Source organism: Kineothrix sp. IPX-CK (genome assembly GCF_039134705.1).
In the GTDB taxonomy this organism is placed as follows: domain Bacteria; phylum Bacillota; class Clostridia; order Lachnospirales; family Lachnospiraceae; genus Kineothrix; species Kineothrix sedimenti.
In genome coordinates this window covers 4,440,705-4,498,375 of sequence record NZ_CP146256.1, presented here as the reverse complement: position 1 = coordinate 4,498,375, position 57,671 = coordinate 4,440,705, and the positions used below count along the sequence as shown (strand labels likewise).

The window sequence follows — 57,671 nt, the reverse complement described above, 5'->3', positions numbered from 1 at the left end:
ATATAAGAAGCTGGCAATGCAGCTTATAAAGTCTATATATGATAATTATGCGGTAAAGGATCCCAAGTCTTCCAACGGGCTGGTGCTGCACAGTACCTATTCTAATCGCTCGCCTTACAATACGTGCAATCATTACGGAGTGGACGAATGTAATTCATGGGGAGATTATTTTTACATGGAAGCCTTGATGAGGCTTGATAGAGACTGGTTATTATATTGGTAAACGGAGGATATAGGCATGGGGAATTTATTTCATTATGACAATCCCATTTGGAGATTTATGGGGAAGGTGACCGATATCTTCTTTCTAACCCTCCTTTGGGTATTTTTAAGCCTGCCGGTGGTGACGATTGGCGCATCATCCTCCGCGCTCTATTATGTAACCTTGAAAATGGCACGAAACGAGGAAAGCTATATCTTCCAGTCATATTGGAAGGCCTTTAAGGAAAACATCAGGCAATCCACCGTCTTGTGGCTGATTATGCTTGCGCTCGGCTTTTTCTTCGCAGGAGGCTTATATATCTGGCATCGCGCACAATTCCAGGGAGCAGCCTTTATCTTCTGGCTGTATTTCGTATTTGCGATACTGTATTTGTTTATGCTCATACTTATGCCTCCGCTTACGGCCCGTCTGGATACGGATATTAAGAACCTGTTCTTCATGACCTTCATGGTGATGCTTAAAAACTTTTCCTGGGTGCTTTTCATGGCAGTCATTGCCGGCTGCATCATCGCTCTGGGCGTATTCGTCTTCTGGCCCATATTGTTTATCAGTGCAGGGGTAATTGCTTTTACCCATTCTAAAATACTGGAATACATTATTTTCCCCAAATACGGCTGGGACAGCGTCTCAAGGGTCGAGGCTAAGAATTGAACTGGGCGTACTTCTTAGGGGATATTCCCACCGCTTTGGTGAAAGCTTTTAAGAAGTTGCTGTAATCGTTGAAGCCGCATTTGCTGCAAGCCTCCATAACGGTGATCCCCTCGTTCAGCAGAGCCTTGGCGATAGTAATTCTTCTTGCGGTAATATATTTGTTGATGGTGGTGCCGGTGGTGGATTTAAAAATACGGCACAGATAAGAGGAACTTAAATAAAAATATTCGGAAAGCCGTTCCAGGGTAATATCTTCGGAAATATGCAGGTTAATATAGTTGAGAATATCGTCTACCTGTGCATGATTGGTAATAACTGTCTCCGTATACGCCTTATGGCAGGATTCATAGAAAGTCCGGTTGAGAAAGACCATGAGGTCGGAAAATGCAGCGCGTTCCATCAAATCGAAGCCGAAGCCGTCGCTATCGGCAATTTTATGTATCAAATAAATAAAACGTTTGCTCATCTCCGGATCCAGATGAAGTCTGTGGGGAAGCCCCTTGAATCTGTGAGTAAAGCAATAGCTTAGATCGGTCTGATCAGAGGAAATCTCCTGCAAATAATCAGGATGTACCGAAATGACTATTCTCTCATGCTCGCCGGTATCCACCTGTGTCAAATAATGACTTTCATATTGATTGATAAAGAAAATATCTCCGGGCCGGATATCATAAAAGCGGTTGTCGATCAAAAACTGCTTTCCGCCTGATATGGAATAATAGATTTCACAGCAGTCATGGATGTGCATGTCCATCGTCTTTTCATCGCTGTAAAGATGTGCAAGAGCAAAATACTTATTGGTAATACAATGCTGGGTTGCCATTTTACATGAGGTAAATTCTTTCATAATATCTCCATACTTTCCCCGAATTTCCAAGTTTTTTTTATTCTAAACTTTATTATAAAGGGTGTGTTCAATATTTGCAATATTTATGAAAACATAAAACAGGAATTGGAATAAATAGTATGATAGGATAAAGGCACAACAGATAAAAGGGTTCATGTGATTTTATAAAATATTTTATAAGTCAAAAAGTAAAATAGGAAGGATGGGAAAGGTATGGAACTTAGAACGGCGGTTTCACCGAAGGATGTGAAGCACTATACGACGCAGAGGCTGAGAGAAGAATTTCTGATTCAGGATTTATTCGTGGGAGATGAAATCAAGCTTGTATATAGCCATATTGACCGTATCATTACAGGAGCGGCAACGCCGGTTTCGAAAATGCTTAAGCTGACGGCAGGGGATGAGCTGCGGGCGGAATATTTTCTTCAAAGAAGGGAAATGGGCGTAATCAATATCGGCGGTGCAGGAACGATTGTCATTGATGGAAAAAGTTATCAGGTGGGCTTCAAAGAAGGAATGTACATGGGTATGGGAGCAAAGGATATCTCTTTTGAAAGCAAAGATGCCTCCTATCCTACCAAATTCTATATCAACAGTGCGCCTGCCCATAAATCCTATCCCACCGTATTGATAAAGCTCGAAGGAGAACCCGAAGAAGGAGTGGTCATCGTGAAGGATGAAAATAAGGTAGAACTAGGCAGCCTGGAGGATGCGAATCATAGAGTCATCTGCAAATACATACTTCCCGGACAGGTAGACAGCTGCCAGCTCGTTATGGGCATGACCGGGCTTAAGCCGGGAAGCGTATGGAACACGATGCCTTGCCACACCCACGACAGGCGCATGGAGGTATACCTCTATTTTGAAATGCAGCGGGATGCCTTTGTTATGCACTACATGGGCGAGCCTGGCGAAACGAGACATATTGTAATGAGAAACGAAGAGGCGGTGATATCCCCGAGCTGGTCCATCCATTCCGGCTGCGGTTCCAGAGCATATACCTTTATATGGGGAATGGTGGGCGAGAATCAGGCGTTTGACGATATGGACGGCGTAGATATGAAAGATTTAATGTAGCGAATAATAAGAAAAAAAGGAGATATGGATATGAGTGGATTAATGAATAAATTTTCACTGGAAGGTAAGGTTGCATTGATAACAGGAGCTTCATACGGAATCGGGTTTGCGATTGCCGCCGCTTATTCGGAAGCGGGAGCGACTATTGTATTTAATGATATTAAGCAGGAATTAGTGGATAAAGGCCTTGCGGCATATGAGGAAAAAGGAATCAAAGCACACGGCTATGTATGCGATGTGACGAACGAAGAGCAGGTGCAGGAAATGGCGGCGCTTATCGAGAAGGAAGTAGGGATAATAGATATTCTTGTTAATAATGCAGGAATCATTAAGCGTATTCCTATGTGCGATATGACGGCAGAACAGTTCCGTCAGGTAATCGATGTTGATCTGAACGCTCCCTTTATTGTCTCCAAGGCGGTAATTCCCGGTATGATCAAAAAAGGTCATGGCAAGATTATAAATATCTGCTCTATGATGAGCGAGCTGGGACGTGAAACGGTATCCGCTTATGCGGCAGCCAAGGGAGGACTGAAGATGCTGACTAAGAATATCGCTTCCGAATATGGTGAATTCAACATTCAGTGCAACGGTATCGGCCCCGGCTATATTGCTACGCCTCAGACGGCACCTCTTCGCGAGATCCAGCCTGATGGTTCCAGGCATCCTTTCGACCAGTTCATTATAGCAAAGACTCCGGCTGCGCGCTGGGGAGAAACGGAGGACCTGCAGGGACCTGCGGTATTCCTCGCATCGGATGCTTCTGATTTTGTGAACGGACATGTGCTTTATGTGGATGGAGGTATTCTTGCTTATATTGGAAAGCAGCCTCAGTAATGGAAAGGAGTAAAATGAAAATAGCTTTAATAAATGAAAACAGCCAGGCGGCTAAGAATGAATTGATTTGTGATACTTTGAAAAAGACGGTGGAGCCTCTTGGTCACGAGGTATATAATTACGGCATGTACGGTGCGGAGGATGTGAACTCCCTTACATATGTGCAAAACGGCATTCTTGCATCGGTGCTTCTGAATTCGGGAGCAGCAGACTACGTAGTGACGGGCTGCGGTACGGGAGAAGGAGCTATGCTCGCCTGCAATTCTTTTCCGGGAGTGCTGTGCGGACATATCGTGGATCCTTCGGATGCATATATGTTTGCCCAGATCAATGACGGCAATGCGATTGCACTTCCCTTTGCCAAGGGCTTCGGCTGGGGTGCGGAACTGAATCTGGCATATATCTTCGAGAAGTTGTTTTCCTGTGAAAGCGGGCAGGGATATCCGAAGGATAGAGTCATTCCCGAACAGAGAAATAAGAAGATCCTCGATGAGGTAAAAAAGATAACGCATCAGGATATCATAACGATCTTGAAGAATCTGGACAGAGACCTGGTGAAAGGGGCCTTGTCGGGAGAACGGTTTAGGGAATATTTCTTCACAAATTGCAGGGAAAATGCGATAGCTGCCTGCGTAAAAGAGATTTTGGAAGGTTAAATCAGGTGAAGCTATGGCAGTTCTGGCACTTAAGGTTCTGGATAAAAAAGGAAAGACCATATGCGTAAGCAGCGGGGAGGACTACGTCAGCCTCGTATGCACCGCGGAATATACGGAGGGGGATCGAATCGTACTGGAAACCCCGGAGAAGAATATTCATGTGATGCTGCAGGTGGACGATGCTATGGGACCGGCCTTTGTATATATTACGGACAACGTGTCCTATCAGATTCCCTTCGGGGAAAAAAGGATTTGCTATTCCCCTAAGGTATTTTACGGAAGCAGGCATTATTTATATGCGCGAATAGTCAGGGAGGATGAAATAAAGGCCTATAGAAACCTTGCGCTGAACGTATGCGACCAGCATGGGGAGACCAATTGTTACCCTCATGCACAGGCCAACGTGGAGACGAGAGGAGAATCTGTTTTTGCGGCTCGCAACGCTATCGACGGCGTATGTGAGAACCGCTCTCATGGAGAATGGCCCTACGAATCATGGGGCATCAATATGCGGGAGGATGCTCAGATGAGTGTGGATTTCGGCCATGAGGTGGAGACGGACAAAATTGTTCTATATACCCGTTCTGATTTTCCCCATGATAACTGGTGGAAGCAGGTGACGCTGACATTTTCCGATGGAACGAGCATAAAGTGGGATTTGGAAAAAAGCAGCCTGCCCCATATTCTGGAATTCGAGAAGAAGCGGGTCACGTGGGTGCGCCTCGGTAATTTGATAAAGGCGGACGACCCTTCGCCGTTTCCTGCATTGAGTCAGATAGAGGTATATGGTACAATTGTATAAAAGGAGGACGATTCACACATGAATCCGATAATTGAAGAAATTGGTAAAATAGGTATTGTACCTGTGATTGCTTTAGACGATGAGAGGGATGCGAAGCCCCTTGCCGAGGCTTTGTTCAGGGGAGGACTCCCTGTGGCGGAGGTAACATTCCGGACGGATGCGGCGGAGGAATCCATTCGTATCATTGCAAAGGAATTCCCGGACATGCTGGTGGGCGCCGGGACAGTCCTTACGATAGAGCAGGCAGACCGCGCCGTTTCAGCCGGAGCGAAGTTCATCGTAAGCCCGGGATTGAACCCCAAGGTGGTTTCCTACTGTGTAGATAAAAATATTCCTGTGATTCCGGGAACTTCCAATCCAAGCGATGTGGAAGCGGCTATCGAGCTGGGGCTCGATACGGTAAAATTCTTTCCCGCGGAGGCAGCAGGCGGAATTGAAATGATCAAGGCGATGAGTGCGCCCTACGGCAAGATGAAATTCATGCCCACAGGGGGCATTACGGCGGATAATCTAAAAGAATATCTGGACTTCGGTAAAATCGTTGCATGCGGAGGCAGCTGGATGGTAAAAAAAGATTTGGTATCTGCGGGAAGCTTCGATAAGATCGAGGCTTTGACCAGGGAAGCCGTAACGAAGATGTTGGGCTTTGAGCTTAAGCATGTGGGAATCAATGAGACGGACGAGAAGGCTGCAGATCATACGGCAGGAATTTTCGAGACGATTTTTGGAATGACGAAAAAGACAGGGGTCAAATCTATCTTTGCAGGAACAGGAATCGAAGTGATGAAGACTCCGTATCTCGGAGCAAACGGGCATATCGCTATCGGTACGAATTATATAGAAAGAGCTGTTTATCACATGGAGAGACAGGGCGTGATATTCGATGAAGCGACTGCCAATAGAGATGAAAAGGGAAATATGAAAGCTATCTACTTAAAGGATGAAATCGGCGGCTTTGCGGTGCATCTCATTCAGAAATAGGAGGGAGAATACTTAGGTTATGAGTAAAAGAACAGTGACTTTCGGCGAAATCATGCTAAGATTGGCACCGGAGGGTTATTACCGCTTCGTTCAGGCAGGGAGCTACGGTGCTACTTACGGAGGCGGAGAGGCCAATGTAGCGGTATCCCTTGCAAATTATGGTTTGGATTCCTCTTTTGTGACAAAACTTCCGGCACATGAAATCGGTCAGGCAGGAATCAATTCGCTGCGGCAGTTTGGTGTGGATACTACAGACATCGTGAGGGGCGGCAAGAGGGTTGGAATCTATTTCCTGGAAAAAGGAGCCTCCCAAAGGCCTTCCAAGGTCATTTATGACAGAGCAGGTTCTTCTATCGCCGAAGCAGTGGCGGAGGATTTTGACTGGGATGCGATTTTTGAAGGTGCGGACTGGTTTCACTTCACGGGAATTACTCCTGCGCTGGGAGACAATGTGGCGGAAATCTGCCTGGAGGCATGCAGGAAGGCGAAGGAAAAAGGAGTTATCGTAAGCTGTGATTTGAATTATAGAAACAAGCTGTGGAGCAAGGAGAAAGCGGGCAAGGTAATGGGCGAACTTTGTAAATATGTGGATGTATGTATCGCCAACGAAGAGGATGCCGGTGACGTATTCGGCATAAAAGCGGCTGATACCGATGTTACCACGGGTAAAGTAAACCATGAAGGCTACAAGGACGTAGCAAAGCGCCTTGCTGACCGCTTCGGATTTCAAAAGGTAGCGATTACCCTGAGGGAATCTCTTTCCGCCAACGACAATAACTGGGCAGGAATGATCTATAGCGGCGGCGAGTACTACTTCAGCAAGAAATATACGATGCACATCGTAGACCGCGTGGGAGGAGGAGATTCCTTTGGAGCCGGATTAATTTATGCCAGCCTGGCGGATATGAGCGCACAGGAGAGCATAGAGTTCGCCGTAGCGGCAAGCTGTTTAAAGCACAGCATAGAAGGAGACTTCAACCAGGTGAGTGTGGAAGAGGTTAAGAAGCTGGCTGGCGGAGACGCTTCCGGCCGCGTGCAGCGTTAATATGTTACTATTCAGCCTTACGGTTTCATGGTGGCGATAATATTGCCTGTGCTTGAGTTTTCGTAGTTTTATCCACAAACCCCTTGTTTCACTAGTAATGCAATGAACAACTTTCAGAAAATGCCCAAAATATAAGGAATCACCAGTCCTTTTGTAGTAGAATTAAGTTGCGAAACAAAATCTACACTAAACAATAAAGAAAGGGATTCCTCATGCTTAATTCTACTACAAAAACCTACACTTTGAAACGTGAAATTTTATCTTTTTCAAACAAAATATCCCGTAAGCTTTCCAAACCGGACAAAAAGTTTACTTCGGACATGACCTATGGCATGTTAGCTTCTGGTAGTTGTCTTCTGACTGATATTGCAGATCAACTTCACGAAGACTCTAAAAAGGTCAACAGTGTTGAGCGCCTTACCAGACATTTAAATAAAGGGACTTCCAAACAAGCCTTACTTTCTTATCTTCAAACTGTTCGTAAATGGGTGCCCGATGATCCGGTAATCCATATCGATGACAGTGACGTCATCAAGCCTGACGGATATAAGTTTGAGGCTCTTGGTATGGTAAGGGATGGTTCCAAAAGTACTAAAACAAAAAATGTCTACGAGAAAGGCTACCATGTAACAGAGGCCTGTGTCATGACAAAAGACAATCATCCTGTCAGCATTTACTCCAAAATCCATTCTTCAAAAGAAAAGACCTTCACCTCTGTCAATAGCGTTACCTTCGATGCCATGGAGCGTGGAAAAGCAATGTTTGGAAAAGCTACTTTTGTTATGGACCGGGGCTATGATGATAATAAGATGTTCCTTAAGCTTGATGAATTAAAACAGGACTATGTGATTCGGCTTACTGCTAAAAGAAAGCTCCTTTTCCATAACAAATGGGTAGCTGCCACAGAACTTCGAAATCGTCGGAAAGGTAAAATCACGACACCTGTATTCTATAAAGGTAAAAAACGGGAGGCTTATCTATCCCATGTGAAGGTTCAGATCACCGCATCCAGAAAAGACATTTTTCTGGTTCTTGTCTATGGCATCACAGAGTATCCGATGATGCTCGCAACGAACAAAGAATTAAAATCCAGAGATGATGTAATCCGGATTGCAAGACTTTATTTCTCCCGCTGGCGCATCGAGGAATATTTCCGCTGCAAGAAACAGGTCTTCCAGTTCGAAAACTTCCGAGTTCGGAAACTGAAAGCAATCAATGCTCTAAATTTTTACATTACCATGTGTATGACATTTCTTGCGCTGGTTTCAATGAAAGCAGAAACAAATGCCCTAAAAGTTTCAATCATACAGACAGCAGCTCCTATAAAGGAAAAAGTTCAATTCTGCTATTACCGATTAGCGAAAGGTATCTCTGGTATACTGTCGTATGCAAAAGAAGGTGTCAGGCTTTGGTTCAGAACAAAACGTCCTGCATACCGTCAACTTTGCTTTAAGCTGATCGCATAAATAGATAACATAATATTTCTCCCAAAGTCCGGTTCCCACGGGGCTTGTTTCGGTGACTCTATTCGAAGTATTGTCCTTTTATTTTTCAAAAAAAAGACAGATTGGTACTTTAGGAGAAGTTATATTTTTTAAAAATTACATTTTACGGAAACTCAAGTGCCTGTGCGCTTGACAAGCTTTGTCTTCATATGGTATGGTGTTAGGGTTGAAAGGGAGTAGTTCTAGTGCGAAATCAACATGCTGACCGCATGGCGGTCTGGTTTTGCAACCTTTTTCAGGTAATGAGACTTTTAACATATTTCTTTTTATTGAGAAATATGTTAGAAGTTTTTTTTGTCCTGTAAATAATGTACGGCTTTCGAAAAAATGCATGCGGCCTGCAATATTTTATAAGGGCAAAGGAGGATGATTTATAGCAATTATAGTAAGGAGAGAATGAAATGAACACACAAATGATGCCCTTTTTGTTTGCCGTCGGAGCAGTAGTGCTGGCCGAGATGGGAGACAAGACACAATTGCTGGCTATGGCTTTCGCGACGAAGTACAAGGCCGGTAAAGTAATGCTCGGTGTATTTATCGCCACGATTTTGAACCACGGCTTAGCGGTTGCCGTTGGTAATTTTATTACCCGCTTCGATTCCATCCAGATTTGGATACAGATCATTGCTTCTTTATCGTTTATCTTCTTCGGGCTTTGGACGATCCGGGGTGACAAACTGGAGGGAGAGGAGAACCGCACTACGAAATACGGAGCGGTGGTAACTGTAGCAATTGCCTTTTTTATCGCGGAAATGGGAGATAAGACGCAGCTCGCTACCATAGCGATCGCGACCAAATTCCCTGCGGCGCCGCTAGAGATACTGACAGGTACTACAACCGGTATGCTCATAGCTGACGGAATCGGTATCATCATCGGTATTATACTTTGCAAGAAGATACCGGAGAGAACCGTTAAGCTCGTTTCCGCAGGTGCCTTCATCTTATTCGGTCTAATCGGCACTTATCAGGTTGCTCACGGCGACTTGAATCTGTCCATTGCAGTCACTGTTTTAATATTAATCGTACTTTTAGTGGTTACAGCAGCGGCAGCATATGTTATTATTAAGAAAGAAAAAAGAAATAATAAATGATTTTTTAGCCTGCGGCTCAAAGCCGCAGGCTTTGAAGAAGGGACTGATTGTTTAGATGAGAATCGTAATTTTAGAGAGGGATACGGTAGGCAGGGATGTATCGGTTGATTGTCTGAATGAACTGGGCGAAGTGACGATATATCCCAATACATTGCCGGGAGAGGTAGCTGCCAGGATAGAAGCTGCGGAAATTATCATTGCGAATAAAGCTCCTCTGAATGAAGGTACACTGAAGGATGCGAAGAGCGTAAAGCTGATCTGCGAGCTTGCCACCGGCTATGATAACGTAGACTTAGATTATTGCAGGAAGAGAGGAATCAATGTTGCCAATGTGGTGAACTACTCTACGGCAGCGGTAGCACAGCATACTTTCGCCCTTTGCTTCTATGTATTGGAGAAGCTCCGGCATTATGACGAATATGTAAAATCCGGAGAATATGCAAGCCAAAGCAGGTTTTCCAATTTTGACCTTCCTTTTACGGAGTTAGAGGGAAAGACATGGGGAATTATCGGTATGGGAAATATCGGGAAAAAGGTGGCGCAGATAGCGGAGGCGTTCGGCTGTAAGGTCATTTTTTATTCCGCGTCGGGAAATAGCTCTTGCAAGGATTATGAGAGGGTAACTTTCGACGATTTGCTTCATGAGTCCGATTTTCTTTCGATTCATTGTCCGTTGAGCGACAAGACGAGGAACCTGATTGATTTGGAAGCGCTTAAGAAGATGAAAAAAACGGCCGTTCTCATCAATGTAGCGAGAGGTCCCGTAGTGAATGATACCGATCTCCATACGGCATTGACGCAGGACATGATTGCGGGGGCCGGGCTGGATGTAACCGGTACTGAACCTATGCGGGATGAGAATCCTCTAAGCGCAGTCATGGACAGCAATAAGCTGATCATCACACCCCATCTCGCATGGGCAAGCACAGAAGCGAGAAATCGCGTTGTAGAAGAGACATACAAGAACATAGAAGCCTTCTTAAATGGAAAGGATAGAAATATCGTAAATCTATGATTACCATCGTTTGACAAGGTCACACACGGTCGGATAAGATCTTGTCAAACAATGGTTATATCTTTTGAATCATATGTGCCACGAGCTTGGCGCAGTCGGCGGCAGCTTTCCGCTCGAAGGCAGGATAATCCATCTCAGCAGCCTCGTCGGCCTTGTCGGAAATAGCACGTATGATAACAAAGGGTATGCTGTTCAAGGTAGCGGCCTGAGCAATCGCTGTTCCCTCCATTTCGGTGCAGAAGCCTCCGAATACATTTACCAGACGTTCTTTTACGGATTTATCGCTGACGAACTGGTCGCCGCTGACAACTCTTCCTGAGAATATATGAATATCGGGATTCACTTTGGCGCAGACGGTCTGGGTCAGTTCGACTAAAGCCTTATCTGCGATAAATTCGCGCTGTCCCATCTGGGGAATTTCCCCGGGCTGATAACCGAATATGGTGGCATCGACATCGTGATACATGGCATCGGTTGAAACAACAACATCTCCGATGTCTATTTTCGCATTGAGGGAGCCCGCTACACCGGTATTAATAATATGGGTGACCTGAAATAAGTCTGCCAGAATCTGAACGCAGATGCCGGCATTGACCTTGCCGACGCCGCTGCGGACGATTACCACACTGACGCCGTTAAGTATTCCCTCATAGAAGTCCATGGAGGCTTTTTTGACGATATTATTTATCGTCATTTTTTCTTTTAAGGTTTCCACTTCCAGTTCCATGGCACCTATAATTCCTATTTTATTCATTATCTAAAAAGTTATCCTTTCGTATTTGAATTCTCAAACAGCTTATTGCGGGTAAATTAAGCGGCTGTCGTCGATATGGTACAGAACGTTGTCGAGGTATTTTCTCGCGAGATACTTCGCCATATTGAGGTTCATATCCAGGTAATTCCCGCAGTCCTTTGCACTGGCGCCCGGTACGTCGCCTTCAAAATCGCGCACGAACTCGTACATTTGAGTTACCAGAGCGACGATATCTTTGGAAGAATAGTCTCCTGCTAAGAGGAGATAGAATCCGGTGCGGCATCCCATGGGACCGAAGTAAATGGTCTTATCCTTATAATCCGCATGATTACGCAGAAAGGTAGCGGCTAAATGCTCTATGGTGTGCATCTCCGCAGTGTTCATAACCGGCTCTTCATTGGGAGCAGTCATTCTTAAATCGAAGGTGGTAATCGTATTCTCTCCCACGACATCCTTACGGGATACATATACGCCGGGCTGTAATTTTAAGTGATTGATGGTAAAGCTGGCTATTTTTTCCATATAGTCTCCTTTGCTTATAGGTTTATAGTTAGAAACAGAATATACATATAATATTTGTTCTTATTTTACACCGATTATAGCATATGGCAAGTTAAAAGTCTGCTTTTATTTTATTCAGGAGAAGCAATAGGGAGACCGATATGCTTATCTAAGCGCCACTGCGGGGCAGAACCGTCGTCACCCCAATATTCGTCGAGAGAAGCTATTTTGCCGTCTTTGATTCTGAAAAAAGACACGACATGAAAGGAAAAGCTTTTATCGGCCGTATAGACATTCACAGCGGTAATTATCAGATTGCCAAGCTCCTCGATTCGCTCGACGATGCCGTCCCATTCTCCGGGATATTCACAGTTTGCCTTAATGTATTCCTCCACATTAAAATGTTCATTAGTGCAATGCCAGTTGATATAGGCATCTTTCATAAAGTATTTTCTGATCTCTCCAGCATTTTGCCTTAATACCTCTTTCCAGAACGATTTTATATCCATTGATTTACCTTACCTCCGTGAATCCGGCCTTGTCTCTGATATATTGGCTTAAGCCTTCCTCTGTGTCTATGTCATAGTGCATCGCCATATCTTTAAAATAAGCTTTCATAATTGCCTTCGGAATGATTCTGTTAGAAGGCTCGGTCTCATTTAGCCCTATTCTGGCATCTCGCCAGGGTTTTTCTTTGTGTGTGACCGATTCCAGAACTTTTCCGCTGTATATTCCAAAGCAGTCAGATACGAGACCGATTACCTTCTTTCCGTCCGGGCTAAGCTCTTTATTCCTTACAGTAAATAGTGAGAAACGGTTGTCTTCAATAGGGTTATATTTGAAGTCTTTAAAAATGTTGTATATCTCTCTATAAGCCGGCCCATGTATCCACGCGCGGCAATCCTCTTTGAAGAGTTCCTCATTGAAAAGTGCCAGATGGATGCCCTGAATGAAATAAAGCATTTTTTGCAGGGCCAGTGGTGTGATCTCCTGAACTTCATTAAAAACATGAGCAATGGCCATACGCATTTCGTCAGAAATATTGAACAAGTCCTTGAGGTTGGAAACAGCTTTCATTGATTTCTTATAAGTAGAATTGCCCAATTTTTCAGCATTCGCGATCAGCAGTTCTTCCATATATCCGGGAGAGGATAATGCTTCCTTCATAATATCGGAATAAGCCTTAGTTGGCATCTGACCTTCCAAATAACGGGTCACGGTGATTTCGCCGAAGCCCAGGGCCAAGGACAGAGGAGCTTTCCCCAGATGATATAGATCCATTAGTTTTTTAATGTCATCTATGGAAATGATGTCCTCCTGCCTGCGGTACTGTTCATCAAAGGCTTTCAAAGCGTAGTCAAGCAGTCCGGGAACGTTCATTTCGTTCCCGCACTTAGAACAATATGCTGCTAATGTCTCGTATTCATATTCTTTGTCTTTCACTGTCCTTTTTTGCATGATTTTTTTCAAGATGTATTCGGTGTCTTTTCTGCATTCGATGCAAAAATCTATTCTTTTTATATCGGCCATATGGAATTCCTCCATTTTTTCCTGAATTAATAATATTTATTAACCTATTTTTTGAAAGCGTAATCCAAGGGATATTCTTGCTTATGAAAGGATACGACAATAAGGAATCGATTTTCCAATTTATTGAGTTTTATGTATAGAGGAACGTTTTCCTCACAAATGCCGAAACGCAGCAGCAGCTTTACATTCTTACCGAAAATGTACAGCCATTCATGTCCAAACCCGGAATGTTCATTTTGAACTGCTTCAGAAAAATCATAAGCATTGAGACTGAGCAGGATTTCCTTGCTTTTGGCTTCGTCGATGACATATTCGGTAAATAAAAGTCTGTTTTTCTGCCGACAGCTATTCAAAGCTATCCGGCAGCATCCTGAACGGATTGATTTTTTAACGTCATTTAAATAGTATTCCACATGATTGATATCCATTGATAATTAACTACCTTCTTTCTTAATGGATTCTCATGTGATAGAATATTATAAATTTCCCATCATCAATATAACATGTGATAGGAAATTGTCAATAATCTATCGCTAATATTTTGCCTAAAACAGAACAGTGAAATAAATATAAATTGAAATATTAAATAATAAAAATTAAATCGAAGGAGGATAAATATAAAAAATAAAACTAGAAAAATGTAATTTGGAACTAAATCAGAAAAATATGGTAAAATACTTTTACAAGAAGTAGTGATAATAGGAAAATAATATGATGAAACGCCGTTACTGTTCACGCAGCAGCTTAACACTTGCTGTTAAGCTGTGTAAGAACATGATTCAGGAGATGATTTCTGCTTCGCGAAGCGAATTTAAATGCAGAAATCATGAGTTACTGTGAACGGAGTGAACAGTAACGAAACGTCCGGGAGGAAATTTTATGAGAGATAAAATGAACACATACAGTGGATTGCAGTTTAATCCTATGGAAATAGAAGAAAAAGACATTCTCATAGAGGATATAGGCCACGCACTAAGCCTGATCTGCAGAGGCGGCGGGCATTTGAAATATTTTTATTCCGTGGGTCAGCATTCTATTAATTGTGCGAAGGAAGCGGAAGCCAGAGGATGGACAAAGCGCGTAATTCTCGCATGTCTGCTTCACGATGCCAGCGAAGCATATATTTCGGATATTATCCGTCCGGTAAAAAGGTATTTGACGAATTATCTGGAAATTGAAGAGAGAATCATGGATACGATCTTCCGGAAATTCGGATTGGGAGATTTAAGTGAAGAGGAGAACGCACAGGTTAAGCAAATCGACGATCAGATGCTGGAAAGTGAGCTTTCAGAGCTGATAGCAGGAGGAAAACGGATAGAAGCGCCTCGCTTACATGCGGCGCCTGATCTGGGGCTTAGAAATTTTATGGATGTGGAAAATGAGTTTATAGCAATGACAAATGAATATATCATAGAACACAATCTGAAATAATAGTTTAGCTTTAAAACCCGGGAGGTACTGAGCTTGCATAAGGATTCGAAATGGGCGAAGCAAATAATCTCATTACAAGAGGAAGATGGGAAGTGGGGGTGGTTCCACTCTCTTTCTCAGTTCTATCATTCAAAGATAACTACGGAGCAGGCATTAAGACGGCTGATGTATTTAGGCTATACGATAGAGGATGAATGTATAAGAAAAGCGGTTTCCTATATGGATGATTGTCTGACAGGTAAAAATGAGATACCTGACAGAAGAGAAAAGCTGCATGACTGGAATATATTTACGAGCCTCATACTATCTGCCTGGATAAGGGTCTTTACAAAAGACAATATTGCAGCCAATGCGGTAGCGGGGCAATGGGGGAAGATTATTTCTGCTGCTTTTGCAGACGGCAAGTACAATCACGATGAATATGTAAGTGCTTATCATGAGGAACTGGGATTAAAGCCCAAAGGAGGAAGACTGATTAATTTTACAAACTTCTATCCAATTGCACTTCTGGTTGATTGTCTGGATAAAAAAACGGAGAAAGCTTTTGTGGAATATATCCTGAATGAGGAAAAAGGAATTTATTATATATATGATAAAAAAATCATTATACCACCACAAGTATTCGAAAGCAAGGCGGCCAGCCATTACCTCGCTGCTGTGGAGCTGATTGCAAGATACAAAACAAGCAATGTGAAGCTTAAATTTGTCTTGAAATGGCTCGAAGCAAATAAGAATCAGAACGGAAAATGGGATATGGGGAGCACTGTTAATGATAAAGTATATTTCCCTCTTTCGGATGATTGGAGGAAAAGGGAAACGAGGGAAGCCGATTGTACGGAACGCATCACAAACTTGACCAGAGCATTGACTCTTTAATAAATTTCTCTGCGATGTCGAGAATATCTTTTCCCCAAAAGGATGCACCGCCGTGGCCTTCATTTTCTATTTCATAATATGAAACCTCTTTATCGAATTGTTTTAAGCAATGAAATAAACTGCGGCTATGCTCGACAGAAACAAGGCCATCCTCTGTGCCATGAAACATGAGGATGGGGGGAATCGCCCTTTCGCGGGAAATATACGTTCTACAAGAGGCACTTTTCGTAAGGTCAGGAACATTGTTCACGTTCTCTGTACCCAGCAAGTCCTCAATCGGTCCGCTTCCTTCCGAAAGAAACAGATCCGTTGGAGCATAATAGCTGATAATGCCTTTCACTGCACAAGAGATTCCATTTTGAAAATCGGAGTCCAGTTCCCCATATGAGGCTGTTAATCCAGTCAAAAGTGCAATATGCGCGCCGGAGGAATCTCCTGCAATAAAAATGTTGTCTATATCGATATGAAACTGTTCTGCTAAAGAAGGAATAAAGCGAATTGCATTCTTAGCATCAATCACTTGTGCGGGGAAAAGGGCTAATTCCGACTCCCTATATTGTACCAGAGCTACCGCAAAGCCTCTTTTGGCAAGCTCTGCATAAGCCGGTATGCTATTATACATTTCCTGCTTATGCCAAGCCGATCCGGGGATAAATACCACTAACGGGTATTTCTTGTTCTCATTCCATTGGCGCATATATGGTATTATCAACTGCAAATGTCTTTTGATTCCTTCGTATTCGCAATATACAACATCGGGAACATATAGCCATTCCAGTTCCTTCTTTTCTATTATCAGTTTTTCAAAATACTGTTCTGCCATTTCGTTTCGAGCTCCATATATTCTATATTTCAAAGCTTTCAGTCTTTAAGTCACAATAGTATCTGCCGCTATGAGCGGTAAATTTTAAGACACAATAATCAGGGTCTGTTACGCCTCTTTTATAAAACATGGTGTCTCCTTTTTTCCAGAGCATATTTTTTGATTGTTGATCTGTTAAAATTTCCATTTTACCGACTAACATTACACCGATGTACTTTATCAGTCCCTTATGATAGAAATAGATACAAGAATTGGGATTGTTTTTATATTGTTGGACACGCATGGATGAAGTATTTGTCGAAAAATAAAATTCTTTAAGGCCATTTCTTTTTCTTGGCATTAGCATTGCTTTTACGTTCGGAAAGCTGCCGCTGTCTATGGAAGATATAAAGCTTATCTTTTGCTTATCAATGAATTTTTCTATCTTTTTAATTTGCATATTTATGCCCCATGTCTGTTTTGGAGGACAGGGAATCTGTAGTTGAAAGCTCTTTTCTTTCAACCTTTCCCCTTCATGTTTCTGATTTGTGGATTTGCTGCAACTTCACTTTAGCATATTCGTGAATAAAGTAAAAGCGGAAGATTAAATTTATGATAGTTTTCGAAATAAAGAAATTAAAGGAAAGAAATCGGAAGATAGATGCTTTTCTCCATAGATATTTCCGATTTCTTTAAATCCGTTATGTATCCAAAAGCTTACACCCTTCAGATTTTTTAGATAGACACCAAGGCCACAAGCTTTCCATTCTTTTTCCGCAGCCTCTTCCAATAATGATTTTATTGCTGCTGTTCCCAATCCATTTCCTTGAAATTGCTTATCCATGATAAATAAGCCGATCCATAGACATTCTTTGTCTGGATATCCATGATAAATATCCAATAAACCTATAACCTGCCGGTCCTGATCTTCTATTACTTTAAATGAGCAATACTTATTATCAGCATCGTCTAAAGGAGGCAGATTAAACTTCCCCTCTAAGCAGTTATGAATATAATCGTCACTGAATGTATGACCCTCGACTTCTTCTTTATCTTCCCAACTATTGCATATTTGTATCAGTTTGTCTTCGTCCCGTATCGTGGCCTCCCTTATTATGATATTCTCATATTGCCATCGAACGGGTAGTATTTTTCTGTTCATGATTAGTTGTCTCCTATATCAAAGGATAAGCATATAATACGACAAAGATATAGTATTGTCTATTAAAAAGCAAACATTTATTTAAAGTGTTTGATTAAATTTCTATTTTATATTAATAATCTCCTCAAAAAAGAGGATGACCTTAAGGACCATCCTCTTTAAAATCTCTATATTATGCAACTTTAAAACAATTTCTTATTATCTAATATGTTTCTTTAACAGATTTTCGAACGCTTCAAAATTCGATTTAGCCAAAGTATCTCTTCAGAAGCCCTTCAAATGCCTTGCCATGTCTGGCCTCGTCACGAGCCATTTCATGAACAGTATCATGTATTGCATCGAGGTTAGCAGCCTTTGCGCGTTTCGCAAGATCGAATTTGCCTGCGGTTGCTCCGTTTTCAGCCTCTACTCTCATCTCCAGGTTTTTCTTCGTGGAATCAGTTACTACTTCGCCTAACAATTCAGCAAATTTTGCAGCATGCTCTGCTTCTTCCCATGCTGCTTTTTCCCAATATAAACCGATTTCAGGATAGCCTTCTCTATGTGCAACTCTTGACATCGCCAAGTACATGCCGACCTCGGAACATTCTCCCTTGAAGTTGTCTCTTAAGTCCATTAAAATATCTTCACTAACGCCCTGGGCAACGCCTACTACGTGTTCGGCAGCCCATGTCATAGTGTCGCTCTGCTGAGTAAATTTGGAAGCTGGTGCATTACAAATAGGGCAATTTTCCGGTGCCGCATCTCCTTCATGAACATAACCACATACTTGACATACAAATTTCATAATTCAGTTCTCCTTTTTTTCTCCATGTTTTGTTTCTGTTTCAATTGCTTACCATAATCGCCATCGGTAATTTAGTCAATCATCCCATAAGATTCATGAAGGATCAGTCTTGCAGCAGTCACCGCATAAGCCATAAAAATAAGTAACATGGCCCTCGATGTATCCATCAAAATTCTGACGCGCAGACTCGGAAATATGTTCGATGCTCTCCATCTCCAAATCGATAACGCTCCCGCATCGCTTGCAAATAAAGTGATTGTGGGGAGAGGTGTCCGCGTCAAAATGATCTACGCCGTCGCCCACGCTAATCTTCCGTATTTCTCCCCGTTCGGTGAGAAGCGTCAGATTGCGGTATACGGTACCTAGACTTATATTAGGATATTGCTGCCGGACATTCATGTATACCATGTCCGCAGTGGGGTGATCTTTTCTTGTGCAAAGGAAATCTTTAATGACCTCCCGCTGCCTGCTGTATTTAACTGCCATTTACTACTCCTTCAAAATTAGTAATGATTACTATTTTTATTATAACAAAGAAATTTATCATGTCAAGACTATTTGATAAATATTATAACTTTAATATTATAACACTTAAAAATACTAAATAGTGAATTATTTTACAAAGATTTAATAAGTTTCTACCGTTCTTTTTATAATATAAGAGACTATCATGTGCTATAATCGTAATAATGATACTAGGGGCAAAATACCTTTTGACCCCGACATCGTAATGATAAATAAAATGCAGGGGAAATAACTATGAAGTTTAAGACGAGATTGTTAGTTACGTTTCTTACAATTGTATTTCTGCCTCTGATGCTGACAGCCTTGGCATTCATAAGTATCGGAGGATATTTGATGAATGCACAGCGGGAAATCGGGATGGTGAACGTCGACTATACGATGATGTCAGACCCTGCACAGACCTTCGAGCAGATTTCGGAGAAGGTTTTTAAAGAAGTGAAGCGGCAGATAGCCATAGATGAGGCGAAATTAGAAGATACTGCTTATCTTAATGATATCAATAAAGGAATAGAAGATAAAGCCTCCTATATTCTTGTCCGTAAGGGCGACCGGCTATATTATGCGGGAAATACGGCAGCGGCGGATAAGATATTCAACATTCTCCCCGCGTACGGATATGCGAATGAAAGTCATGATGCGGGCTATTATTATAACAGCATGGAAAAGCTGGTAAAGCAGTTGGATTTTACCTTTTCCGACGGTACGGAGGGAAGCTTTTTTATCATTACCAAGATACACACTCTAATATCAAAACAGCTTTTGATAGATATGTTCATCGCTATTATACTGATACTGCTGTTTACCAGCGTAATGCTTACCCGTTGGATTCATATGGGTGTGTTCCTTCCGGTAAACGAACTGAATATGGCGATGAAGAGCATTGCCAGCGGCAACCTGGATTATATGCTGAATACGGATAACAAAGGTGAAATAGGGGATTTGTATAAAAATTACGAAGACATGCGGCTGCGTCTGAAGGAGACTACGGATGAAAAATTCGAGCATGAGAAGCAGAACAGGGAGTTGATCAGCAATATTTCCCATGATTTGAAGACCCCCATCACTGCGATAAAGGGCTATGTAGAAGGTATCATGGACGGCGTTGCGGATACTCCTGAGAAAATGGATAAGTACATTAAGACCATTTATAACAAGGCTAATGATATGGATCGTCTGATCAACGAGCTGACAGTTTACTCGGGAATCGATTCTAACCGGGTGCCCTATCATTTCCATCGCATCAATGTGGCGGACTACTTTGGGGATTGCATCGAAGAGGTGGGACTGGATCTTGAATCGAAAAATATCGAACTTAATTATTTTAACTTAGTTTCTCCGGATACGATGATTATTGCGGACCCGGAACAGCTAAAGCGGGTAATCAGTAATATCATTGGCAACAGCGTGAAATATCTGGATAAGGAAAAAGGTGTCATCGACATTCACATTTTGGATGAAGTGGATTCTATCCGGATCGAGATAGAGGACAACGGAAAAGGTATCGCGGCTAAAGACCTGCCGAACATTTTTGAGCGTTTTTACCGTACGGATGCTTCCAGGAACTCTTCCAAAGGCGGGAGCGGGATCGGCTTATCAATTGTAAAGAAAATCGTGGAAGACCACGGTGGATATATATGGGCAACGAGTAAGGAGAACGAAGGCACGTGCCTGCACTTCGTATTCAGAAAGTACCGTGAAGTAAAGGAATAACACAGAACCAAAGAGGGAAAGAATAAAACATATAGAAAGGTGTAGTTGAATATGAGCAAAATTTTGATTGTAGAAGATGAAGAAGCGATTGCTGACTTAGAAAAAGACTATTTAGAGCTGAGCGACTTCGAAGTGGAAATCGAGCATACGGGAGATAAAGGGCTCGAAAAAGCCTTGAGCGGAAATTTCGATTTAATTATTCTCGACCTGATGCTTCCAGGAATCGACGGCTTCGAGGTATGCAAGAAAATCAGGGAAGAAAAAAATATTCCCATCCTTATGGTTTCCGCAAAAAAGGATGATATCGATAAGATAAGAGGACTTGGCCTCGGCGCGGATGACTATATGACAAAGCCTTTCAGCCCCAGCGAGCTGGTAGCGAGAGTAAAAGCGCACATGGCAAGATATGACAGACTTGTAGGTTCTACGCAGAAGACAAACGATATTGTGGAAATTCGAGGGATACGCATTGATAAGACGGCAAGAAGGGTTTACATCGACAATGAGGAGAAGACCTTTACGACAAAGGAATTCGATCTGCTCACCTTCTTAGCGGAGAATCCTAACCATGTATTTACTAAGGAAGAGCTGTTCCGCGAAATATGGGATATGGATTCCATCGGTGACATAGCTACGGTAACTGTCCACATTAAAAAGATTCGCGAGAAAATTGAATACGATACGGCAAAGCCTCAGTATATTGAAACAATTTGGGGAGTAGGATACCGCTTTAAGGTGTGATATTTATATCTGAAATTACAAAACATAAATAATATATAAGCCATATGAAAAGTAATCCCTGCGGGCAAGAAGCATAATTAACTGCTTTTGCTGCGGGGATTGCTTTTTATACTATAGGATTGGGATGTCACGATTGTATATTCTAAAGACTTCGTCTTTGGAACAGCCCTGCTGCCTTGGCTTTTTTTCGCTTGGTAGCTGCCTGTGATGGCTTTATAAGTGTCACAATTATAATTGAAAGCAAAAGCATGGCAGTCAAAGATAATAAGGATAAAGTAAAATTCTCGGGCTCAGAAGTATTCATGAATGTTCCCGTGTCGAACCTCATAACTGCCAGCCCTGAAAGGATAGGGTAAAGACTTCGTAGTGTTACATTTTTTATGAACATGGCGCTATAGCCGAATAGAAATGCTACGATAACACCGCCCATATAAATTCCCGGTTTCCTGCTGGTGAATGCGATAATCGGCAGAATGGCGATATAGGTAAAAAGTGATATTCCGAGCATTTGCAAAAAACCGGTAAATAAAATTCCGGCATTCAGTCCTGAAAGACCGTACAGCAATCCGATGACCAACGTTACTGTATAACTGTAAAATCCAAACAGTAAACTTAAGATTCCTATGGTCAGCAGTTTACCGAACAGCAGGCGCTGAAAGCTTACCGGAACAGGAAAAATAATTTTAAGCGTGTTATCTGTGTATTCCCGATTGATAAGATAGCCGCCTAGCAATGTAAAAATAACAGGCATAAAAATTGTTGCGCTATTCCAAATGGTACTGTTAAAAAGAGCGGAAAAGCCAAAATTCTGTGTTGTGCCCTCCGGCGTGGCGACTGCCTGCGTGAATACAGACAAAATTGCCGGGAGAGTCATTCCAATAAGGCCTATGAGCAAAATATGAAATCTCTTTAATTTTAAAAATTCAGCTTTTATAATACGAAACATGAAAGATACCTTCCTTCCTCAAATTTCTCTGCGCCGATAGATGCGGATCATCAAATAAATACAAACGGCGGCTTCCAATAAAAGCACACCAAAGCATACAGATGACGGTACAAAATATTGACTGAATCGATTGTAAAATTCCGTCTGGATTTGGCCAGTGGGGGTGTAAAACTGGTACAGCCACCGAAAAATCATAGGAACGGGCATAAGGGTTCCGGCATTTATCCCTAAAGGCTGCATCATAATCGCATCGCTAAAATGCATCACATAATTTAGCAGGGTGTAAAAGAACACGATAATCACCGAGAGAATATAGCTTTTATTAAACCATACAACCAGCACAATGCAGGGAAGCGCAGCAGCCCACATGAGTATTCCGGATGAGGCTGTGAGCGTAAGCTGAAAAGCAAAATCAGTCAGCGGGATGTTTTGAGAAACAGCGATTGCTGTGCTTACTGCAAAACCCATTAACTGAAATGCAACTGAAAAAATGAGCAAAACCAATAGCTTTACAAGAACCAATTGATTTTTTGATACCGGTATGCAAAGCAGATTTTTCAACGTATCATTGTCCTGCTCGACAAAAAACAGATTAGCCGCCAAGATAATCAGCAGGGGCATTAAAAGTAGAAAGGCGTTATCCTCTCTGACTCCGGACTGGACACTTGCAAAATTGGAATCTGACAGTAATACAGCATTAAAAAGAGGGAAAATGATGGCCGCCAATAGTCCAAATAGAAATATTTTCTTTCTCTTGAATTTCTTCATTTCACTTAAAAGCAGATTACGCAATGCCCTCACCTCCGGTTATACGCTTGAAGTAATCCTCCAAGGTATCTTCACAGGTGTGAGCTTCCGATACCTCCAATCCGTTTTCAATAAAAGCTCGGTTAAGGGCAGCTACAGAAAAATTGTTATCATATAAGCGCAGGCTGTGGTCATTTTCCACAGTAAAGTTTTTGGCTCCGAAGTTTCTCTCCATGATTCTGGCAGCCTGTGCTGTGTCAGAAACGATAAAATGGATGTACTTCCCATTCTTTTCTTCTAACTCCGCAAGGCTTTCTTCTTCCAGCAGTACACCGTGATCTATAATGCCGACATCATCAACTAAAAGCGCTATTTCCGAAAGAATATGGCTGGAAATCAAAATCGTTTTTCCCTTTTTGTCGCACAAATCCCGGATAAACGAGCGCACTTCTGCAATTCCGATGGGGTCAAGCCCATTGATCGGCTCGTCCAAAATCAGCAGCTCCGGATCGTGCATAATTGCAAGGGCAATCGCTAAACGCTGCTTCATGCCGAGAGAGTATTGGGCAAACAGCTTCTTATCGCCATAGGGGAGCCCAACAACCTCTAATGCGTCTTTGACAGCGGTACGTTTGGAAACACCTCTGAGCTGTGCAAAAATTTTCAGGTTCTCTGTACCTGTCAGATTCGGATAAAATCCCGGCGCTTCGATTAGGCTGCCGATGCGGGGCAGAATTTTCTTTTCGTTTCCATGAATGCTTTTGCCGAAAATTTGAACTTCTCCGGAAGTAGGCCTCGTCAGATTTAAGAGCATTTTCATGGCCGTGGTTTTCCCTGCACCATTTCTGCCGAGCAAACCATAGATGCGTCCCTTTTTCACATGGATATTCAAATTTGCAACACTTTTCTGCTCACCATATTGTTTGGTGAGATTTTTTGTTTCAATGATAAAATCACTCAAATGAAGAACCTCCTTTTCTTACCGGAATCAGTTTATCATATCAATCTTGCATTAACCTTGCCGCAACCTTGTATTAACCTTGCAATTAAAAAACCCTGCCGATAGACAGGGTTTCTTTCAGGCATCTAAAGGAAAGAAAACAGTGAAATTTGTATATTGGTTCGGCTCACTTTGTACCGTAATTCGACCGTCCATCTGTTCCACCATCTGTCGGACAATAGCAAGGCCTAATCCGCTTCCTTTATTCGAACGCCCTTTATCACATTTGTACAGCCTTTGAAAAATATGCTGTAAATCCGCTTTCTCAATTCCGATTCCGTTATCCATAATACAGATTTCAATATTACTTTCTTGTTTTACCATTTCAATTTTGATCTGTGTCGCCTGACTATGGTTTATAACGTTCTGAACTAAATTATTAATGATGCGGGCATAACCATCCAAATCCACTCTTGTGAGCAACGGTTTTTCTGGAAGCTCAATTTCATAGATTAGATTTTTTTCCTCAAAAATAGGAATCCAGTCTTTGAGGATATTGCGGGTTAGTTCCGCAAGCTCTGTCCGCTCTATAGATAAAGAAAATTCACTGGAGTTGAGCTTAAACCAGTCAAATAAAACATCAATATATTCTTTTAGATCATGTGCTTTTCGCCTCGAAATTTCGAGGTAATCCTCACGCGCTTTTCCGCTAACAACCCCTCTATGAACAGCATCCAAGTAACCCAGCAGGGTTGTAAGAGGTGTCCTAACATCATGGGAAAGGCTGGTCATAAGCTGACGATTCGTTTCGTCTGCAGACCGCAGCTGTGAAAGCTGTTCTTCATAGGCATATACAATTTCATTCATTTTAAATGAGAGCTCTGCTGTCAGCTCATTGTCTGCTGCAAGGATTTTTCGATTTCCGTTTCCGGCCTGAATATCACTCAAAGCTTCTGCCATGTCGCTAAGCTTCCGTTTTACACGCATTAGCTTTGTACAGCACACAATGCTAAGCAAGAGGGCAAGGCAAAATAATATGCCCAAAATCACATCCAGAAGCATAGCCTATACCTCCTTGTTAAAACGATAGCCAATTCCCTTTACTGTTTGGATATACAACGGCGCTCCGGGGTCGGGTTCTATCTTCTTACGAAGTCTGCTGATGATAGCCATAATATTACTGTCATCATAGACATAAAGCTCACCCCAAACCTCCTCGTAAATCTGCTGCTTCGTTAGAATCTTCCCCTGATTTTTAGCGCAAAAGAGCAACAGATCAAATTCTTTTGGCGGCAACTCAAATGTACCGTTTTGCGTGGTCACACTTCGGCTATCAACGTCTATGGTCAGCCCTTTGTAAACAAGGGGCTGCGAATAATTGGCTGTTAAACTAAAGCGTGTGTATCTGCGTATCAAAGAAATAATTCGAGCAATCAGTTCTTCCATATCAAATGGTTTCGTTAAATAGTCGTCGGCACCGGAACGCAGTCCCTGTACTTTTGACATACTGTCATTTTTAGAAGTGAGCATCAGAATGGGTATGCTGCTTTTCTCTCTTATTTTCTCCATGGTCTGGAAACCGTCCATTCCCGGCATCATCACATCTAAAAGAATAAGCTGATAATCGTTTTTTTCAAGGAGAGCAAGTCCGTCTGTACCGGAGTAGCAACAATCAGAGTGTATTTGTTCTCTCATTATGCTTTGTTTAATTAAAGCGCATAGTTCTTTGTCATCGTCAATTAGTAAAATAGTGTAGGCCAAGTTCCTCCTCCTTATATTATTTTCGATTATATAATCAAACATTTATATTCTTCCATTTTGAATCTATAATTTTTAGTGTATACGCCAAAGCAAATAAAATCAAGGGAATAAATCTTAGTGTTATGGGTTGTCCAGCCCCCTCACTTTTTCTTTAATATAAGTGAAGGGAATTTTAAAACAACATTTTGCAATCCCAAACCTATAAAAAAATCTATCTTATGAATAACTGTTGATATAGACTTATACGCCGGGATACGAATTTTTCCAGAATTACAAAATCCATTCCTGCATTTTCGGCCGCAAGGCCGTCTTTTGAATAACGGTCTCCAATCATTACAACATTTTCCGGAATCTCATGAAGCTTTTCCAATATGACATACATTGCTTTTGGATCAGGCTTCATACAATTTATTGCTACATCAGAGGAGCAAAAAACATAATCCGGACAGATGCCCAGAGCGTCTAATTTCTCTTTTGCCGGATAATCTGAATAAATGACAATGGTCGTTCCATTTTCCCGTAATGATTTCATATAGTCTATAAGCTTGGAATCCCTGTATTTCGCAATCAGTTTAAGGGGCTGTTTATGGAGCCAGTATAAAATAAGTTCCTGTACATGTCCGGGAGAGGTATTCATCTGTTCTGCCACATATGTATATTGCATTTCCTCTATGGAAAAAGAAGTTCTTATGGATTCAGAGGCAAGGTTCGCCCAATTTTCTCTGACAAATCGGTATTTTTTTATGATAAACAGCTCTTTCATACGAAGCGGATGAGAGAGGTAAAATTTAAGAAGGTCAATTGCCATAAAAAAGCGTAAAGAGGGCTGGCTGTATAGTGTTCCGTCTACATCGAGAATGACGGCATGATATTCAGCTAAATGCTTATTTATAAAAATAGCGTTCTTATTTCTCATATTTGTAATTACCTTCTTCCTTTCATAACCGAATAATGATTACTGTCGTTACATCCTGATATCGAGTCAAAGCTATAACTTCTGGATTCTAAAATATTCAGTCATAACCGGGATATCAACAAAGGTCAAGATAAACAATATAATGATAAAAGCAAGCAGATAAAATAATAAGGATTTTTCCTTGTATAACTTTTCCGGCTTCTGAACAACCGAATCTTCCTTGAACGAAAGGTAAAAATAAAGTACAAATAAACCGATAAGCATAGGAAGCGCCAGCACATATTCTATACGGTATTCAATAATAAAAATAGAGGTGAAGACCGTAGCGCACATGCTGTAAAAAAGAGAGGAGCATAAAAGTGATTTTTCGGTATAATGCCTGAATGATTTTCGGTATAAGCCTGCTGTCTCAGGGTTATTGATCATTTTAAATTCAGCATATCTTTTTACTGACATGAGAAAAGCTCCGCACATCCAGTAACCGATAAGAATGCTTATGGGCGGAAAATAATGATCCGTAATAATAAACCAGCCGAGTAAAAGACGGATAATGTTATTTATCGATTCTGAAAGTACGTCCACATAAGGAATATCCTTTGTCCGAAAAGGTTTTACATTATATAAAAATCCCATGATTAAAAGCCAAATTTCTATAAGAACAAAATACGGATTAATAAAAAGTGAAAGACTTAATCCAAGCAGGATAAGCAATGCGTATTCCAGCATAACATAAGAGAAATTTAAGCTGTTTATTACTACCGGACGGTTCTTTTTTATAGGATGATACTTGTCGAAATCTGCATCCAGCCATTCGTTAATTACATAATTGGCAGAAGAAATAAAACAGGTAGCAAGGAATCCGATAAAAAGGTGTATGGTAAGAAAGTTTTGAATATCTCTTCCAAATATAAGAAGAGCCACTATAACACCGGGTATGATAAATAGATTTTTGATCCAATGGTCTGGGCGTGCTATTTTTATATAATTTTTCATGTTAAATATAAATCCTTTCAATTTGCTTCATATAGGTAAATTGTGTATGGGGAAGAAGTATCGGTATAGATGCCGCGCAGATGAAGCTTCAGCTCGTCCACATTTGTTATCTTAAGACGGGAAAAAATATACTTCCCTCCCATTTTTCTAAAGGCATCCGCATCGATATATAAATTAGTATCCGATATTTCCAGATTTCTTACGGGTTCGTATACATTTTCATCCACACCGGCAAATAGATAAGCTCTGGCACCCCAGTCGTCATAATAAATGCGAAAGCTTTCTACTTTGTCTAAAGCCGGAGCTATTATCTCTCTGAATTGCTCTTTGTATTCCTGCGGATAGTAGCTCAGGCAGCCGTCTAAAGTAAAAATGCCGTTATATTCAAGCACTGCAGGGTGCATACCATATGCAACAGATTTCTCGCCGGAATAATCGATATCGGACAAAATACTGTGAAACAAGTTTTCTGAATAAAATTCATTGTAGGTTAAGCTATTGGAAGGCTTCTGCTTTATAATCCGGTATGCATAATTGAAAGCGGTATGATATAAATCATTATATTTGGAGCCGGTGAACAGAATAACAGCAATACCTGTTAATACAATAACGTGGGCAACCTTCTGCCTGTGATTGTCGTAGAGCCGTTTTAAAATAATAAAAAGAGCGAGGTACCAAAGAAAAGGATTAAAAAAAACCGTTCTTGAAAATTGGAAGCCTTTTAGCGGCGGAATGAGCATTTCGATAAATCCCCTGAAATGTTCCTGAAAATATAGGCCGTAGACAATGCAGTTAAATATAAGAAAGGAGATAATCCAATTAAAGAGATCAAACCTCATTCCCTTATAATTTCCTTCTTTGATATAACGATAGTTTAAGAATACAAAATAAATGATACAGACCGGCAGCACAAACCATGTATGAACTGCATCCGCATGGAATACACCTATGGTAAAGGTTTCCTTTACGGCAGCTATTATTTCTGAATAATTATAATTTCCCTGCACCATTGTCTCACGTATGGTGGGGGTGGAATCAAATAACATAATAGCGAACAGACGATACTCCCACAAAGCAAAACCGGCAAATAAAACGCAAAAAGCACCGATAAGGGAAAATGACAGCTTCTTATTTTTTATCCATAGAAATAGAATGGCAAAAAATAAATATCCCAATATAAAAAATCCAAAGAAAGTAAAGTAGGATAGCAGAGGATATAAAAACAACAAAAAATAAGAAGTAAATCCAGGCCTTATATAAATTCTCCTGAGCAGAAGAATTGCGAGAGGCAGAGATACAAACGGAAACGAAAAGGTTGGGTACAAGGGAAGTATTCCATAAGCGAAGCTGCATAACACTACCACCGGAGCATATTTCTCATAGTTATCAGCAAAAAGATCTTTTGCCAATAAGACACAGGATAACACGGCAATAACCGTCTTCAACAAATAGCCCACAGCATATGCGGTAGAAGTAGGCAGCAGGATATAAAGCAGGCTGTAAAGAGAAAATTCCGACGCAAAGTAATTCCTGCTGATCCCATTTAAAAGCGGTAACTGTACGTTGTGGGAAAAGAAGGTGTTCGTATAGGACAAAATATGATAATCTGCAACATGCAGGTCCAAGTTGTCGTGGATGCTTACATAAATGTTTTCTCCCAGTATAAAAAAGAGGGCGGCTTCACCTGCTATAAAAAGTAAAACAAGCGTATAATACCAGGGTATAGTAAACAACTTTTTATAATTCATATATTGGCATCTCCGGAATTCTGAAAATAAAGTCTGAAAAAAGGATACGAAAAGAAAATGCCTTTTGAAAAGCATCTCTTAATTTCACGGACAAAATTGTAGATTTACATTTCTTTTCACAGCAGAGACAGGCTGAGTTATCGATTATTTTTATCAGTTAATCCTAGCTTGCCGCCGCCCTAAAAGCGTTAACTCCATATGCTTAATAGAATACAAAGCTGTAAATAAAACGTTTACGCACAAAAATCCAACTATATTTTATCTTAGCATTGACAATTTGCAGGGTCAATATTACAAATATGAAGATTTTCTTAAGATTGTTTTTATTATAAATGGACAGTACATGGAGATTCATGTAAAATTAGCAGGAATCAATCCTCCTAATGGTCGGATGTGCCCGGCGCTGATCAAAAGCTGTGCTGCCGAAATACCTGGCTGTAAGAGTGTACAAGGAACACTTTTGTTCTTAAGGAGGGAAAGGAGCGAGTTATAAAAATGGTTATAAAAGAAGATAATATCATGTATGAAGATGATCAGATAATTGTTTGTCACAAGCCCTCCGGCATTGCAACACAGACTGCCAGGCTGGGGCAGCCGGATATGGTAAGCATTATAAAAAATTATTTAAAGACATCTTATATCGGAGTAATACACCGCCTTGACCAGCCGGTGGAAGGCATACTTGTATTCGGCAAAACAAAGGAGTCCGCTGCGAAACTAAGTTCACAGAGTATGGAAAAGCTTTATTATGCCGTAGTGCTTACAGATGCCGGTATGGTAAAGATGAAAGACAAGAATTATTTTCAAAAAGAATTTACTTTAGTAGATTATCTGGTGAAAAATGGGAAAGACAATACATCCAAAGTAGCAGAAAAAAATAATAAAGATGCAAAACGTGCCGAACTTAAGTACCGTATCTTAAAGGCTGCAGAAGAAGATAAGGGTATGCAAAATATGCGTATGCTTACGGAAATATTGCTGAAAACAGGAAGGCACCATCAGATCAGGGTACAGATGGCCCATGCGGGAATGCCACTACTTGGGGATGTAAAATATGGAAGTGAAGCTTCCATACAAAAAAGCCTTGAAAGCGAAGTAAAAGATGTGGCATTATGCGCATACAGTCTTTCTTTTTCACATCCGAAAACCGGAAAAAACATGAGTTTTTCCATTGTGCCGGATGGGGAAGCGTTCTGTCCCTTTTTACCATTTACTCCCTAAGAGAAAGAGCTATAATTTGCTGAAAAATATCCATCCTATAATAATAGGATAATTAATTTCAGTAAATAAGTTTCTGGGGGAAAAGCCATGGATAAAAAAGCGGTTATGAAGACAAAAGAATATGTGATTCTGGCAGCAGTTATACTAGGAGTATATATCGGATTTAAGTACCTGAGCCCGCTTATAACTCCTTTTCTTTTTGCACTTGCATTTGTGAAGATCCTTCATCCTTTCTTAGAAAGGATTCAGAAAAATCTTCATATTAAAAAAGGCTTTATAATAGCCTTAATACTGCTCGTCTTATTCATAACGGCGGGAGGGGCGATATGGGGGTTGGCGGTATTTGTTTTCCGGAGAGTAGGAGAGATGTTCGGTCAGATAGATGTATTCGAGGAAAAGTTTTATGTTTTTGTCAGCGGATGCTGTGACGGAATAGAGAAAAAGTTCGGCCTCGACGGTGCCGGAATCGAAATATACATTATGGAAAAAGTAAATATTTTCATCGAGAATTTTCAGGTGGAAGTAATTCCCAAAATTATGAACGACTCGTTAGGATATGTGAAAAATGTGGCAGGCATCATAAGCTTCATTGCCATTATGATTATCGCGTCAATTCTTCTGGCAAAGGATTATGCAATGGTTATGAATAAGCTTCGCAGTCATGAAGAACTAGAAGGAGTACTGGAAATCGGTAAAAGAGTGTTCGGACATGTAGCTGGTTTTGTGAAGACGCAGCTTATCATATTGTTTATCATCAGTATTCTTTGTGCCGTCACATTATCTTTTGCCAAAATAGAAGGAGGTATATTGCTCGGTATGTTAACGGGCTTCATGGACATGCTTCCCTTTATCGGTACAGGCATGGTTCTCATGCCCCTTGCTTTTTGGCAGATTCTAAATGGGTATTATGGTAAGGCCGTGATATGTGTTGTGCTTTATGTATCTTGTATGATCATAAGAGAGTTTTTGGAGCCGAAACTGGTAGGAGCACAGGTGGGAATCCTGCCGGTCTGCATACTGTTTGCCGTTTATGCGGGAGTAAAGCTGTTCGGGATCTTCGGTATTATCAAAGGGCCTCTGGCGCTGATTACCATATATGAGGTATATCTGTATTTAAGGAGAAAACCGGAATAAAAGCAGATACGAAATGTGGAATTGACGGATGGACTGTGATAAACTATGATAAATGAGTATAGGACACTCATGAGTAGAAGACACTCATGAGTAAAAATACTTATGGTAAAACATACGAATGGGGAACGTAAGATGCCGGAAGAAACAGAAGAAAAATTTAATCTCTTATCATTTTGTGAAGAAGCCGTTTCTCTATTGATAATGGCTTATTTGTTTATCGTTTTCTCTTTTTATCCTTTTTACATGCAGAACGGTTATGTGGAAATCGGCGACGCTAAGTTTTCCTTTTATAAGGATATTACGCTGGGAGGCTTCGCTTTGATTGTCCCATTGGCAGTTATCAGTATGCTGCTGCGGTATAGGGAGACAAAATCCTTTGTGCGTTATAAAACGCTGTCAGTCACCGACTGCGCATTCTTATTCTATGGCGTGGCGGTGGTACTTTCCTATTTTTTTTCCGAGTTTAAGCAGGAAGCCTTTTGGGGAGAGAAGGGGTGGTATATGGGACTTGCCACTCAGCTGCTTTTTATCCTTTCTTATTTTCTTGTTTCCCGGTTCTGGGAGTACGAGGAGAAGTTACTGCTTGCATTTATGGCTGCATCGGCGGGAATCTTTCTGCTGGGACTATTGAACCGTTTCTCTGTCTATCCCATTGTGATAGAAGGTGCGAACAGAGAATTCATATCAACGATGGGAAATATTAACTGGTACTGCGGCTATTTTGCCGTTCTTTTCCCTATAGGCTTTGTATGGTATTGGATTACGGATAAGAAATGGATTAAGGCGGCGGGTGCATTCTATGTGCTGCTGGGAATAGCGACGGGGGTATCGCAGGGCAGTAGCAGCGCATTCATTGTTATCCCGGCCTTATACCTTTTACTCTTTTGCCTATCCTTCCGCAGCCTGAAAAGGATGAAGAGCCTTTTCGAGCTGGCCTTTCTGTTTTGTGCAGCTTGTCAGGCGCTGCGGATTTGGCGGCTGTATTTGCCGGAAAGCTTTGATTATTACGACGGAAGTCTAAGTGACTGGATTACCATGAGCCATGCTACCTTATATGCAATGGTTCCTTTGGCAGTGGTCTATCTGCTGATGCTTCTGGCGGAGAAGAAAAAGCATATGGATATCACCAGATATAAGATGCTTAGACAGATAATCCTTCTTGTGCTCATCATAGCGGCTGGAGTCTATGTGATGCTTTTGATATTCAACACAAGAGCACGGGACGGCATACGTTTCATGGGGGGGCAGCAGATACTTATCTTCAGTGAATATTGGGGAAGCTCCAGAGGCGGAACGTGGTCCGCTGGAATAGGCGTATTCCAGGAAATGCCCGGACTTAGGAAGCTCGTAGGTGCCGGACCGGACTGCTTTGCCTCCTATCTGTACACTTTGCCTGATGTGACGGAAAAGGTCATGGATCAATTTGGTACTTCAAGGCTCACAAATGCCCATAACGAGTGGCTTACTGTTTTGGTAAACAATGGAATACTCGGGCTTATAGGATATGCAGGGATATTCCTAAGCGTATGGCTCCGTTTTATTTACCGGGCGGAGAAGGTGACTGCAGAATTGAAGAATAAGCTGTTGGATGATAGCAGACAGCTGCTTTTATATGCTTTCGCGGCTAGTGCGATTGCTTATACTGCTCATAATATAGTGAGCTTCCAGCAGATTCTTAGCACGCCCTTTATATTCCTTTTACTGGGGATGGGAGAGCGGTTGATGAAGAAGAAGAGAGAAAATCCTTAAAAGTGAAAAACGCGGATACAAGCGGATTCTGAGAGAAAATCAGTTGTTGTCTACTCAAACATATGGTATGATATTTAGTAAGATTTAGTTTATTTTAGTATAGAAAAGAGGTTGTTTGTGTGACATTAAAGGAATTGGCTAAGATTGCAGGAGTATCCCCCTCCACAGTATCCTTAGTCCTAAACAATAGAGTAGGCGTAGGTGATGCAAAGAGAAGAGAAATACTCGATTTATTAGAAAAATATAATTTTAATATACCTAAAAAGAGTGGATTCGATAAGAATCTCATGTTCTTAAAGTATATAAGGCATGGTATGATCGTAGAAGAAAACGCAGGCTTTATCTCCACTATCATGGATTCGATCGAGGCTGAGTGCAGAAATGAAGGGTATAATCTTAGTATAATTATTTCAGAAAATTGTTTGGAGAATACCTTGCAGAATATAGATTTTACCAAGTTTAGCGGATTGTTTGTATTGGGAACGGAGTTAGATGCTACTTCGTATCCGCTTTTAAGTAAGATTCCTATTCCTTATATTGTAATTGATAATATTATGCCGGGCTTTAATTGCAATGCGATTTCTATGTCCAATGAAGAAATGGTACATCGGGCATTATGCCATCTTGCTGCGATGGGGCATAAAAGCATCGGGTATTTAAAGAGCAGTGCAAAATCACAGAACTTTGATGAACGTGCATTTTCATTTCGTAATACGGCATTAGAGCTGGGACTTGATTTCGATGAGGCACATGAATTTTTACTGGAACCCACTTTGCTTCATTCTTATCATGATATGAAGGAATATCTGAAAAAAGGGGTTTCTCTCCCGAACTGCTTTTTTGCAGATAACGACACCATAGCTATAGGTGCAATAAAGGCATTGAAGGAATATAAATATAAGATTCCGGAGAATGTGAGTGTTATGGGCTTTGACGATATTCATTTTGCAGAAATTAATTCTCCTTCGTTATCGACCATGAGTGTCCCCAAGAAATTAATCGGTTTTACGGCCTTGAAGCATTTGCATATGGCTATTGAAAACAAGGATTTCTGCAACGTTAAAACTAAAATAGGCGGAGAAATCATTGTCCGTCTTAGCACACAGCCCTGTTCAACTTAATATCACACAAATAAAGGACCCGTTATAAAACATAACGGGTCCAAGCTTAATGGAAAAGGGATAAGCTGATAAAATGTAAAATCTTAAGAGGTGTTAACCGGAGACCGATTTTGCAAATGCTCTCATCAGGAACATAGCTACTGCGGCTCCCGGATCCTTTAGGTTTCGGGATTGTTCGCCTCTGGTTGCTGCTCTTCCGTGTACGGCGATCATTGTGGCCGTGTTTTCAAAGCCTTTTGCGGCGGCTTCTGCTGCTGCGATTGCAGCGGATTGTAAGGAGTCTCCCGAGGCAATTTTTTCTTTTAGAACGATCAATGCGGGATTCAGCCCATCCAAAAATGTCTTATCTCCGATTTCCGCCTTTCCTCGATTCATAACGCCATCCATATAAGCGGTAAATAACGCTATAATATCTTGGTCACTCAGCTCTGTCTTACCCCTTAGAACCTTTCCGGCTTGCATGAAACCGGAGGCCATTAGAGTCCCCATGGTGGAAGGAACGGCGATGGACATGGCTTTGCCTGCCATATATAATAGTTTTCCGGCATCGGTTTCCTGCCCGCCGGCAACGGCGTCGTATGCTGCTAAATATCCGTCCGACATGGTCAGGCCCAAATCTCCGTCGCCGACAATACTGTCGAGTTGTATAAGATAATCTCTGTTTTCGGCCATAATTTCTTTTATTTCGCCGAGCAGTTTAATTAAATAGGTATTGTTCATTGCAATGCCTCCCGTTTTATACTTGAGTAAAGAAGGGTGTCCTTGCGGGCGCTTCCAAATATTTTTTAAGTTCATCATCCAGCTTCAGCAATGATATGGAGAAGCCTGCCATCTCGATTGCCGTTGCGTATTCCCCTACGTAATAGCGATGCACCTTGATGCCTTTTTCTTTTAAATATTGGTCGATTTTTCTTGTTACGATATATTGCTCGTCTAAGGGAGTGGAGCCTAGCCCATTTACTAGCACTGCCACCTCATCTCCGCTTACATAGGGAATGTCTGCTACAATTTTATCGAGCATTTCGGTTACAATTTGATCCGCCGGTTCCAGTTTTCCGCGACGTATGCCCGTTTCGCCATGGATTCCCATACCGATTTCCATTTCATCCTCTCCGATTTCAAATCCCGGTTTTCCGACTCTGGGAACGATACACGGGCTCAATGCAACTCCCATAGTCCTTACGTTTTCGGCTGCTTTTTGAGCAATTCTTTTCACTTCATCCAAATCCAGCATAGCATCAGCGGCAGCTCCCGCGCATTTATAAACAAATATAATACCTGCAACGCCTCTTCGGGTATTTTTCTCATTGGGAGAGGCCGGGCCTGCGGAAGCGACGTCTTCCCCTGCAACTACGCTCTCAACACGGATGCCTTCTTCGAAATCTGCCATTTCAGCAGCCATATCGAAATTAAATATATCTCCGTTATAATTTCCGTAGATATAGAGAACACCGGATCCGCTGTCAATTTCCTTCGTTACAGCTAACATCTGCTCTGCGCTGGGAGATTGAAAGACATCTCCAACAGAACACCCATCAAGCATTCCTAGCCCTACGTATCCCAGAAATAGAGGTAAATGTCCGGAACCGCCGCCGGTTGCAATGCCTACCTTCCCCTCTTTTTTGTTGGCGGTTACCAGGCATCTTACGTCATCCGCCGTATACGTGATTAAATCGGGATGTGCGATGTATAGTCCCTCCAGCATTTCGTTTACATAATTCTCAGGTTTGTTAATAATTTTTTTCATTTCTCTTCCTCCTGTGGTTATATTGTCTTTAGAATATCGGGATTCAAAATCAAATTATCTGTATGTAATCTTCTTCTTTATAATCAATAACTGTACAGTCGTTAAAATAGGTTCGCTCGGGAAGCGCTATCATAATATGAATTCTATTTTCGTTTAAAGGAAACGGTGCCATATGCCATACACCGGTGCGAATAGCTACAAAGGTTCCCTTGGGAACAATAAAAGCCTCTGTCAGCTCGGGTACCGGTTTGTTGGAGGGTGGTGCAACATATAGAATCATATCTCCGTCCAGTGCCATCATTCCTTCGCCTGTCGAATTATGGTATTCGCTGGATTTTATGATCATAGGACTTATTCTTTCAGATACCAGTGTAGAAAAGCCTATGGGCATGGAACCCGATACGGGAAAAAGTACATGGTCATGGAAGAAAGCGCCTAGATTACTGCTGGCCGGATGGAGCATATCGAAATAGCTGCCATATGGCTCAAATTCTTCTTTACTTAATTTTTTTGCTGATATTTTCAACATTGTTTTTTCACCTTTCTTTGCGTATGCTTATTGTCTATTAATGAAGTAATGACCATAATGAAGATTAAAATCAGACCCCATACAAAAGTTTTAACGAATGAATTCACCCGCATAATATTGAAAGCACTGGAAACCAACTGTAATACGATAACGGATAAAGTAACGCCTATTACTTTTCCTTTTCCGCCATCCGGATTCGTACCTCCCAGAACAACGATCAACAAGCTTAGCAAGGTAAAGGAAGTTCCATAATCGGATTTCGCTGAATTGTAATGGGATGCCATCAGGATTCCGCTGATAGACCCCAATATGCCAGAAATACCATAAGTTATTATAATGACTTTCAGATTATTGATGCCGGAATAACGGGAGGCTATCTCGTTCGTTCCCTTAAAGCTCAGATGCTGTCCGTAGACGGTGGATTTCAGCAAATAGGATATAACAATTGCTACTATAACAAATAATATTACGGTTATGGGAATGCCTAATATGGTGCCGTTGGCGATATTGCCGAATTCTTCAGGAAGTCCTGTCAATGCAGGACCTTTTGTAATGGCGAGACCCAATCCCGTAAATAGCTGCAACCCGCATAAAGTGACCAGCATAGGGGGGATTTTAAGATATCCTATTAAAATACCATTAAATATCCCGCACAATAATCCGGTCAGAAGAGCAGCTAATATACCAAAAGGAATGGATTCGATGCCTCCGCCCATCCTAAGCATGACTACCGTACCTACAATACCGGACAGATTTGCAATTCCGACTAAGGACAGGTCGATACCGCCGGAAATCATGGCAAGCATCATTCCGAAGGAAAGAATGCCGAATTCCGGAAATTGTATTCCCATACCCTGCAAATTAGTTAAGCTTAAGAATTGCTTTGGCGACAGGATCCCCATAACTATAAAGATAAATACTGCTATGAAGAATAGGGCCATTGTATTTTTATCTGAAGTCTTTAACCTTAATATAATATTTTTCACACAGATTCCTCCCTAAACCTTCGCACTGTTAGCGATTTTTTTCGCTCGGATGGACGTTATCGATGTTCCGATCACTATAATCATACCCACAACAAAGGTTTGAACATGGGTAGGAATACCGAGCATAATCAGATTATTCTGAACGAGTGTTATAAGACTTACTCCTAAGATGGTGCCGATAACCGTGCCATGGCCGCCTGTTATTCTCGTTCCGCCGACTACGACAGCTGCAATAACCATCATTTCGCTTCCCATTAATACCTGCGGGCTTGCCTGACGCATCAATATCATATAAGTGATGCCGCCGATGCCGGCAAAAAAACCAGAAGTCATATATATGATGAACTGGATCCTGGTCACATTAAAGCCTGCTATCCGGGCTGCATTTTTATCGCCGCCTATGGCATAAATGCCTCTTCCCAGCATTGTAAATTTTAGGACGATATAAGCAGCCACACATACCGCTATCGGAATGAGTATTAACGCTGTAAGCTGATAGGTGATTCCCCCGGAGCTCGTATAGGTATAAATAAACACTTTTGATAATCGGTCGATGTTATCCGGTATATTCGAAATCTCATCGGTGCCGAGAAAAGCGAGAGTCCCGCCGTTTGCCACAGAACTTACACCGAGCGTTGCAATTAAAGGCGCGATTTTAAACTTTACGATCAAAAAGGCATTCAGTGCACCGAAGATCATGCCAATCAGGCCTGCCATGATAAACGCAAAAAGAGGATTGTCTATTCCTGTGAGCAATAAAAATTTTATGGTAGCGTATAAGGATATACATGATATTGCAGGAAAAGATACATCAATTCCGCCGGAAATGATAACAATCATTTCGCAGATCGCAAATATAAGAGTTACCAGCATGGAGCGAGATAATGATATAAGCGTCGATGTTCCAAAGAAAACGGGGTTTACAGTTCCTATCAGCATGGAAAGACCAAAGATGATGTAAACAACAATCATTTCATTTGATGATAAATTATTTTTAATCTTTTTTCTCATGTCCGTCCTCCGTTACTTTCCGCTCAGTAATTTGGTCAAAGTTATCTCGTCTAAGTCGCTGGCCTCCAACTCTCCTGAGGGCTTTCCGTTTTTCATTACTACAATTTTATTGCAATTTTGTATTAACTCTTGCAGGTCGTCGGAAATAATAATAATGCCTACTCCTTTTGAAGCTAAGTCGTGCAGTATTTTATGAATATCCGACTTAGAACCCACATCTACACCTACGGTAGGACCGTTTAGAATCAGCAGATCGGGATTAGTATTCAGCCACTTCGCGATAACCATTTTTTGTGCATTTCCGCCTGACAATGTTCTGATATCGGGAGTGGGAGACGGGGCGGCACATCCGATTTTACGAATCCATTCCTCCGTCACCTTATACATTTCCGCGTAATCGAGCTTTCCCTTTACGAGATATTTTTGTATGGAGGCGGAGACGGTGTTGTCCTGAATGGAACGGTCTAAGAATAGGCCTTGAGTAAGCCTGTCTTCGGGAACATAACCGATTTTGTGCTTTACGGCATCCATTACCGACTTTATTTCCAGCTTTTTCCCGTTTAACGTTATAGAACCCTTGTCCGCAGGTGCAATGCCGAATAGCGCATCACCGATTTCACCGCGTCCTGAACCGAGCAATCCTGTTATGCCGAGAACATCACCCTTGTTTAAAGTGAAGCTTACATCCTCAAAGGAGCCTTCTTTCGTAAGATTTCTGACCTTTAATATTTCTTTTTCCGATTTCTCCGGCCGATAGGTAATTTCATCCAAATCCCGGCCTGTCAGACATTTTATGAATCGTATCTTGTCAAATTCTTCTATTAATCCGGTTGCGACATTTTCGCCGTTCCTCAGAACTGTTAATCGATCCGCAATCTCGTATATTTCATTTAGTTTGTGGTTTACTATTACAACTGCCATTCCCTTTTCTTTCAGTCTTCGGATAATGACATTCAATTTCGCTACTTCCTTTGCCGTCAGGGCCGTTGTCGGTTCGTCCAATATCAGTAGCTTGGCATCGTTGATAATTGCTCTGCATATAGCTACCATTTGTTTATTGGCGACGGACAGCTGTTCCACCAGAATATCAGGGTCCATATGGGCTCCGATTTGTTCCATTGCTTCCAAGGCTAACTGCCTTGCTTTGTTCCATTGCATTCTTTTGGCTCCCGTCATGAGAGCTCTGTTCATAGCTATATTTTCCGCTACGGAAAGATTGGGAAATACGGCAAAATCCTGGTAAATGACTTGAATTCCCATGCGTATGGAATCGATAGGATTCAAGTGGCTTATCTTTTTGCCCTCTATGTATATGCAGCCTTCAGTTGCATCGTGCGCGCCGGAAATGACTTTAATTAAAGTGGATTTTCCGCAGCCATTTTCTCCGGCCAGACAGTGTATTTCTCCCGAATTTATAGTAAGGTCTATGCCTTTTAAGGCGTGTACTCCGCCAAATGATTTTTTTATATTTTCAAGTCGTAAAAAAGCATCCGCCATATTTTCACATCCGTTCTTTTCTTAAAATGCGAACCTCATATATCCGCTTGGAATCTATAAAAGGTTCGCATTTTATAAGTGAGATTATTTCATCGATGATATTATGTATTGGAATAAAAAACTATGTTATTTAAAAATCATATGCAGGATCGCCCACATTATCTTTCGTAACATCAATCCATGCCTGGCCGTACAGAACTTTGCCGTCAAGAGTTAAACTGTCGTAACCTTCTACGCCTAAATCTAAACCATTTTCAATCGTTTCTCCGTTTAAAACTTTAATTGCTAACTGGATCATAGCTTTTCCTGCTAAAGCAGGATCCCAGAAGGAGATCATTTCGATCGTTCCGTCTTTTACATATTTGCCGGAAACAGATACGAGAGAAGTTCCTGCAATTTTAACCTTTCCGCTAAGGCCCAGTTCTTCAACTGCCAGTGCCGCACCGGCAACATCGGGCATTGCAGAGCCTTGAATTGCAGCTATACCTGGATTAGCTGTCAATGCTTCTTTCACTTTGTCATAAGATTTGGACTGATCGTCCGCCGTTTCTATTTTGTCTCCATACTGTTTCATATCGGGGAAATTGGTTTCCTGATATGTTTTGGCAGCGTCAACCCATTGATTATGGGATTCTGATGTAAGAGAACCTACCTCGAACAAATACTCGCCAGTGCCTCCAGTAGCCTCTCCGAGCACCTTCATAAAGTGCTCGCCGTAAGCGGCATTATCAAAAGCTTCTATATCATAATCAATATTTTGCATACCGGATGCTTCGTGAGCGATTACTACGATTCCTGCTTCCCTTGCTTTTTTAAGAACAGGCTCTAATGATTCTGTTGAGAAAGGAACTACACAAATAGCGTCCACACCCTGAGAAATCAGATCTTCGATTACCTGTGCCTGAAGGGCGCCGTCTCCTTCGGAAGGACTGGTATAGAATGCATCCACGCCCGTTTCAGAAGCATATTCCTTCACGCCTTCTTCCATTCTTTGGAACCATGCAATGCTCGTCAATTTAGGAACTACAGCAATTTTATAATCATTATTTCCTGCCGTTTCCTCTGTAGAGGTCTGAGTTTCTTGCGCAGGTGCCGTCGTCTCCCCGGCGGAAGCCGCACCTTCTGAGCTTTCTTCTGCGGGTACCGTACTTGCTGCTTCATTTCCTGCTGAACCGCATGCTGTCAAAGATACTGTCATAGCCAAACACAATAACACACTAATTAATTTACGTTTCATTCCTTCTCCTCCTTGTATTTACCAAATAGTAATTTAGTTATAAATTAGTTATTATTTAGTAATTATTTTGTTAATGTAGCTAAATTATAACACTGAATATAGGCTTGGTCAAGAATAAAAAATATAAAATTAACTTATAATTGAACTATTATGCAGATAAATTTGGTCAAAGTAACTATATAAATAATCAATTAAATAAAAGTACAAATAAAATATTTTAGCTATATTTAGTAAAATAAAAAATATATATGAAGATAGACTATAGAGGGAATATTGGAACAAACAGTTGACAAATCCATATTTATCTCCTAAAATCTCTAATAACGAATAAAAAGCAGCGAGGAAGAGGAATAGTACGGATAAGCAAGCGTATCAGAGAGAGAACCGTTTGGTGTGAGGTTCTTACGAATGTATCCCGAACCGGCCTTGGAGCTCCGTATGAAAACAAGTACGGCGTAGCACCGGCGTTAACGGCAGGATAAGAGGAATGCAGTTTAAATGCGGCACGAAGGAGATAGAAAGCCCGGAGCCCGCAGATGCATTAATAAGGGTGGTAACGCCGAGTTTTCGGTCCCTGTTGGGATGAGACTCAGGCGTTTTTTTATTCTGTAGGATTGAGATGTCGAAAGTTTTCTTCTTTAAAGGTTGTGAGGCAAAATGCTCAAAACAAAAAGACTCCTGCACCGATTCCAATAGATAAGAACTTCTAACTATTTCCATAGGCGCAGTCGTTCTTTTTGTTTTGGTCATATTGCCAGGTAAGGTTGATAGAAAGGAATTTTGACATCCTAATCTCTGTAGGAAAACACTCCTATAGAATAAAGTTTTATGTGCAGCTGCGCGCGCGGAACAAAAGCTGTGCTGCCGAAGTATTGGGCCGCGTGGGTGTGCGAAGCACACTTTTGTTCCGTAATAGGATACACCTTGTCCTAAAATGAAATGTATAGTAGTGAGAGGAGAAAGAAAATGGCTGACAAGAAATTAGTAGAAGCAATAACGTCCATGGATGAGGACTTTGCTCAGTGGTATACGGACGTAGTTAAAAAAGCAGAGTTGATCGACTATTCCAATGTAAAGGGCTGCATGGTTTTCAAACCGGCAGGCTATGCGATCTGGGAGTTGATTCAAAGACAGCTTGACGATATGTTCAAGGCGACGGGAGTGGAGAATGTGTATATGCCCATGTTCATTCCGGAGAGTCTTTTGGAAAAAGAAAAGGATCATGTAGAAGGTTTTGCTCCCGAAGTAGCCTGGGTAACTCACGGAGGTCTTAATCCCCTGCAGGAAAGAATGTGCGTGAGACCTACCTCTGAGACGCTTTTCTGTGATTTTTATAAAGGAGATATTCACTCCTACAGAGATTTGCCAAGAATTTATAACCAGTGGTGCAGCGTAGTGCGCTGGGAGAAGGAGACAAGACCCTTCCTTCGTTCCAGAGAATTCTTGTGGCAGGAGGGACATACTGCACACAGCACCGCGAAAGAGGCGCAGGAGAGAACGGAGCAGATGCTTAACGTATATGCACAGTTCTGCGAGGAGGTGCTGGCGATTCCTGTAGTAAAGGGACGTAAGACCGATAAAGAAAAATTTGCCGGAGCTGAGGCCACCTATACCATCGAAGCGCTTATGCACGACGGTAAAGCGCTTCAATCGGGAACCAGCCATAATTTCGGAGACGGCTTCGCGAAAGCCTTCGGAATCCAGTTCACGGATAAAGACAATACTCTTAAATATGTTAATCAGACCTCTTGGGGAATGTCTACAAGAATCATCGGCGCCATCATCATGGTTCACGGTGACAACTCCGGTCTGGTACTGCCTCCTAAGGTTGCACCTACTCAGGTGATGATTATTCCTATTCAGCAGAAAAAGGAAGGAGTGCTGGACAAAGCCTGTGAGCTGAAAGGAAAGCTTGGAAGCTTCCGTGTGAAGGTTGACGATTCCGATAAGAGTCCCGGCTGGAAATTCTCCGAGCAGGAGATGAGGGGTATTCCTATTCGAATAGAAATCGGGCCTAAGGATATCGAAGCGGGCAAGTGCGTGATCTGCCGGCGCGATAACGGAGAAAAGACCGAGGTAGGTCTGGAGGACTTGGAAAAGGCGGTAGCCGATATTCTTCAGGATATTCAGGAAGGCATGTACAACAAAGCGAAAGCGCATTTGTCATCTCACATCTACGAAGCGAGGACGAAGGAGGAGTTCGTGAAGATATTCGCTGAAAAATCCGGCTTCGTGAAAGCGATGTGGTGCGGGGAAAGAGAATGTGAGGAAAAGATTAAAGAGGATATGAGTGTAACCAGCCGCTGTATGCCTTTCGAGCAGGAATGTCTGTCGGATACATGTGTATACTGCGGAAAGCCTGCAAAGAAAATGGTTTACTGGGGAAGAGCATATTAATTTCAGAACAAAAGGGTGCTTTACACACTTTCCTATTTATACAAAATAAACTGCCGGAGACGATTCCCGTCCCCGGCAGTTTTCATGCTTTTTTAATTATGCTTCTTCGAAAGAGTCTTTTCCAACACCGCAGAGAGGACAGGTCCAGTCGTCGGGAAGGTCTTCGAAAGCTGTGCCGGGAGCGATATCTCCATCAGAATCTCCAATTTCAGGGTCATAGATGTAACCACATGCAGTACATACATACTTTTTCATAATTTATTGATCCTTTCTTTAAGATTTTTATATAAATAGGAAATATTTCTGATTTTCCTATCTTTATTGATGATTAAGTTATTAATTATCCTTCGGTACTGTGCAGCTTGACGAGTCTGTTCAAATATTCGAACCGTTCCTTCGCATTTTCTGCTGCTGCACTGAACAGTTCCGCAGCCTTCTCGGGATTGGATCTCCTCAGTACATCATATCTGTTTTCTCCCGCAAGGAATTCTTCGTATGCAAGAGTGGGCTCTTTGCTATCCAGAATAAAGGGATTCTTGCCTTCTTCTTTCAGAGCAGGATTGTAACGGAACAAATGCCAGTAGCCTGACTCCACAGCCTTAGCCTCTTCGTGCTGTGAGCTGCCCATGCCGGAACGAATTCCATGGCTGATACAAGGTGCATAAGCGATGATCAAGGAAGGACCGTCATATTTCTCTGCTTCTGAGATAACCTTTACAGTCTGACTGTAGTCAGCGCCCATAGCGATCTGTGCTACATATACATAGCCATAGCTCATAGCGATGCTTGCCAGATCCTTCTTTTTCATTATCTTACCGCCAGAGGCGAACTTAGCGGTAGAGCCGGTAGGAGTAGCCTTTGAGGACTGTCCGCCCGTATTGGAGTATACCTCCGTATCGAATACCATAATATTGATATCCTGGCCGCTGGCAATCACATGGTCGAGACCGCCGAAGCCGATATCGTATGCCCATCCGTCTCCGCCGAAGATCCACTGAGACTTCTTGGAGAAGAAATCCTTCTCTTTCAACAGTTCTTTTGCTTCGGAGGAAGTATTGTCTTCCAGAGCGTTAATCAATTTATCGGTAGCAGCGCCGTTTAATGCTCCGTCAGCAAAGGTATCCAGCCATCCGTTAGCAGCATCTTTCAGGTCGCCTGACGCGTTGTCCGCTAATGTCTCGATTTCTTCCTTGAGACGTCCGCGGATTGCTTTCTGAGCGAGAGTCATGCCGTAACCGAATTCAGCAGCATCCTCAAAGAGGGAGTTAGACCATGCCGGGCCCTGTCCCAGTTCGTTCACCGTATACGGAGTGGAAGGAGAAGAGTTGCCCCAGATAGAAGAGCATCCGGTAGCGTTTGCAATATACATTCTGTCTCCGAACAACTGAGTTACCAATCTTGCATAAGGGGTTTCACCACAGCCCGCACATGCGCCGGAGAACTCCAGAAGCGGACGTTTGAACTGGCTGCCCTTTACGGTAGTTTCTTTGAATTTTTCTACAGCTTCCGTCTTTACGGGAAGAGATTTCGCATAATCGAAGTACTGCTGTCTCGGTTCGTGGTCATTGATCGGGCACATAGTGAGAGCTTTCTGTCCCTGCTTACCCGGGCATACGCCGGCACAGGAGCCGCAGCCGGTACAATCCACTTCGGAAACGTTGATAGAGAATACATATCCGGGCATACCGAGCATAGGGATGGACATCATGCCTTCGGGAGCATTCGCTATTTCTTCCTCGGTCATAGCTGCAGGACGGATAACCGCATGAGGACAAACGAAAGCACAACGATTACACTGAATACAATTTTCCGGTATCCATTCCGGTACTTCCGTCGTTACATATCTTCTCTCATGTGCGGCGGAGCCGGAGGGAGTGGAACCATCCACATATTTAGCAAAAGTAGATACCGGAAGAGAATTTCCTTCCTGTGCATTTACTATTTTCTGAACATGCTCTACAAAATCGATAACTTCCGGACGATCGGGAAGCAGCTTCGCATCCAGAGGCTCGTACTCTGCATTCAGCCATTCCTTAGGAACGTTAACCTTCACTACATCCTGAATACCTCTGTCGATAGCGTCGAAGTTCATCTGAACGATCTTGTCGCCTTTCTTGCGGTAGCTGACTTCGGCAGCGTCCTTCATGAGCTGTCTGACCTCATCGATTGGCATAATATTCGCAAGGCGGAAAAATGCTGCCTGCAAAATCGTGCTTATTTTATCGTTCAAGCCTATTTCTTTACCGATTTCGATAGCGTCGATAATATAGAAATTAATATTATGCTCCGCGATATAACGCTTTACTTGTCCGGGAATGTTATCTTCTAAATCTTTTTCCTTCCAGTAGCAGTTAAGCAGGAATGTACCGCCGTCTTTCACATCCTGAACCATGTTGTATTTATGGAGATAGGTCGGATTGTGACAAGCAACGAAATCAGCCCGGTTAATTAAATAAGTGGAGCGGATAGGCTTATCGCCGAATCTTAAGTGTGATACAGTAATACCTCTGGATTTCTTGGAGTCATAATCGAAATACGCCTGAACATATTTGTTCGTGTGGTTTCCTATGATCTTAATGGAGCTCTTGTTGGCGCTGACAGTTCCGTCGCCGCCCAGACCCCAGAATTTGCATCCTATAGTTCCTTCAGGAGCAGTATGAAGATTCTCGTCGATATTCAGAGACAAGTGAGTCAAATCGTCAACGATACCGATGGTAAATACCTTCTTGCCATTTTCCGCATTATTCTTGAATACCGCGTTAATCTGGTCGGGCGTGGTATTCTTGGAACCCAGTCCGTATCTTCCCGAGAGGACAGGGACATTGTGGAACTTCGTGTCGCGTAGCGCAGCGATAACATCCAGGTAAAGAGGCTCGCCGATAGCGCCGGGTTCCTTTGTACGGTCCAGTACGGTTATCTGGCTTACGGAATCGGGAATAACGCTAAGCAGATGCTTTGGGCTGAAAGGACGATAAAGGTGTACTTCGACCAGACCGGTCTTCTGGCCGCTCTTATTTAAGTAGTCGATCGTCTCTTTAACTGTCTCGCATACGGAACCCATAGCAACGATAATATGAGTTGCATCCTGTGCTCCATAGTAATTGAACAGACCGTAGTTGGTTCCGATCTTTTCATTGATTTTCTGCATATAGGACTCTACAAGCTCAGGCAGCGCGATGTAAAAGCTGTTGCTTGCCTCCCTCGCCTGGAAATAGATGTCGGGATTCTGCGCGGAGCCCATCATTCTTGCATGATTGGGATTCAAAGAATTCTTTCTGAATGCCATAACAGCATCCATATCCAAAAGGTTCTTTAAGTCTTCATAATCCCATACGTCGATTTTCTGCATCTCATGAGACGTACGGAAGCCGTCGAAGAAGTTGATGAAGGGAACCTTTCCTTTGATCGCGGTAAGGTGGGCGATGGGTGTTAAGTCCATAACCTCCTGTACGCTGCCGCTGGCCAGCATTGCCACACCGGTCTGACGACAGGAATAAATGTCGGAGTGATCTCCGAAAATGGAAAGAGCATGGGTTGCTATGGTTCTTGCCGCAACGTTAAAGACGCCGGGTAAAAGCTCGCCGGCAATTTTATATAAGTTGGGTATCATAAGCAAAAGGCCCTGAGATGCGGTAAATGTAGTAGTCAGTGCACCAGCAGCTAAGGAACCGTGAACAGCACCGGCAGCGCCGGCTTCTGATTGCATTTCCGTCACTTTGACAGTCTGTCCAAAGATATTTTTTCTTCCTTCGGTAGCCCATTCATCTGTTACTTCCGCCATAGTGGAAGATGGGGTAATTGGGTAAATTGCAGCCACATCGCTATAAGCATAGGACACATGTGCAGCAGCTTGGTTACCATCCATTGTTTTCTTTGTTCGTGCCATGTTGAAACCTCCTTCTGTTTGTATAAAAAGTAGACATTACAGTAATGATTACTATAATTATCATAGTATCACACTAAATTTTTTATTACTATAGGATTTTTTGCAGTTTGTGTACTTTTTATAATACAAATTATAAAACAAATTAGGGTAGAAATAAAGCCCATATTATTGTAAAATATTTAACAAAGGTTACTGTTCACAGTAACGCTTTTAGTACCGGCATAGAATAAGAGGATTAGTGCGAAAACATGGAGGAATAGATAGAATGAATATATTAGTTATTAACTGTGGAAGTTCATCTCTGAAATATCAATTGATCGACAGCGAAAGCGAGAAAGTCCTTGCAAAAGGACTTTGTGAGAGGATAGGCATAGATGCAAGTTCTATCATTCATCAGCCTGCGGATAAGGAAAAATGGAAAAAAGAGGTGGACATGCCTGACCACACGGCGGCTGTGAAGCTGGTGATAGAAACATTGACGGATAAAGAAGTGGGAGTCATCCACTCTCTCGACGAAATAGACGCTGTGGGTCACCGTATCGTTCATGGCGGGGAGAGATTTGCTTCCTCCGTTATCATTACTGCGGAAGTACAAAAGCAGGTGGAGGAATGCAATGATTTAGCACCTCTTCACAACCCGGCCAACTTGATCGGCATTCGCTCCTGTAAGGAAGTAATGCCGGCTGTACCGATGGTAGGAGTATTCGATACTGCTTTTCATCAGACTATGCCGAAGAAGGCGTATATGTACGGCCTTCCTTATGAATACTATGAAAATTACAAGGTAAGACGCTACGGCTTCCACGGGACAAGCCACGATTTCGTTTCAGGGAGAGCGGCAGAAATCCTTGGGAAAGACAGGAAAGAGTTAAAAATCATCGTTTGCCACTTGGGAAACGGCGCCAGTGTATCCGCTGTCAAGAACGGACAGTCCGTGGATACCTCAATGGGATTGACTCCTCTGGAAGGCTTGATTATGGGAACGAGAAGCGGAGATATCGATCCTGCGATCATCACTTTCATCAGTAAAAAAGAAAATATCTCTGCGGAAGAGGTAATCGATATATGCAATAAAAAATCGGGAGTCCTGGGCTTATCAGGAGGCTTTTCCAGCGATTTCAGGGATTTGGCGGAGGCTGCTGAGGCTGGGAACGAAAGCGCGCAGACAGCACTGGAAACCTATGCTTACCGTGTAGGAAAGTATATCGGTGCCTATGCGGCAGCGATGAACGGTGTCGACGTCATCGCTTTTACCGCAGGAGCGGGGGAAAATAATGCCCAGGTGCGTAAATTGATCGGACAATATATTGGGTTTCTCGGAACCAATATCGATGAGGAGAAAAATAAGCTTCGGGGAAAAGAAGTGATTCTATCCGATGAGGGTGCGAGGGTGGTCACGATGGTAGTGCCTACAGACGAAGAACTGGCGATAGCGAGGGAAACGGTAAGGCTGATAAAGGGCATGTAACTGACGCAAATTTGTGTCTGCGGCAGGGAGGCTGCGGGTATTTGGAAAGGGCATAGTTATTTTTATGTATATTGAGCTGCCGGAAAAGGTAAGAGAGATTATAGCGGTTATTGAGAATGCCGGATACGAGGCCTATGCGGTAGGCGGCTGTGTGAGAGATTCGATTCTTGGGCGAAAGCCGGACGATTGGGATATCACCACATCGGCCAAGCCGGATAAAATCAAGAAGCTTTTTAGAAGAACCGTGGATACAGGGATCAAGCACGGTACGGTTACCGTTCTTATCGATAAGGACGGCTTTGAGGTAACGACGTATCGTATCGATGGGGAATATGAGGACAGCAGGCATCCAAGGGAGGTCACTTTCACCTCCGATGTTGTGGAGGACTTGAAACGCCGGGATTTTACTGTCAACGCTATGGCATATAACGACAGCCGTGGCCTGATCGACGTATTCGGAGGAATTCAGGATATTGGAAGGAAGGTCATACGCTGTGTAGGGAATCCCAAGGAACGTTTTTCCGAGGATGCCTTACGCATGATGCGGGCGGTCCGCTTCTCGGCGCAATTAGGATATATCATCCATGAAGAGACGAAGAAGGCAATCGGTGAGATGGCGGAGAATCTGAAAAATATCAGCGCGGAGCGGATTCAGACAGAGTTAGTAAAGCTGCTTCTGTCCCCTCATCCGGATTATCTCAGGGTTTGCTATGAGACGGGGATCACGAGGGTTATCCTGCCGGAGTTCGACCGTTGTATGGCGACTCCCCAGAATAATCCTCATCATGTCTATTCGGTAGGAGAGCATACCCTGTATTCCATGCAGGAGATAGAGGCGGATAAAGTGCTGCGGCTGACAATGCTGTTTCACGATGTGGGAAAGCCGGAGACGAGAACTACGGACGATACTGGCGTGGACCATTTTTATAATCACGGGACGGTGGGTGAGGATATCTCTAAAGCAGTGCTGCGCCGGCTGAAATTCGATAACGATACGATTTATAAGGTGTCCAGGCTGGTGCGCTATCACGATTGTGACGTGCATTTGTCTGCCAGAGGCGTGCGAAGAGCCATTTATAAAATAGGAGAAGATATTTTCCCTTATCTCTTTGCCGTTAAGCTTGCGGATGCCTTGGCGCAGAGCGATTATGAAAGGGAAGAAAAGCTTAATGCCCTTTCTCAGCTTCGCGGGATCTATGAGAAAGTATTAGCGGCGAAGGAGTGCGTTTCCCTTAAAACTCTCGCTGTAACAGGCAGTGACCTCATTGCTGACGGAATGGCGCCGGGAAGAGAACTGGGAGAGGTCCTGAAGCAGCTGCTTGAAGTAGTATTAGAGGAGCCTGAACGTAATAACAAAGAAGAACTCCTGAAGTACGCCCGAGAGATAAAGCGGCCTGATTGAATTCCAATTATGTGAAAAACAATAGATGAATACTTTTCTATATCATCTCATAAGATAGGATAGAACTACGATATGGGGGGTATTCACGTGAATGACAGGGCAGTCGGCGTGCTTGAAAATTATGATATAGACGTGCTTCGAACGTGGAAAGGAAGAGGAGCGATTTTATGCGACTCCGACAAGGGTCTGCTTATTTTAAAGGAATATGCAGGCCCCAGGGATAAGATATTTTTTCAGGATGCGCTGCTTAATTTCATAAAAAAGCAGGGTTTTAATATGGTAGAGTCCATTCTGAAGTCTAAGGACGGGGAGCTGATCGTATACGATCAGGATAAGGTGCCATACATATTAAAGACCTACTTTGACGGCAGGGAATGTAACATTCGTGACACCAAGGAATGTATACAAGCTGTAAAAACATTGGCCCTCCTTCATAATGCCTCCAATATATCCGGTTTTCAGGGAAGCTACGAGGATGTAGGTTTTAAAATTGATAAGGAATATGAGAAGCATAATAAAGAATTGCGCAAGGTAAGAAAATTTCTTAGGGAGAAAAGCCAGAAGACCAACTTCGAAATATTTCTGTTAAAGCATTACGACTATTTCTTCGACCTTGCACTTCAGGTAACGGAAGAGGTTCGATTTTATTTGAGGGAAACGGCTTCCGGACAGGAGAAAAGTTCCTGCGTCATATGCCACGGCGACTACCAGTATCATAATATCCTTGTACCCTCCGGCAATGCTGCATGGAATAACGACGAGCAGACCTTCGCAGTCATCAACTTCGAGAAATGTATTAAAGATAGCCCTGTGCGGGATCTGTACCTTTTTATGCGTAAGCTGTTAGAAAAGAGCGACTGGTCGAAGGAGCTTGGAATAACTTTACTGGAGGCGTACAGCGGCGAGAGAGCTATGTCGCCTGTGGATTATACCCATCTGTATTACCGCTTCATATATCCTGAGAAATTCTGGAAGATCGTGAATTTCTATTATAATTCGGGAAAGGCATGGATTCCGGGGCGCAATCTGGAAAAGCTGGAGAAGCTTTTGGAGCAGGAGCAAGCTAAAATCAGTTTCCTGGAAAATTATAAAAGTACTTACGCATGCTTTTCTTTTGAGGCAGATTAGTATATAATAACAAGGATATAAGGAACGGTAACACAACAAATGAGGAGGTGTATTCATGCGCGGTAATTTTGGAAAGAGGACTGGAAAGGGCAGGCCGATTGTTTTTACGGCGGCGGTGCTTTTGATATTGACTGCGGGCATGGTTGCGGCAGGAGGTATTCCCATCGAAGGTAAGGTAGGTATGGCGCATGAAGCCACGGATGAAAGCTATGATTCAGGATTTGTCATTGCGAAGCCCGGAAGCTATGATTCAGCGGATACGGCTGTCATAAGGAAGCTGGACTTAGAAAGTGGCAGCATTACCTTTATGAATATAGAGACGGGAAAGGATTACACGCTTACCTATGACGGAACCACCGTTATTACGGATAAGTACGGCGGCGCGCTGGCGATGACTCAGATGAAGAGCGGAGATATCGTAGATGTGACCTTTTTGAAAGCAAAGAAGAAGCTGGCGCAGATGAATTTGTCCGCAAATGCATGGATTTTCGAAAATGTAGAGAAGTATGATTTTGATACCATAAATAGAAGTGCGGCAATCGGCGGCAGTGTTTATAGCCTGAGAAATGACGTAGTGGTTACCTCTGAAGATAAAGAAGCTCAATTCGAGGATATTGTAAAGGGAGATATTGTAACAATAAGCGGCGTAGGCAATACGGTGTACAGCGTATTGGTGGAGCAGGGGCATGGTTATCTGCGCCTCAGTGACGATGAATATCTAAAGGACGGGTGGATAGAGGTAGGTCAGAGCGTCATCTGTCAGATTGCGGAGGATATGCTTCTGGCAGTGCCGGAGGGAACCTATGACGTGCATCTGACAGCAGCGGGTATCGATGAGACGAAAAAGGTTACTATTTATAGAAATCAAGAGGTTACCTTAGATGTCAGCGACGTAAAGGCACAAGCGCCTAAAACCGGTAAGATCATCTTCGCCGTAACCCCCAGTGAGGCCACTGTTTACATCGATGGCAGTGAGGTGGATATCACCGGGCCGGTAGAACTGGAGTATGGTGTACATCAGATGATTGCCAAGGCGGACGGCTATGAGACGGTTACCCAGTATATTAAAATGGGTCAGGAATTAGCCAGCATAAGCGTCACCTTAGAGGAGGGAGAAGCGGAGGAAACAGATGACTCTTCCAGCGTATCCTCCAATGAACTGACCAGCTCATACAGAGTATATATCGATTCGCCTTCCGATGTGGAAGTATATCTGGATGGCATTTATGTAGGAATGTCACCTGTTAACTTCAAGAAAGAGGCGGGTACCCATACGATAACCTTCAGAAAGACCGGATATGTAACAAAGAGCTATACGGTTCAGATTGATGATGAGGAGAAGGACGTGACCTATTCCTTTACGGACTTAGTGAAGGAGGATGGCACCGGCACGACAGTGAGCAGCAATAGCTCCTCCAGCAGTACGGTAAGCGGTAATTCCGTAAGTGATAACTCTGTAAGCGGCAATTAACGGGAGAAATATGGACAGACAATATTCTATGGAAGATTTTATCCGGATAGTGGAGACTTTGAGAAGCGAAGAGGGATGCCCTTGGGATAGAGTGCAGACCCACGCAAGCTTAAAGCCTTGTATGATGGAGGAGGCAGCGGAGCTCGTTGCCTCCATCCGTATTTATGATAAGACCGGCGATGTGGAAAATATGCGGGAGGAATTAGGAGATATTCTCCTGCAGGTAGTAATGCATTCACAGATAGCCAAGGAGGAAAACCTCTTTGCGCTTGAGGATGTCATTGATGAAATAAGCCGTAAGATGATAAGGAGACATCCCCACGTCTTCGGAGAGAGCGGGACGAAGGATGAGGAAAGCATCCGCAGCAGCTGGGATGAGATAAAGAAGAAAGAAAAAGAGGGCAGGACGTGGATAGAGTCCCCGTTACGTGAGATTCCTATGGAACTCCCCGCGCTTACGCGGGCTTCAAAGGTGTTGAAAAAGGTGGACAAGCTATACGGAGCGGGAAACACTTATGCTTCAAGCGTAAATGCATTGGAGGAGGCCGTTAAAAAAATGGCACAATGCCGCCCTGAGGAAGAAGGCGGCGAGGCGGAGAAAATAATCGGTGATATGCTCATAAATATATGTGATATAGCGAGGCAATTCAACACATCGGGGGAATAGATTTTAACCGATAGGATAGAAGATCTTATAGATAAATACGAACCACTGGAAAAAGCTTGAAAAATAGGGCAAAAAAGCTAGATTTCCCTTGACAAACCGGCGAAAAACGTCTATAAATATGTATAGGCGTTTCCAAGAGGGGATTGCTAAGAAGAATAATACGAAAACTGATTATAACAGGAGGAGTTCATCATGAACAAAACAGAATTGGTTGCAGCTATGGCTGATCAGGCTGGATTATCCAAAAAAGACGCAGAGAAGGCTTTAAAGGCTTTTACGGATGTAGTAGCAGACGAATTAAAGAAAGACGGTAAAGTGCAGTTAGTAGGCTTCGGTACGTTTGAAGTTTCCAAGAGAGCAGCAAGAGAAGGTAGAAATCCTCAGAGCGGCGAAGTTATGAAAATTGCAGCTTCCAAGGCTCCTAAATTCAAAGCAGGAAAAGCTTTAAAGGATAGTGTTAACGCATAATAGCGAATGCTGAATGTTAAGAGAATCTGGAGACAGGTTCTCTTTTTTGTTCCTATTGCCTGTGAAAGTTGGTAAAAAGGACTTTTGAGACACTAATCTCTATAGAAATGATTTCGCTATACTACATAGTCATTTGCGAAACTATTATATTATGCAAATTTTATGTGCCAGATTATATTTATCGACAACTTTTCACGGTGGATTTGTTTTTTCCTCCGGCGTTTGCGGCTGTATTTTTAAAGGAAACCTTGAAGCAGTCATAAGCGGACGGGTCGGCAGCAAAGCACCTCCATGTGCGCGCTGCCTAAACGCCTCATCCTTGCGGCGTTTTCCCTGAGAGCGTCGGTTTCCTTAAGAAAATACAAGCCGCTCACTAAAGGAGGCAAAAACAAACACACCGTGGAAAGTTTTAGCTAAGTTATGAAATGGCACATAAAATTGGTGAAGGTAACGAGTTTCGCAATTACCTAACGCTATACTACAATAAAGGAGAATAAGCGATGCGTCTGGATAAATATTTAAAGGTTTCGCGCCTTATCAAGAGGCGTACAGTAGCGAACGAAGCGTGTGATGCCGGAAGGGTGCTGATCAACGACAGGCCGGCAAAGGCCTCCTCCAATGTGAAGCAAGGGGATGTCATTACGATTCAGTTCGGCAACAAGGATGTAAAGGTGGAAGTGCTGGACGTACAGGAAACCGTGAAAAAAGATGAAGCGAAGGAATTGTTTCGGTATATTTAAAAAGAGCCTCTCATATAATCTATAAGAGAACTGTGAGAAGAAATTCTAAGGCGGTAAAGTACATTGCCTGATAATTTCAGGAACTCACATATGAGGGGGTTTCTTATGGAGGATTTAAATACTGCGAAGCAGCGTACACATAAATTGATGCTTACAAATAGGAGGACATGTACTATCAGTGGCGTAAGCGACGTGCTGTCCTTCGATATCAAAGAGGTACTTTTGGAGACCGACCAGGGGATGCTGATGATCAAGGGCGGGGATCTGCATGTCAGCCGGCTGACGCTGGATAAGGGAGAGGTGGATATCGATGGTAAGATTGACAGCTTAACCTATTCGGAGGTAACGGGTTACGGCGGCAAGGGAGAATCCCTTTTTTCAAGGCTGTTTAAATAGGTGAGGCATGAGTCAGGACATTATAAACGAGGTGTACTTTCTGCTCAGTTCTATTTTAATGGGAATCTTCATTACCTTTGTATACGATTTTCTGCTCATTTGGCGGAGACTTTTTCGGCACAGACCTTTTTTTGTGTCCCTGGAGGACTTTGTATTCTGGGTAGCCTGCGCTATCGCAGTGTTTTATATGCTATATGAAGAGAATAACGGTATACTCAGGTGGTTTGCGGTTTTCGGAGCGGCTATGGGAATGCTCATATATAAAAAAATCATCGGTGATCATTTCGTAAAAATTATATCTGTCTGCATAGAAAAAGAGATATATGTGGTTAGGAAAATATTCGGTTTTATATTTAGACCGATAGTTTGGCTGTTAAAAAAAATAAAGAAATTCAGTGTGGTTTTGCTTAGAAAGAAGCGTAAACTGGTAAAATATACAAAAAATAAGTTGACGGTTTGCATAAAAATGCTTAAAATAACATTATGTAAACATTAAGGCGTTTATACGCAATAAGCAGGATACTTATCTTGAGTAAAACACACTCATCTTGAGGTTTGCAGTCGGAGAAGAAAGGCAGGGAGGCTATTATGGCGAGACGGGCAGCTTACCGTAAGAGAAATCAGAATAAGTTCGGCATGTTTCTGGTTACAACGGTAGTCGTTATGATGCTGGTTGTGGTAGCTATAAACAGCATTGAGCTGAAACAGAAGATTGCCATATACGAGGTGAGGGAGCAGGTGCTTACCGAGCAGCTTGCCGATGAGCAGAAGCGGACTGAGGAAATTGCTGAATACGAGAAATATACCCAGACCAAAAAGTACATAGAGGAAGTGGCAAAGGATAAACTTGGCCTTGTACACGAAGGCGAGATTATTTTTAAGGATGATGAATAAGTAAAAAACACTCATAATGAATAAAGAACGCTTATAATAAATGCAGGTAACCGGATTTAGCGGTATCTGCATTTTTTGTCGCAATAAAAATCAGATTCCTGCCCCGGTTTTGACAAATACGGCAAAGCACATCTTGTATAATATTCCCTTACAAGAGTAGTGTGAAAGTTTCACACGGCAGTTTGTACTGGCGTCCGGGTTTGAAGGCGGCAGGTGAAGATTATAGTGGAGGGATGCGGAGTGAAGAAACAGCTTGTGAACGGGGAGGCGCCCTTTGACAGCGTATTGCCGGAATATGGAAAAAGGAAACTTTTAATGTATGCAGATTCTTTTCGGGATTTGGCGAATACATTTACCGATATGCAAAAAGAGGAAGAGGACGAGCAGGCACTGGTAGATGACAGGCAGGAGTTCTTGTGGAAAAGGAGGCTTGTGGAAAACCGCGATCTGATGGCGGATCATTTAAATGAAATGGCTCAGATTATGACGCAAGTGGCAGAAGAGGCTTACAAGCCGGTACATATAAGCGATCGTAAGATCAAGCAACTGGCTCATGCACTGAAAGAAGAAGATGTGCTGTTAAAGGATATTTGTATGCTGGAAAAGGAGGATGGGCGCAAGGAACTGAACATTGTCATGCGTGCCCTGAAAGGAACGGCTCCCGGCGTGGACGAGGTGGGAAACCTTCTGTCCGTACTGTTAAACTGTCGGCTTATGCCGGCAAAAAACTGTTCTATTTTCGTGGGAAAGGAATGGGACAGCTATCAATATATGGATGAACCGAAGTTCCATGTGCTTACCGGAGTGGCGAAGGCGGTAAAGGAGACGGAGAGCGTATCCGGAGATAATTACGCCTTTGTAGAGGAAAAGGAAGGAAGCCTGACCGCAATTCTGTCTGACGGAATGGGGTCCGGCGAAAAAG

At 42.5% G+C, this 57,671-nt stretch carries 59 protein-coding genes and 1 other annotated feature (2 of these 60 cut by a window edge); of the genes, 31 read left to right on the top strand and 28 right to left on the bottom strand.

The window, feature by feature from the left end; all coding sequences use genetic code 11:
• A protein-coding gene (locus tag V6984_RS21315) for a glycoside hydrolase family 88 protein (RefSeq protein ID WP_342757603.1) crosses the window boundary here: on the top strand, window positions 1–223 show its final stretch. The gene continues 941 nt to the left of window position 1, outside the view; 223 of the gene's 1,164 nt are visible here — the last part of the coding sequence; its start codon lies off the left edge, out of view; the stop codon is at window positions 221–223.
• A gap of 15 nt (window positions 224–238) precedes the next feature.
• Window positions 239–874: a YesL family protein gene (locus tag V6984_RS21310; RefSeq protein ID WP_342757602.1), complete on the top strand. Its 636-nt coding sequence runs from the start codon at window positions 239–241 to the stop codon at window positions 872–874.
• On the opposite strand, the gene V6984_RS21305 is transcribed toward V6984_RS21310, so the two are convergent.
• Entirely contained in the window at window positions 864–1,721 is an 858-nt protein-coding gene (locus tag V6984_RS21305; protein WP_342757601.1) for an AraC family transcriptional regulator, read from the bottom strand. The two genes, V6984_RS21310 and V6984_RS21305, sit on opposite strands and share 11 nt — an antisense overlap.
• A gap of 213 nt (window positions 1,722–1,934) precedes the next feature.
• Here V6984_RS21305 and kduI point away from each other — a divergent pair, with 213 nt between their 5' ends.
• From kduI to V6984_RS21260, 9 genes are all read left to right on the top strand, one after another.
• Window positions 1,935–2,798, top strand: a complete 864-nt coding sequence (kduI, locus tag V6984_RS21300) for a 5-dehydro-4-deoxy-D-glucuronate isomerase (RefSeq protein WP_342757600.1) — start codon at window positions 1,935–1,937, stop codon at window positions 2,796–2,798.
• Window positions 2,799–2,840: 42 nt separating this feature from the next.
• Window positions 2,841–3,635, top strand: a complete 795-nt coding sequence (locus V6984_RS21295) for a gluconate 5-dehydrogenase (protein WP_425324267.1) — start codon at window positions 2,841–2,843, stop codon at window positions 3,633–3,635.
• A gap of 14 nt (window positions 3,636–3,649) precedes the next feature.
• Complete coding sequence (locus V6984_RS21290; protein ID WP_342757598.1) at window positions 3,650–4,291, top strand: RpiB/LacA/LacB family sugar-phosphate isomerase; 642 nt, start codon at window positions 3,650–3,652, stop codon at window positions 4,289–4,291.
• A 13-nt stretch (window positions 4,292–4,304) separates the two neighbouring features.
• Window positions 4,305–5,093, top strand: coding sequence for a DUF7402 domain-containing protein (locus tag V6984_RS21285; RefSeq protein WP_342757597.1), 789 nt, complete (start codon window positions 4,305–4,307; stop codon window positions 5,091–5,093).
• A gap of 18 nt (window positions 5,094–5,111) precedes the next feature.
• Window positions 5,112–6,074, top strand: coding sequence for a bifunctional 4-hydroxy-2-oxoglutarate aldolase/2-dehydro-3-deoxy-phosphogluconate aldolase (locus tag V6984_RS21280; protein WP_342757596.1), 963 nt, complete (start codon window positions 5,112–5,114; stop codon window positions 6,072–6,074).
• Window positions 6,075–6,093: 19 nt separating this feature from the next.
• Complete coding sequence (locus V6984_RS21275) at window positions 6,094–7,119, top strand: sugar kinase (protein ID WP_342757595.1); 1,026 nt, start codon at window positions 6,094–6,096, stop codon at window positions 7,117–7,119.
• A gap of 242 nt (window positions 7,120–7,361) precedes the next feature.
• Complete coding sequence (locus V6984_RS21270; RefSeq protein WP_342757594.1) at window positions 7,362–8,585, top strand: transposase; 1,224 nt, start codon at window positions 7,362–7,364, stop codon at window positions 8,583–8,585.
• Between the two features lie 440 nt (window positions 8,586–9,025).
• Window positions 9,026–9,715, top strand: coding sequence for a TMEM165/GDT1 family protein (locus V6984_RS21265; protein ID WP_342757593.1), 690 nt, complete (start codon window positions 9,026–9,028; stop codon window positions 9,713–9,715).
• Between the two features lie 55 nt (window positions 9,716–9,770).
• A complete protein-coding gene (locus tag V6984_RS21260) occupies window positions 9,771–10,730 on the top strand; it encodes a D-2-hydroxyacid dehydrogenase (protein WP_342757592.1) in 960 nt (319 codons plus the stop codon).
• 55 nt (window positions 10,731–10,785) lie between these two features.
• Here V6984_RS21260 and V6984_RS21255 read toward each other — a convergent pair whose 3' ends face one another.
• The 5 genes from V6984_RS21255 to V6984_RS21235 form a co-directional block, all read right to left on the bottom strand.
• On the bottom strand, window positions 10,786–11,484 hold the full coding sequence (locus V6984_RS21255) for a 5'-methylthioadenosine/adenosylhomocysteine nucleosidase (RefSeq protein WP_342757591.1): 699 nt from the start codon (window positions 11,482–11,484) through the stop codon (window positions 10,786–10,788).
• Window positions 11,485–11,526: 42 nt separating this feature from the next.
• Window positions 11,527–12,006, bottom strand: a complete 480-nt coding sequence (locus tag V6984_RS21250) for an S-ribosylhomocysteine lyase (protein WP_342757590.1) — start codon at window positions 12,004–12,006, stop codon at window positions 11,527–11,529.
• 110 nt (window positions 12,007–12,116) lie between these two features.
• Window positions 12,117–12,494, bottom strand: a complete 378-nt coding sequence (locus tag V6984_RS21245; RefSeq protein WP_342757589.1) for a nuclear transport factor 2 family protein — start codon at window positions 12,492–12,494, stop codon at window positions 12,117–12,119.
• A 4-nt stretch (window positions 12,495–12,498) separates the two neighbouring features.
• Window positions 12,499–13,515 (bottom strand): type II toxin-antitoxin system antitoxin SocA domain-containing protein, encoded by a 1,017-nt coding sequence (locus tag V6984_RS21240; RefSeq protein ID WP_342757588.1) that lies wholly within the window; start codon window positions 13,513–13,515, stop codon window positions 12,499–12,501.
• Window positions 13,516–13,559: 44 nt separating this feature from the next.
• A complete protein-coding gene (locus V6984_RS21235) occupies window positions 13,560–13,943 on the bottom strand; it encodes a hypothetical protein (protein WP_342757587.1) in 384 nt (127 codons plus the stop codon).
• A gap of 451 nt (window positions 13,944–14,394) precedes the next feature.
• On the opposite strand from V6984_RS21235, the gene V6984_RS21230 reads away from it, so the two are divergent.
• Window positions 14,395–14,946, top strand: coding sequence for a phosphohydrolase (locus tag V6984_RS21230; RefSeq protein ID WP_342757586.1), 552 nt, complete (start codon window positions 14,395–14,397; stop codon window positions 14,944–14,946).
• 33 nt (window positions 14,947–14,979) lie between these two features.
• The gene (locus tag V6984_RS21225; RefSeq protein WP_342757585.1) at window positions 14,980–15,822 is read left to right on the top strand and encodes a hypothetical protein; all 843 of its coding nucleotides are present in this window, start codon (window positions 14,980–14,982) and stop codon (window positions 15,820–15,822) included.
• Here the strand turns inward: V6984_RS21225 and V6984_RS21220 are convergent.
• The 5 genes from V6984_RS21220 to V6984_RS21200 form a co-directional block, all read right to left on the bottom strand.
• Window positions 15,791–16,645 carry an alpha/beta hydrolase gene (locus V6984_RS21220; RefSeq protein WP_342757584.1) on the bottom strand — a complete coding sequence of 285 codons (855 nt, stop codon included), beginning with the start codon at window positions 16,643–16,645 and terminating at the stop codon, window positions 15,791–15,793. The genes V6984_RS21225 and V6984_RS21220 overlap by 32 nt on opposite strands.
• Before the next feature lie 22 nt (window positions 16,646–16,667).
• Window positions 16,668–17,084, bottom strand: a complete 417-nt coding sequence (locus V6984_RS21215) for a pyridoxamine 5'-phosphate oxidase family protein (protein WP_342760066.1) — start codon at window positions 17,082–17,084, stop codon at window positions 16,668–16,670.
• 150 nt (window positions 17,085–17,234) lie between these two features.
• Window positions 17,235–17,786 carry a GNAT family N-acetyltransferase gene (locus V6984_RS21210; protein WP_342757583.1) on the bottom strand — a complete coding sequence of 184 codons (552 nt, stop codon included), beginning with the start codon at window positions 17,784–17,786 and terminating at the stop codon, window positions 17,235–17,237.
• 247 nt (window positions 17,787–18,033) lie between these two features.
• Entirely contained in the window at window positions 18,034–18,576 is a 543-nt protein-coding gene (locus V6984_RS21205) for an NADH peroxidase (RefSeq protein WP_342760065.1), read from the bottom strand.
• Window positions 18,577–18,666: 90 nt separating this feature from the next.
• On the bottom strand, window positions 18,667–19,059 hold the full coding sequence (locus tag V6984_RS21200; protein ID WP_342757582.1) for a transcriptional repressor: 393 nt from the start codon (window positions 19,057–19,059) through the stop codon (window positions 18,667–18,669).
• 273 nt (window positions 19,060–19,332) lie between these two features.
• Here V6984_RS21200 and V6984_RS21195 point away from each other — a divergent pair, with 273 nt between their 5' ends.
• Both V6984_RS21195 and V6984_RS21190 read left to right on the top strand, forming a co-directional pair.
• A complete protein-coding gene (locus V6984_RS21195; protein WP_342757581.1) occupies window positions 19,333–20,808 on the top strand; it encodes a HAMP domain-containing sensor histidine kinase in 1,476 nt (491 codons plus the stop codon).
• A gap of 51 nt (window positions 20,809–20,859) precedes the next feature.
• Window positions 20,860–21,549, top strand: coding sequence for a response regulator transcription factor (locus V6984_RS21190; protein WP_342757580.1), 690 nt, complete (start codon window positions 20,860–20,862; stop codon window positions 21,547–21,549).
• 142 nt (window positions 21,550–21,691) lie between these two features.
• On the opposite strand, the gene V6984_RS21185 is transcribed toward V6984_RS21190, so the two are convergent.
• From V6984_RS21185 to V6984_RS21150, 8 genes are all read right to left on the bottom strand, one after another.
• Window positions 21,692–22,495, bottom strand: coding sequence for an ABC transporter permease (locus V6984_RS21185; RefSeq protein ID WP_342757579.1), 804 nt, complete (start codon window positions 22,493–22,495; stop codon window positions 21,692–21,694).
• An 18-nt stretch (window positions 22,496–22,513) separates the two neighbouring features.
• Window positions 22,514–23,287 (bottom strand): ABC transporter permease, encoded by a 774-nt coding sequence (locus V6984_RS21180; protein WP_342757578.1) that lies wholly within the window; start codon window positions 23,285–23,287, stop codon window positions 22,514–22,516.
• A complete protein-coding gene (locus tag V6984_RS21175; RefSeq protein ID WP_342757577.1) occupies window positions 23,280–24,203 on the bottom strand; it encodes an ABC transporter ATP-binding protein in 924 nt (307 codons plus the stop codon). Before V6984_RS21175 ends, V6984_RS21180 begins: the two co-directional genes overlap by 8 nt.
• Window positions 24,204–24,320: 117 nt before the next feature.
• Window positions 24,321–25,238, bottom strand: a complete 918-nt coding sequence (locus V6984_RS21170) for a HAMP domain-containing sensor histidine kinase (RefSeq protein ID WP_342760064.1) — start codon at window positions 25,236–25,238, stop codon at window positions 24,321–24,323.
• Between the two features lie 9 nt (window positions 25,239–25,247).
• Complete coding sequence (locus V6984_RS21165; RefSeq protein WP_342757576.1) at window positions 25,248–25,985, bottom strand: response regulator transcription factor; 738 nt, start codon at window positions 25,983–25,985, stop codon at window positions 25,248–25,250.
• 169 nt (window positions 25,986–26,154) lie between these two features.
• Window positions 26,155–26,859 carry an HAD family hydrolase gene (locus V6984_RS21160; protein WP_342757575.1) on the bottom strand — a complete coding sequence of 235 codons (705 nt, stop codon included), beginning with the start codon at window positions 26,857–26,859 and terminating at the stop codon, window positions 26,155–26,157.
• 72 nt (window positions 26,860–26,931) lie between these two features.
• Window positions 26,932–27,852, bottom strand: coding sequence for a UbiA family prenyltransferase (locus V6984_RS21155; RefSeq protein ID WP_342757574.1), 921 nt, complete (start codon window positions 27,850–27,852; stop codon window positions 26,932–26,934).
• 17 nt (window positions 27,853–27,869) lie between these two features.
• A complete protein-coding gene (locus V6984_RS21150) occupies window positions 27,870–29,600 on the bottom strand; it encodes a DUF6044 family protein (RefSeq protein WP_342757573.1) in 1,731 nt (576 codons plus the stop codon).
• Between the two features lie 495 nt (window positions 29,601–30,095).
• On the opposite strand from V6984_RS21150, the gene V6984_RS21145 reads away from it, so the two are divergent.
• From V6984_RS21145 to V6984_RS21130, 4 genes are all read left to right on the top strand, one after another.
• Window positions 30,096–30,821, top strand: a complete 726-nt coding sequence (locus V6984_RS21145) for an RluA family pseudouridine synthase (protein WP_342757572.1) — start codon at window positions 30,096–30,098, stop codon at window positions 30,819–30,821.
• A gap of 87 nt (window positions 30,822–30,908) precedes the next feature.
• Entirely contained in the window at window positions 30,909–31,955 is a 1,047-nt protein-coding gene (locus V6984_RS21140) for an AI-2E family transporter (protein WP_342757571.1), read from the top strand.
• Between the two features lie 102 nt (window positions 31,956–32,057).
• Window positions 32,058–33,704 carry a hypothetical protein gene (locus V6984_RS21135; RefSeq protein WP_342757570.1) on the top strand — a complete coding sequence of 549 codons (1,647 nt, stop codon included), beginning with the start codon at window positions 32,058–32,060 and terminating at the stop codon, window positions 33,702–33,704.
• 119 nt (window positions 33,705–33,823) lie between these two features.
• Window positions 33,824–34,825, top strand: coding sequence for a LacI family DNA-binding transcriptional regulator (locus tag V6984_RS21130; RefSeq protein ID WP_342757569.1), 1,002 nt, complete (start codon window positions 33,824–33,826; stop codon window positions 34,823–34,825).
• A gap of 93 nt (window positions 34,826–34,918) precedes the next feature.
• Here the strand turns inward: V6984_RS21130 and V6984_RS21125 are convergent, their stop codons facing one another.
• From V6984_RS21125 to V6984_RS21095, 7 genes are all read right to left on the bottom strand, one after another.
• The gene (locus V6984_RS21125; RefSeq protein WP_342757568.1) at window positions 34,919–35,545 is read right to left on the bottom strand and encodes a dihydroxyacetone kinase subunit L; all 627 of its coding nucleotides are present in this window, start codon (window positions 35,543–35,545) and stop codon (window positions 34,919–34,921) included.
• Window positions 35,546–35,561: 16 nt separating this feature from the next.
• Window positions 35,562–36,572 carry a dihydroxyacetone kinase subunit DhaK gene (locus V6984_RS21120; RefSeq protein ID WP_342757567.1) on the bottom strand — a complete coding sequence of 337 codons (1,011 nt, stop codon included), beginning with the start codon at window positions 36,570–36,572 and terminating at the stop codon, window positions 35,562–35,564.
• A 49-nt stretch (window positions 36,573–36,621) separates the two neighbouring features.
• Entirely contained in the window at window positions 36,622–37,101 is a 480-nt protein-coding gene (locus V6984_RS21115; RefSeq protein WP_342757566.1) for an ureidoglycolate lyase, read from the bottom strand.
• Window positions 37,095–38,087, bottom strand: a complete 993-nt coding sequence (locus V6984_RS21110; protein WP_342757565.1) for an ABC transporter permease — start codon at window positions 38,085–38,087, stop codon at window positions 37,095–37,097. Before V6984_RS21110 ends, V6984_RS21115 begins: the two co-directional genes overlap by 7 nt.
• Before the next feature lie 12 nt (window positions 38,088–38,099).
• Window positions 38,100–39,098, bottom strand: a complete 999-nt coding sequence (locus V6984_RS21105) for an ABC transporter permease (protein WP_342757564.1) — start codon at window positions 39,096–39,098, stop codon at window positions 38,100–38,102.
• Between the two features lie 12 nt (window positions 39,099–39,110).
• Window positions 39,111–40,595, bottom strand: coding sequence for a sugar ABC transporter ATP-binding protein (locus V6984_RS21100; protein ID WP_342757563.1), 1,485 nt, complete (start codon window positions 40,593–40,595; stop codon window positions 39,111–39,113).
• A 130-nt stretch (window positions 40,596–40,725) separates the two neighbouring features.
• Complete coding sequence (locus tag V6984_RS21095) at window positions 40,726–41,832, bottom strand: autoinducer 2 ABC transporter substrate-binding protein (RefSeq protein ID WP_342757562.1); 1,107 nt, start codon at window positions 41,830–41,832, stop codon at window positions 40,726–40,728.
• A gap of 331 nt (window positions 41,833–42,163) precedes the next feature.
• Window positions 42,164–42,411, top strand: a binding site (T-box leader).
• Between the two features lie 387 nt (window positions 42,412–42,798).
• Between V6984_RS21095 and proS the strand changes: the two genes are divergently transcribed.
• Window positions 42,799–44,229, top strand: coding sequence for a proline--tRNA ligase (proS, locus tag V6984_RS21090; protein WP_342757561.1), 1,431 nt, complete (start codon window positions 42,799–42,801; stop codon window positions 44,227–44,229).
• Window positions 44,230–44,325: 96 nt separating this feature from the next.
• Here the strand turns inward: proS and rd are convergent, their stop codons facing one another.
• A complete protein-coding gene (gene rd, locus V6984_RS21085; RefSeq protein WP_081906035.1) occupies window positions 44,326–44,484 on the bottom strand; it encodes a rubredoxin in 159 nt (52 codons plus the stop codon).
• Window positions 44,485–44,569: 85 nt separating this feature from the next.
• Window positions 44,570–48,115, bottom strand: a complete 3,546-nt coding sequence (gene nifJ / locus V6984_RS21080) for a pyruvate:ferredoxin (flavodoxin) oxidoreductase (protein ID WP_342757560.1) — start codon at window positions 48,113–48,115, stop codon at window positions 44,570–44,572.
• A gap of 265 nt (window positions 48,116–48,380) precedes the next feature.
• On the opposite strand from nifJ, the gene V6984_RS21075 reads away from it, so the two are divergent.
• The 11 genes from V6984_RS21075 to V6984_RS21025 all read left to right on the top strand — a co-directional run.
• Window positions 48,381–49,583, top strand: a complete 1,203-nt coding sequence (locus V6984_RS21075; RefSeq protein ID WP_342757559.1) for an acetate kinase — start codon at window positions 48,381–48,383, stop codon at window positions 49,581–49,583.
• A gap of 64 nt (window positions 49,584–49,647) precedes the next feature.
• Window positions 49,648–50,985, top strand: coding sequence for a CCA tRNA nucleotidyltransferase (locus tag V6984_RS21070; protein WP_342757558.1), 1,338 nt, complete (start codon window positions 49,648–49,650; stop codon window positions 50,983–50,985).
• An 87-nt stretch (window positions 50,986–51,072) separates the two neighbouring features.
• Entirely contained in the window at window positions 51,073–52,113 is a 1,041-nt protein-coding gene (locus V6984_RS21065) for a CotS family spore coat protein (protein WP_342757557.1), read from the top strand.
• A gap of 55 nt (window positions 52,114–52,168) precedes the next feature.
• Window positions 52,169–53,584 carry a PEGA domain-containing protein gene (locus V6984_RS21060; protein WP_342757556.1) on the top strand — a complete coding sequence of 472 codons (1,416 nt, stop codon included), beginning with the start codon at window positions 52,169–52,171 and terminating at the stop codon, window positions 53,582–53,584.
• 10 nt (window positions 53,585–53,594) lie between these two features.
• Window positions 53,595–54,251: a MazG family protein gene (locus tag V6984_RS21055; RefSeq protein WP_342757555.1), complete on the top strand. Its 657-nt coding sequence runs from the start codon at window positions 53,595–53,597 to the stop codon at window positions 54,249–54,251.
• A gap of 192 nt (window positions 54,252–54,443) precedes the next feature.
• Entirely contained in the window at window positions 54,444–54,719 is a 276-nt protein-coding gene (locus V6984_RS21050; RefSeq protein ID WP_342757554.1) for an HU family DNA-binding protein, read from the top strand.
• Window positions 54,720–55,219: 500 nt separating this feature from the next.
• Window positions 55,220–55,459 (top strand): RNA-binding S4 domain-containing protein, encoded by a 240-nt coding sequence (locus V6984_RS21045; RefSeq protein WP_342757553.1) that lies wholly within the window; start codon window positions 55,220–55,222, stop codon window positions 55,457–55,459.
• 105 nt (window positions 55,460–55,564) lie between these two features.
• Complete coding sequence (gene yabP, locus V6984_RS21040) at window positions 55,565–55,855, top strand: sporulation protein YabP (protein WP_342757552.1); 291 nt, start codon at window positions 55,565–55,567, stop codon at window positions 55,853–55,855.
• A gap of 7 nt (window positions 55,856–55,862) precedes the next feature.
• Window positions 55,863–56,351 (top strand): spore cortex biosynthesis protein YabQ, encoded by a 489-nt coding sequence (gene yabQ, locus V6984_RS21035; RefSeq protein ID WP_342757551.1) that lies wholly within the window; start codon window positions 55,863–55,865, stop codon window positions 56,349–56,351.
• Between the two features lie 92 nt (window positions 56,352–56,443).
• Entirely contained in the window at window positions 56,444–56,749 is a 306-nt protein-coding gene (locus tag V6984_RS21030) for a septum formation initiator family protein (RefSeq protein WP_342757550.1), read from the top strand.
• Between the two features lie 213 nt (window positions 56,750–56,962).
• Window positions 56,963–57,671, top strand: the 5' portion of a protein-coding gene (locus V6984_RS21025) for a SpoIIE family protein phosphatase (RefSeq protein ID WP_342757549.1). The gene runs 518 nt beyond the window's last position; 709 of the gene's 1,227 nt are visible here — the first part of the coding sequence; the start codon lies at window positions 56,963–56,965; its stop codon lies off the right edge, out of view.

Excerpts from the sequence above, each read along its gene's own strand:
- V6984_RS21215 (WP_342760066.1), bottom strand. The coding sequence starts at position 17,084 with ATGCAAATTAAAAAGATAGAAAAATTCATTGATAAGCAAAAGATAAGC.
- V6984_RS21190 (WP_342757580.1), top strand. The coding sequence starts at position 20,860 with ATGAGCAAAATTTTGATTGTAGAAGATGAAGAAGCGATTGCTGACTTA.
- V6984_RS21235 (WP_342757587.1), bottom strand. The coding sequence starts at position 13,943 with ATGGATATCAATCATGTGGAATACTATTTAAATGACGTTAAAAAATCA.
- V6984_RS21260 (WP_342757592.1), top strand. The coding sequence starts at position 9,771 with ATGAGAATCGTAATTTTAGAGAGGGATACGGTAGGCAGGGATGTATCG.
- V6984_RS21115 (WP_342757566.1), bottom strand. The coding sequence starts at position 37,101 with ATGTTGAAAATATCAGCAAAAAAATTAAGTAAAGAAGAATTTGAGCCA.
- yabP (WP_342757552.1), top strand. The coding sequence starts at position 55,565 with ATGGAGGATTTAAATACTGCGAAGCAGCGTACACATAAATTGATGCTT.
- V6984_RS21280 (WP_342757596.1), top strand. The coding sequence starts at position 5,112 with ATGAATCCGATAATTGAAGAAATTGGTAAAATAGGTATTGTACCTGTG.
- V6984_RS21050 (WP_342757554.1), top strand. The coding sequence starts at position 54,444 with ATGAACAAAACAGAATTGGTTGCAGCTATGGCTGATCAGGCTGGATTA.
- V6984_RS21195 (WP_342757581.1), top strand. The coding sequence starts at position 19,333 with ATGAAGTTTAAGACGAGATTGTTAGTTACGTTTCTTACAATTGTATTT.
- V6984_RS21055 (WP_342757555.1), top strand. The coding sequence starts at position 53,595 with ATGGACAGACAATATTCTATGGAAGATTTTATCCGGATAGTGGAGACT.
- V6984_RS21250 (WP_342757590.1), bottom strand. The coding sequence starts at position 12,006 with ATGGAAAAAATAGCCAGCTTTACCATCAATCACTTAAAATTACAGCCC.
- V6984_RS21230 (WP_342757586.1), top strand. The coding sequence starts at position 14,395 with ATGAGAGATAAAATGAACACATACAGTGGATTGCAGTTTAATCCTATG.
- V6984_RS21290 (WP_342757598.1), top strand. The coding sequence starts at position 3,650 with ATGAAAATAGCTTTAATAAATGAAAACAGCCAGGCGGCTAAGAATGAA.
- V6984_RS21305 (WP_342757601.1), bottom strand. The coding sequence starts at position 1,721 with ATGAAAGAATTTACCTCATGTAAAATGGCAACCCAGCATTGTATTACC.
- V6984_RS21310 (WP_342757602.1), top strand. The coding sequence starts at position 239 with ATGGGGAATTTATTTCATTATGACAATCCCATTTGGAGATTTATGGGG.
- V6984_RS21030 (WP_342757550.1), top strand. The coding sequence starts at position 56,444 with ATGGCGAGACGGGCAGCTTACCGTAAGAGAAATCAGAATAAGTTCGGC.
- V6984_RS21125 (WP_342757568.1), bottom strand. The coding sequence starts at position 35,545 with ATGAACAATACCTATTTAATTAAACTGCTCGGCGAAATAAAAGAAATT.
- V6984_RS21135 (WP_342757570.1), top strand. The coding sequence starts at position 32,058 with ATGGTAAAACATACGAATGGGGAACGTAAGATGCCGGAAGAAACAGAA.
- V6984_RS21255 (WP_342757591.1), bottom strand. The coding sequence starts at position 11,484 with ATGAATAAAATAGGAATTATAGGTGCCATGGAACTGGAAGTGGAAACC.
- V6984_RS21100 (WP_342757563.1), bottom strand. The coding sequence starts at position 40,595 with ATGGCGGATGCTTTTTTACGACTTGAAAATATAAAAAAATCATTTGGC.
- V6984_RS21150 (WP_342757573.1), bottom strand. The coding sequence starts at position 29,600 with ATGAATTATAAAAAGTTGTTTACTATACCCTGGTATTATACGCTTGTT.
- V6984_RS21145 (WP_342757572.1), top strand. The coding sequence starts at position 30,096 with ATGGTTATAAAAGAAGATAATATCATGTATGAAGATGATCAGATAATT.
- proS (WP_342757561.1), top strand. The coding sequence starts at position 42,799 with ATGGCTGACAAGAAATTAGTAGAAGCAATAACGTCCATGGATGAGGAC.
- V6984_RS21155 (WP_342757574.1), bottom strand. The coding sequence starts at position 27,852 with ATGAAAAATTATATAAAAATAGCACGCCCAGACCATTGGATCAAAAAT.
- yabQ (WP_342757551.1), top strand. The coding sequence starts at position 55,863 with ATGAGTCAGGACATTATAAACGAGGTGTACTTTCTGCTCAGTTCTATT.
- V6984_RS21210 (WP_342757583.1), bottom strand. The coding sequence starts at position 17,786 with ATGAACAGAAAAATACTACCCGTTCGATGGCAATATGAGAATATCATA.
- V6984_RS21075 (WP_342757559.1), top strand. The coding sequence starts at position 48,381 with ATGAATATATTAGTTATTAACTGTGGAAGTTCATCTCTGAAATATCAA.
- V6984_RS21045 (WP_342757553.1), top strand. The coding sequence starts at position 55,220 with ATGCGTCTGGATAAATATTTAAAGGTTTCGCGCCTTATCAAGAGGCGT.
- V6984_RS21275 (WP_342757595.1), top strand. The coding sequence starts at position 6,094 with ATGAGTAAAAGAACAGTGACTTTCGGCGAAATCATGCTAAGATTGGCA.
- V6984_RS21220 (WP_342757584.1), bottom strand. The coding sequence starts at position 16,645 with ATGGCAGAACAGTATTTTGAAAAACTGATAATAGAAAAGAAGGAACTG.
- V6984_RS21240 (WP_342757588.1), bottom strand. The coding sequence starts at position 13,515 with ATGGCCGATATAAAAAGAATAGATTTTTGCATCGAATGCAGAAAAGAC.
- V6984_RS21060 (WP_342757556.1), top strand. The coding sequence starts at position 52,169 with ATGCGCGGTAATTTTGGAAAGAGGACTGGAAAGGGCAGGCCGATTGTT.
- V6984_RS21160 (WP_342757575.1), bottom strand. The coding sequence starts at position 26,859 with ATGAGAAATAAGAACGCTATTTTTATAAATAAGCATTTAGCTGAATAT.
- V6984_RS21185 (WP_342757579.1), bottom strand. The coding sequence starts at position 22,495 with ATGTTTCGTATTATAAAAGCTGAATTTTTAAAATTAAAGAGATTTCAT.
- kduI (WP_342757600.1), top strand. The coding sequence starts at position 1,935 with ATGGAACTTAGAACGGCGGTTTCACCGAAGGATGTGAAGCACTATACG.
- V6984_RS21105 (WP_342757564.1), bottom strand. The coding sequence starts at position 39,098 with ATGAGAAAAAAGATTAAAAATAATTTATCATCAAATGAAATGATTGTT.
- nifJ (WP_342757560.1), bottom strand. The coding sequence starts at position 48,115 with ATGGCACGAACAAAGAAAACAATGGATGGTAACCAAGCTGCTGCACAT.
- V6984_RS21285 (WP_342757597.1), top strand. The coding sequence starts at position 4,305 with ATGGCAGTTCTGGCACTTAAGGTTCTGGATAAAAAAGGAAAGACCATA.
- V6984_RS21120 (WP_342757567.1), bottom strand. The coding sequence starts at position 36,572 with ATGAAAAAAATTATTAACAAACCTGAGAATTATGTAAACGAAATGCTG.
- V6984_RS21140 (WP_342757571.1), top strand. The coding sequence starts at position 30,909 with ATGGATAAAAAAGCGGTTATGAAGACAAAAGAATATGTGATTCTGGCA.
- V6984_RS21265 (WP_342757593.1), top strand. The coding sequence starts at position 9,026 with ATGAACACACAAATGATGCCCTTTTTGTTTGCCGTCGGAGCAGTAGTG.
- V6984_RS21070 (WP_342757558.1), top strand. The coding sequence starts at position 49,648 with ATGTATATTGAGCTGCCGGAAAAGGTAAGAGAGATTATAGCGGTTATT.
- V6984_RS21165 (WP_342757576.1), bottom strand. The coding sequence starts at position 25,985 with ATGTTTGATTATATAATCGAAAATAATATAAGGAGGAGGAACTTGGCC.
- V6984_RS21200 (WP_342757582.1), bottom strand. The coding sequence starts at position 19,059 with ATGGCAGTTAAATACAGCAGGCAGCGGGAGGTCATTAAAGATTTCCTT.
- V6984_RS21245 (WP_342757589.1), bottom strand. The coding sequence starts at position 12,494 with ATGGATATAAAATCGTTCTGGAAAGAGGTATTAAGGCAAAATGCTGGA.
- V6984_RS21095 (WP_342757562.1), bottom strand. The coding sequence starts at position 41,832 with ATGAAACGTAAATTAATTAGTGTGTTATTGTGTTTGGCTATGACAGTA.
- rd (WP_081906035.1), bottom strand. The coding sequence starts at position 44,484 with ATGAAAAAGTATGTATGTACTGCATGTGGTTACATCTATGACCCTGAA.
- V6984_RS21295 (WP_425324267.1), top strand. The coding sequence starts at position 2,841 with ATGAATAAATTTTCACTGGAAGGTAAGGTTGCATTGATAACAGGAGCT.